The sequence below is a fragment of the Ruegeria sp. K7 genome, from assembly GCF_056531785.1.
The window spans coordinates 1-56,966 of sequence record NZ_JBQFMJ010000005.1; the positions used below are offsets into that span (position 1 = coordinate 1).

General features: G+C 55.7%; 53 protein-coding genes and 3 pseudogenes (1 of these 56 running past the window's edge). 29 read left to right on the forward strand and 27 right to left on the reverse strand.

What is annotated here, in order from left to right; translation table 11 throughout:
- Positions 1-406: 406 nt before the first annotated feature.
- From gcvA to ACR0FE_RS10485, 3 genes and pseudogenes are all read left to right on the forward strand, one after another.
- Positions 407-1,327, forward strand: coding sequence for a transcriptional regulator GcvA (gene gcvA, locus ACR0FE_RS10475; protein WP_170615434.1), 921 nt, complete (start codon positions 407-409; stop codon positions 1,325-1,327).
- A 292-nt stretch (positions 1,328-1,619) separates the two neighbouring features.
- Positions 1,620-2,279 (forward strand): FMN-dependent NADH-azoreductase, encoded by a 660-nt coding sequence (locus ACR0FE_RS10480; protein ID WP_480912721.1) that lies wholly within the window; start codon positions 1,620-1,622, stop codon positions 2,277-2,279.
- 188 nt (positions 2,280-2,467) lie between these two features.
- Positions 2,468-3,175, forward strand: a pseudogene (locus ACR0FE_RS10485) (IS6 family transposase).
- Between the two features lie 53 nt (positions 3,176-3,228).
- Here ACR0FE_RS10485 and ACR0FE_RS10490 read toward each other — a convergent pair.
- The 3 genes from ACR0FE_RS10490 to ACR0FE_RS10500 are packed head-to-tail and all read right to left on the reverse strand — an operon-like array spanning position 3,229 to position 6,277.
- Positions 3,229-4,317, reverse strand: a complete 1,089-nt coding sequence (locus tag ACR0FE_RS10490; RefSeq protein WP_170614461.1) for an adenylate/guanylate cyclase domain-containing response regulator — start codon at positions 4,315-4,317, stop codon at positions 3,229-3,231.
- An 8-nt stretch (positions 4,318-4,325) separates the two neighbouring features.
- Positions 4,326-4,697, reverse strand: a complete 372-nt coding sequence (locus ACR0FE_RS10495; protein ID WP_170614462.1) for a response regulator — start codon at positions 4,695-4,697, stop codon at positions 4,326-4,328.
- 2 nt (positions 4,698-4,699) lie between these two features.
- On the reverse strand, positions 4,700-6,277 hold the full coding sequence (locus ACR0FE_RS10500) for a sensor histidine kinase (RefSeq protein ID WP_480912722.1): 1,578 nt from the start codon (positions 6,275-6,277) through the stop codon (positions 4,700-4,702).
- A 94-nt stretch (positions 6,278-6,371) separates the two neighbouring features.
- Here ACR0FE_RS10500 and ACR0FE_RS10505 point away from each other — a divergent pair, with 94 nt between their 5' ends.
- Entirely contained in the window at positions 6,372-6,647 is a 276-nt protein-coding gene (locus tag ACR0FE_RS10505; protein ID WP_480912723.1) for a hypothetical protein, read from the forward strand.
- A gap of 88 nt (positions 6,648-6,735) precedes the next feature.
- On the opposite strand, the gene ACR0FE_RS10510 is transcribed toward ACR0FE_RS10505, so the two are convergent.
- Together ACR0FE_RS10510 and ACR0FE_RS10515 are read right to left on the reverse strand one after the other, a co-directional pair.
- The gene (locus ACR0FE_RS10510) at positions 6,736-8,361 is read right to left on the reverse strand and encodes a GMC family oxidoreductase N-terminal domain-containing protein (protein WP_170614464.1); all 1,626 of its coding nucleotides are present in this window, start codon (positions 8,359-8,361) and stop codon (positions 6,736-6,738) included.
- A gap of 10 nt (positions 8,362-8,371) precedes the next feature.
- A complete protein-coding gene (locus tag ACR0FE_RS10515; protein ID WP_480912724.1) occupies positions 8,372-9,472 on the reverse strand; it encodes a LacI family DNA-binding transcriptional regulator in 1,101 nt (366 codons plus the stop codon).
- A gap of 165 nt (positions 9,473-9,637) precedes the next feature.
- On the opposite strand from ACR0FE_RS10515, the gene ACR0FE_RS10520 reads away from it, so the two are divergent.
- From ACR0FE_RS10520 to ACR0FE_RS10555, 8 genes are all read left to right on the forward strand, one after another.
- Positions 9,638-11,104, forward strand: coding sequence for an aldehyde dehydrogenase family protein (locus ACR0FE_RS10520; RefSeq protein WP_480489580.1), 1,467 nt, complete (start codon positions 9,638-9,640; stop codon positions 11,102-11,104).
- A 54-nt stretch (positions 11,105-11,158) separates the two neighbouring features.
- Positions 11,159-12,133, forward strand: a complete 975-nt coding sequence (locus tag ACR0FE_RS10525; protein ID WP_480489581.1) for an ABC transporter substrate-binding protein — start codon at positions 11,159-11,161, stop codon at positions 12,131-12,133.
- Positions 12,134-12,200: 67 nt separating this feature from the next.
- Positions 12,201-13,736 carry a sugar ABC transporter ATP-binding protein gene (locus ACR0FE_RS10530; RefSeq protein WP_480912725.1) on the forward strand — a complete coding sequence of 512 codons (1,536 nt, stop codon included), beginning with the start codon at positions 12,201-12,203 and terminating at the stop codon, positions 13,734-13,736.
- A complete protein-coding gene (locus ACR0FE_RS10535) occupies positions 13,721-14,698 on the forward strand; it encodes an ABC transporter permease (protein ID WP_480912726.1) in 978 nt (325 codons plus the stop codon). The genes ACR0FE_RS10530 and ACR0FE_RS10535 overlap by 16 nt, the downstream gene beginning before the upstream one ends.
- A 3-nt stretch (positions 14,699-14,701) precedes the next feature.
- On the forward strand, positions 14,702-15,700 hold the full coding sequence (locus tag ACR0FE_RS10540) for an ABC transporter permease (RefSeq protein WP_170815683.1): 999 nt from the start codon (positions 14,702-14,704) through the stop codon (positions 15,698-15,700).
- On the forward strand, positions 15,697-16,797 hold the full coding sequence (locus ACR0FE_RS10545) for a mandelate racemase/muconate lactonizing enzyme family protein (RefSeq protein ID WP_480912727.1): 1,101 nt from the start codon (positions 15,697-15,699) through the stop codon (positions 16,795-16,797). The genes ACR0FE_RS10540 and ACR0FE_RS10545 overlap by 4 nt, the downstream gene beginning before the upstream one ends.
- Positions 16,794-17,834: an alcohol dehydrogenase catalytic domain-containing protein gene (locus ACR0FE_RS10550; RefSeq protein ID WP_170614469.1), complete on the forward strand. Its 1,041-nt coding sequence runs from the start codon at positions 16,794-16,796 to the stop codon at positions 17,832-17,834. Before ACR0FE_RS10545 ends, ACR0FE_RS10550 begins: the two co-directional genes overlap by 4 nt.
- 2 nt (positions 17,835-17,836) lie before the next feature.
- Positions 17,837-18,601 (forward strand): SDR family oxidoreductase, encoded by a 765-nt coding sequence (locus ACR0FE_RS10555; RefSeq protein ID WP_480491726.1) that lies wholly within the window; start codon positions 17,837-17,839, stop codon positions 18,599-18,601.
- 30 nt (positions 18,602-18,631) lie between these two features.
- On the opposite strand, the gene ACR0FE_RS10560 is transcribed toward ACR0FE_RS10555, so the two are convergent.
- From ACR0FE_RS10560 to ACR0FE_RS10590, 7 genes are all read right to left on the reverse strand, one after another.
- Positions 18,632-19,051 (reverse strand): secondary thiamine-phosphate synthase enzyme YjbQ, encoded by a 420-nt coding sequence (locus ACR0FE_RS10560; RefSeq protein WP_170614470.1) that lies wholly within the window; start codon positions 19,049-19,051, stop codon positions 18,632-18,634.
- 112 nt (positions 19,052-19,163) lie between these two features.
- The gene (locus ACR0FE_RS10565; protein WP_170614471.1) at positions 19,164-20,027 is read right to left on the reverse strand and encodes a sugar phosphate isomerase/epimerase family protein; all 864 of its coding nucleotides are present in this window, start codon (positions 20,025-20,027) and stop codon (positions 19,164-19,166) included.
- Between the two features lie 11 nt (positions 20,028-20,038).
- Positions 20,039-20,929 (reverse strand): NAD(P)-dependent oxidoreductase, encoded by an 891-nt coding sequence (locus ACR0FE_RS10570; protein WP_480912728.1) that lies wholly within the window; start codon positions 20,927-20,929, stop codon positions 20,039-20,041.
- A gap of 223 nt (positions 20,930-21,152) precedes the next feature.
- Positions 21,153-22,334: a mannonate dehydratase gene (gene uxuA, locus ACR0FE_RS10575; RefSeq protein ID WP_170614473.1), complete on the reverse strand. Its 1,182-nt coding sequence runs from the start codon at positions 22,332-22,334 to the stop codon at positions 21,153-21,155.
- Positions 22,331-23,383, reverse strand: coding sequence for a Gfo/Idh/MocA family protein (locus ACR0FE_RS10580; RefSeq protein ID WP_480912729.1), 1,053 nt, complete (start codon positions 23,381-23,383; stop codon positions 22,331-22,333). Before ACR0FE_RS10580 ends, uxuA begins: the two co-directional genes overlap by 4 nt.
- Positions 23,380-24,381, reverse strand: coding sequence for a Gfo/Idh/MocA family protein (locus ACR0FE_RS10585; protein WP_170614475.1), 1,002 nt, complete (start codon positions 24,379-24,381; stop codon positions 23,380-23,382). Before ACR0FE_RS10585 ends, ACR0FE_RS10580 begins: the two co-directional genes overlap by 4 nt.
- Positions 24,378-25,394 carry a Gfo/Idh/MocA family protein gene (locus ACR0FE_RS10590; RefSeq protein ID WP_170614476.1) on the reverse strand — a complete coding sequence of 339 codons (1,017 nt, stop codon included), beginning with the start codon at positions 25,392-25,394 and terminating at the stop codon, positions 24,378-24,380. The genes ACR0FE_RS10585 and ACR0FE_RS10590 overlap by 4 nt, the downstream gene beginning before the upstream one ends.
- Before the next feature lie 123 nt (positions 25,395-25,517).
- On the opposite strand from ACR0FE_RS10590, the gene uxaC reads away from it, so the two are divergent.
- Both uxaC and ACR0FE_RS10600 read left to right on the forward strand, forming a co-directional pair.
- Positions 25,518-26,861 (forward strand): glucuronate isomerase, encoded by a 1,344-nt coding sequence (gene uxaC, locus ACR0FE_RS10595; RefSeq protein ID WP_480912842.1) that lies wholly within the window; start codon positions 25,518-25,520, stop codon positions 26,859-26,861.
- A complete protein-coding gene (locus ACR0FE_RS10600; RefSeq protein WP_170614477.1) occupies positions 26,862-28,055 on the forward strand; it encodes a mannitol dehydrogenase family protein in 1,194 nt (397 codons plus the stop codon). It begins immediately after the preceding gene.
- Here ACR0FE_RS10600 and ACR0FE_RS10605 read toward each other — a convergent pair.
- From ACR0FE_RS10605 to ACR0FE_RS10650, 10 genes and pseudogenes are all read right to left on the reverse strand, one after another.
- The gene (locus ACR0FE_RS10605) at positions 28,045-28,908 is read right to left on the reverse strand and encodes a sugar kinase (protein WP_170614478.1); all 864 of its coding nucleotides are present in this window, start codon (positions 28,906-28,908) and stop codon (positions 28,045-28,047) included. The two genes, ACR0FE_RS10600 and ACR0FE_RS10605, sit on opposite strands and share 11 nt — an antisense overlap.
- A complete protein-coding gene (locus tag ACR0FE_RS10610; protein ID WP_170614479.1) occupies positions 28,905-29,786 on the reverse strand; it encodes a DMT family transporter in 882 nt (293 codons plus the stop codon). The genes ACR0FE_RS10605 and ACR0FE_RS10610 overlap by 4 nt, the downstream gene beginning before the upstream one ends.
- Positions 29,787-29,789: 3 nt before the next feature.
- Positions 29,790-30,716, reverse strand: a pseudogene (locus ACR0FE_RS10615) (NAD(P)-dependent oxidoreductase); the annotation flags it as partial.
- Between the two features lie 100 nt (positions 30,717-30,816).
- A complete protein-coding gene (locus ACR0FE_RS10620; protein WP_480912730.1) occupies positions 30,817-31,821 on the reverse strand; it encodes a Gfo/Idh/MocA family protein in 1,005 nt (334 codons plus the stop codon).
- Positions 31,818-33,320, reverse strand: coding sequence for an altronate dehydratase family protein (locus ACR0FE_RS10625; RefSeq protein WP_170614481.1), 1,503 nt, complete (start codon positions 33,318-33,320; stop codon positions 31,818-31,820). Before ACR0FE_RS10625 ends, ACR0FE_RS10620 begins: the two co-directional genes overlap by 4 nt.
- A 24-nt stretch (positions 33,321-33,344) precedes the next feature.
- Complete coding sequence (locus ACR0FE_RS10630) at positions 33,345-34,295, reverse strand: phytanoyl-CoA dioxygenase family protein (protein ID WP_480489585.1); 951 nt, start codon at positions 34,293-34,295, stop codon at positions 33,345-33,347.
- Between the two features lie 10 nt (positions 34,296-34,305).
- Positions 34,306-35,928 carry a TRAP transporter large permease subunit gene (locus ACR0FE_RS10635; RefSeq protein ID WP_170614483.1) on the reverse strand — a complete coding sequence of 541 codons (1,623 nt, stop codon included), beginning with the start codon at positions 35,926-35,928 and terminating at the stop codon, positions 34,306-34,308.
- Positions 35,928-36,770 carry a TRAP transporter small permease subunit gene (locus tag ACR0FE_RS10640; RefSeq protein ID WP_480489586.1) on the reverse strand — a complete coding sequence of 281 codons (843 nt, stop codon included), beginning with the start codon at positions 36,768-36,770 and terminating at the stop codon, positions 35,928-35,930. Before ACR0FE_RS10640 ends, ACR0FE_RS10635 begins: the two co-directional genes overlap by 1 nt.
- Before the next feature lie 16 nt (positions 36,771-36,786).
- The gene (locus tag ACR0FE_RS10645) at positions 36,787-37,956 is read right to left on the reverse strand and encodes a mandelate racemase/muconate lactonizing enzyme family protein (RefSeq protein WP_170614484.1); all 1,170 of its coding nucleotides are present in this window, start codon (positions 37,954-37,956) and stop codon (positions 36,787-36,789) included.
- 79 nt (positions 37,957-38,035) lie between these two features.
- Positions 38,036-39,049 (reverse strand): TRAP transporter substrate-binding protein, encoded by a 1,014-nt coding sequence (locus ACR0FE_RS10650; RefSeq protein ID WP_170376099.1) that lies wholly within the window; start codon positions 39,047-39,049, stop codon positions 38,036-38,038.
- Positions 39,050-39,247: 198 nt separating this feature from the next.
- Here ACR0FE_RS10650 and ACR0FE_RS10655 point away from each other — a divergent pair, with 198 nt between their 5' ends.
- Positions 39,248-39,898, forward strand: a complete 651-nt coding sequence (locus ACR0FE_RS10655) for a GntR family transcriptional regulator (protein WP_170815678.1) — start codon at positions 39,248-39,250, stop codon at positions 39,896-39,898.
- On the opposite strand, the gene denD is transcribed toward ACR0FE_RS10655, so the two are convergent.
- Together denD and ACR0FE_RS10665 are read right to left on the reverse strand one after the other, a co-directional pair.
- Positions 39,895-40,830 carry a D-erythronate dehydrogenase gene (denD, locus tag ACR0FE_RS10660; protein ID WP_480912731.1) on the reverse strand — a complete coding sequence of 312 codons (936 nt, stop codon included), beginning with the start codon at positions 40,828-40,830 and terminating at the stop codon, positions 39,895-39,897. The two genes, ACR0FE_RS10655 and denD, sit on opposite strands and share 4 nt — an antisense overlap.
- A gap of 29 nt (positions 40,831-40,859) precedes the next feature.
- Complete coding sequence (locus tag ACR0FE_RS10665; RefSeq protein WP_170614487.1) at positions 40,860-41,744, reverse strand: NAD(P)-dependent oxidoreductase; 885 nt, start codon at positions 41,742-41,744, stop codon at positions 40,860-40,862.
- Positions 41,745-42,154: 410 nt separating this feature from the next.
- Between ACR0FE_RS10665 and ACR0FE_RS10670 the strand changes: the two genes are divergently transcribed.
- Genes ACR0FE_RS10670 through ACR0FE_RS10690 form a run of 5 tightly spaced genes read left to right on the forward strand, consistent with a single transcriptional unit; the run spans position 42,155 to position 46,756 of the window.
- Complete coding sequence (locus ACR0FE_RS10670) at positions 42,155-42,580, forward strand: SDR family oxidoreductase (RefSeq protein ID WP_480912732.1); 426 nt, start codon at positions 42,155-42,157, stop codon at positions 42,578-42,580.
- On the forward strand, positions 42,577-44,373 hold the full coding sequence (locus ACR0FE_RS10675; RefSeq protein WP_170614488.1) for an IlvD/Edd family dehydratase: 1,797 nt from the start codon (positions 42,577-42,579) through the stop codon (positions 44,371-44,373). Before ACR0FE_RS10670 ends, ACR0FE_RS10675 begins: the two co-directional genes overlap by 4 nt.
- Before the next feature lie 11 nt (positions 44,374-44,384).
- Complete coding sequence (locus ACR0FE_RS10680) at positions 44,385-45,233, forward strand: fumarylacetoacetate hydrolase family protein (RefSeq protein WP_170614489.1); 849 nt, start codon at positions 44,385-44,387, stop codon at positions 45,231-45,233.
- A gap of 31 nt (positions 45,234-45,264) precedes the next feature.
- On the forward strand, positions 45,265-46,149 hold the full coding sequence (locus tag ACR0FE_RS10685) for a 2-hydroxyacid dehydrogenase (RefSeq protein WP_480536079.1): 885 nt from the start codon (positions 45,265-45,267) through the stop codon (positions 46,147-46,149).
- A gap of 16 nt (positions 46,150-46,165) precedes the next feature.
- On the forward strand, positions 46,166-46,756 hold the full coding sequence (locus tag ACR0FE_RS10690) for a LysE family translocator (protein WP_480912733.1): 591 nt from the start codon (positions 46,166-46,168) through the stop codon (positions 46,754-46,756).
- 47 nt (positions 46,757-46,803) lie between these two features.
- Here the strand turns inward: ACR0FE_RS10690 and ACR0FE_RS10695 are convergent, their stop codons facing one another.
- The gene (locus ACR0FE_RS10695) at positions 46,804-47,571 is read right to left on the reverse strand and encodes an SDR family oxidoreductase (RefSeq protein ID WP_170815676.1); all 768 of its coding nucleotides are present in this window, start codon (positions 47,569-47,571) and stop codon (positions 46,804-46,806) included.
- A 69-nt stretch (positions 47,572-47,640) separates the two neighbouring features.
- On the opposite strand from ACR0FE_RS10695, the gene ACR0FE_RS10700 reads away from it, so the two are divergent.
- The 4 genes and pseudogenes from ACR0FE_RS10700 (at position 47,641) to ACR0FE_RS10715 (ending at position 51,420) form a co-directional block, all read left to right on the forward strand.
- A complete protein-coding gene (locus tag ACR0FE_RS10700) occupies positions 47,641-48,699 on the forward strand; it encodes an L-idonate 5-dehydrogenase (RefSeq protein WP_480912734.1) in 1,059 nt (352 codons plus the stop codon).
- Positions 48,692-49,513 carry a phytanoyl-CoA dioxygenase family protein gene (locus ACR0FE_RS10705; RefSeq protein ID WP_480489591.1) on the forward strand — a complete coding sequence of 274 codons (822 nt, stop codon included), beginning with the start codon at positions 48,692-48,694 and terminating at the stop codon, positions 49,511-49,513. Before ACR0FE_RS10700 ends, ACR0FE_RS10705 begins: the two co-directional genes overlap by 8 nt.
- A 78-nt stretch (positions 49,514-49,591) precedes the next feature.
- Positions 49,592-50,299 (forward strand): IS6 family transposase, encoded by a 708-nt coding sequence (locus tag ACR0FE_RS10710; RefSeq protein WP_480912735.1) that lies wholly within the window; start codon positions 49,592-49,594, stop codon positions 50,297-50,299.
- Between the two features lie 450 nt (positions 50,300-50,749).
- Positions 50,750-51,420 (forward strand): annotated as a pseudogene (locus ACR0FE_RS10715) (IS6 family transposase).
- Positions 51,421-51,483: 63 nt separating this feature from the next.
- Here the strand turns inward: ACR0FE_RS10715 and ACR0FE_RS10720 are convergent.
- Positions 51,484-52,203, reverse strand: coding sequence for a glutathione S-transferase family protein (locus tag ACR0FE_RS10720; RefSeq protein WP_480912736.1), 720 nt, complete (start codon positions 52,201-52,203; stop codon positions 51,484-51,486).
- Entirely contained in the window at positions 52,190-52,798 is a 609-nt protein-coding gene (locus ACR0FE_RS10725) for an NAD(P)H-dependent oxidoreductase (protein ID WP_480912737.1), read from the reverse strand. The genes ACR0FE_RS10720 and ACR0FE_RS10725 overlap by 14 nt, the downstream gene beginning before the upstream one ends.
- Before the next feature lie 214 nt (positions 52,799-53,012).
- On the opposite strand from ACR0FE_RS10725, the gene ACR0FE_RS10730 reads away from it, so the two are divergent.
- The 5 genes from ACR0FE_RS10730 to ACR0FE_RS10750 form a co-directional block, all read left to right on the forward strand.
- On the forward strand, positions 53,013-53,303 hold the full coding sequence (locus ACR0FE_RS10730; RefSeq protein WP_480912738.1) for a winged helix-turn-helix transcriptional regulator: 291 nt from the start codon (positions 53,013-53,015) through the stop codon (positions 53,301-53,303).
- Between the two features lie 20 nt (positions 53,304-53,323).
- Positions 53,324-53,731 (forward strand): SMU1112c/YaeR family gloxylase I-like metalloprotein, encoded by a 408-nt coding sequence (gloA2, locus tag ACR0FE_RS10735; protein ID WP_480912739.1) that lies wholly within the window; start codon positions 53,324-53,326, stop codon positions 53,729-53,731.
- Between the two features lie 37 nt (positions 53,732-53,768).
- Positions 53,769-54,599: a TauD/TfdA dioxygenase family protein gene (locus tag ACR0FE_RS10740; protein WP_480912740.1), complete on the forward strand. Its 831-nt coding sequence runs from the start codon at positions 53,769-53,771 to the stop codon at positions 54,597-54,599.
- 217 nt (positions 54,600-54,816) lie between these two features.
- Positions 54,817-55,818, forward strand: a complete 1,002-nt coding sequence (locus tag ACR0FE_RS10745) for a Gfo/Idh/MocA family protein (protein ID WP_170614500.1) — start codon at positions 54,817-54,819, stop codon at positions 55,816-55,818.
- Positions 55,818-56,966 carry the 5' portion of an acyl CoA:acetate/3-ketoacid CoA transferase gene (locus tag ACR0FE_RS10750; RefSeq protein ID WP_480912741.1) on the forward strand. It continues 423 nt past the right edge of the window, so 1,149 of the gene's 1,572 nt are visible here — the first part of the coding sequence; it begins with the start codon at positions 55,818-55,820; its stop codon lies off the right edge, out of view. The genes ACR0FE_RS10745 and ACR0FE_RS10750 overlap by 1 nt, the downstream gene beginning before the upstream one ends.

Consider the following 56,966-nt stretch of genomic DNA (forward strand, 5'->3'; position numbering starts at 1 on the left):
GCCACATCATGCTCTGAACATGCGCCCACCTGTGCCTGAAACCTTATTAGAGAAACCTCAATTTAGTGGTGCCGAACGAGGGGGCTAGACACTGCATTGCGGACGTTGGTGAGAGGCGCGGCGAATGACCGCTATCCACCCGCCATTGGGTTGAGCATGTCCGCTTTGGGCTGCGACCGGTCCTCAACAACCATTGAGATTACGGCGGCTTCGTCCGCATTGCAGACACAGTCCGCACGCAGGAGATTTCAGACATGAAGAACCGAATGCTCTACCTTGGTCTTCTATCTTCTCAAATTAGATGTTTTCACCTCACAGGTGAGAATTTCGCCCACATGTCGACTGGCAATCGGGTTAGAGTAGAGTGGTGAAATAGAGTAACATCAGGAGAGCAAAGCCGCGCGTCATGGCGAAGATACCGTCGTTGAAAAGCATTCAGGCCTTCGAAGCAGCCTGCCGGCATCTGAGTTTCAAGGATGCCGCCGATGAATTATGCGTCACTCCGACTGCCATTTCCCATCAGATCAAATCGCTGGAGGATCAACTTGGGGTGCCCCTGTTTCACCGGCTGACCCGCGCATTGAAACTGACGGAGGATGGGGCAAATTATGCGCCCCACATTATTGAGGCCTTCAAGAACATTGAAGCCGCCTCTCTCGCGCTGGAGGAAGACGACCTTGCGGGCACATTGACAGTCTCAACAACCGGGTCCTTTGCCGCCAACTGGCTTAGCCCGCGGCTGCGAGGCTTTTACGAGAAATACCCGGAGATTTCGGTAAGGGTTCTGTCAAGCGATCAACTGGTGGAATTCAAATCCACCGATGTGGATGTGGCTATTCGGTACGGCTTTGGGGATTATCCGGACAGCAATGTGGCTTGGGTCTTGAATGACTGGGTAGCCCCTGTCTGCAGCGTAGTAAAGGCAAAGTCACTGAGCTCCCCCGAAGATCTTCTGACGTCTCGCCTGATCGAATACAAATGGAGCGGGTTTTCCGATGCGGATCCGAGTTGGGAGCGCTGGATGGACGCGGCTGGCTTGCAGACTGGGGATGTCGAGCCCTATGTCACATATTCCGAGGAACACATCTGCTTGCTCACGGCAAGCGATGGTCATGGTGTGGCCCTGGTCAGCCTTTTGGCCGCCGCGCGTTTTCTGGAACGCAATGTGCTGGTCGCCCCCTTTGACACTGCATTGAAGAACAAGAGCTATTTTCTCGTCTGTCCGGAAACGTACGCCAATCGTGCACGCGTTCGTGTGTTCCGGGAATGGCTATTGGACCAAGCAGATGAGTTTCGCGACAGCGCTGTTGGTCAAAGATTTTTTTGAAGATTAGCGCGTCCGCAACGATCTAATCCGTCGCTTGAATTTTTGTCATTTCTAAATTGCCGAGAAGCATGCGTTTCTGAACCCGTGGGCAGGAGTTCTTGCGCATGTAAGTTTTAACACTTCCCAACAAGGACTCGGATGTACTTGCGACGGGGTCTTACCTGGAGAAGATTTTTTCAGCGACTAGAGATGGCTGAGGTCAGTTCATTCTATTCAGAATTCTCTTCATTTGTACCTGCACGTTACTGCCTTCACGTTTGAATGGTTCATTGCAAACTGACTAGGTGACAAGATGACCACAATCCTGAGAATTGACGCCAGCGTACGCCGCACCGACAACCCCGTTTCGGCCTATAACTCCATTTCCCGCGCATTGGCGGACAGTTTCGTAGAAGAATGGAAAACGGTTGATCCGGACGTCGAAATTATTCTGCGTGATGTCGGAATGGCACCACCAGATTTCATTTCCAACGATTGGATCGCGTCTGTCTTTACAGCAGAAAAAGAACGCACTCGTGAACAGAGCGCTTTGGTCAGCTTGTCTGACACGCTGATTGACGAACTCGACCGCTCCGACATCCTGCTGATTTCGACGCCCATGTACAACTATGGCATGCCCGCAGCCCTGAAGGCTTGGTTTGATCAGATCATCCGGATCAATAAGACATTTACGTTTGATTTGGCGCGTGGCGACTTCCCTCTGGAACCGATCATGTCAGGCAAAACCCTGGTGCTGCTGACATCGGCTGGCGAATTCGGTTTTGAGGACGGTGGGATTCGCAATGACTCGGGTCACCTTTCTGCGCATATCAGCACATTGCGCAAGTACCTGGGCGCAGAACGCATGTTCGAAGCTGCGGCCGAGTATCAGGAATTTGCCGATGAGCGTCACAAAGCTTCGGTTGCCTCAGCTCAGGCCCGGGCACGTCATATTGCGCGTGAGCTTGCCTAACCGTTAGCAGACCGGCAACTGGAGATGTCTATGGCCACGAATACAATTCCCGGGGACGCTTCACCGGAGCGTTGCTTGCTCGACTGATCGAAAAACCTGACGCGCATTACTTTTTGTGCGGACCAGTCAGTGGTCTTGTCAGAAGAACTTGGGTTGAGCGGGGCAGGGCGGTTGCGTAGCTTTTTCAAATGACTAATCCTGCCTCTTTCAAGTATTTTAAAACCAGCCCCGAAATCATCCGCCTTGCAGTGATGTTATACATCCGTTTCCCGCTCTCGCTTCGGAACGTCGAAGATCTGCTGCATGAGAGAGGCATCGACGTGAGCCACGAAACTGTTCGATATTGGTGGAACAGGTTTGGTCCAATGTTTGCAGCTGAGATCCGACGGAAGCGTGTTCAGCAACTGCGCGTATTCTCCAAATGGAAGTGGCACGTTGACGAGGTTTTCGTGAAGGTGAATGGCAAGCGGCATTGTCTTTGACGGGCTGTTGATCACGAAGGTGAGGTGCTGGAAGCCGTTGTCACCAAACGCCGAAATAAAGCTGCAGCACTGAAATTCCTAAAGAAATTGATGAAGCGACACGGTTGCGCCGAGGAGGTCGTCACAGATCGCTTCGCTTCCTACAAGGCAGCGCTCAGAGAAATGGGCGCGCTCGATAAACAACAGACGGGCAGGTGGTTCAACAACCGCGTCGAAAATTCGCACCTGCCGTTTCGACGACACGAACGCGCGATGCTGCGTTTCAGGCGCATGCGAAGTTTACAGAAATTCGCCTCCGTCCATTCCTCTGTCTACAACCACTTCAACCAGGAAAGATCGCTAGCCAGTCGAGACACCTTCAAGCTGACCCGCGCCGCCGCTCTTAGCGAGTGGCGTCAACTTTGTTCCGGATAGGTTCGCGGTTTCCGCGGCAAACTGAGACTGGTTCGAATTCGTCTGACAGCAACTTAAATCAGTAGCCGAAACACAGGAACCTTACCTGCCAGTCCTTTGAATTCCTGATCCCTCAAAAATTGTGTTTTCTTGGATGTTCCTAACGCTTCAACAATCGACGCATCGACTAGTGTTTCGGCAGCCTCCGCGTGTTCACATAGGCGAGCTGCAAGGTTTGGTACTTCTCCAATGGCCGCATAGTCGAACCGACCTTCAAATCCGATACAGCCAATAGTGGTTTCACCCTTGGCGATACCTATTCCGAGACCTAAGCCCGATCCCCCCTTTTGAAAGGGACCAAGCGCGTTTGCGACAGCGACATGCAGCTCGCTCGCAAAGATGACAGCCTGGCCCGTAGGATCGCGTGCCGGCAGCGGGGCATTAAATAGAACAACGATGCCGTCGCCTAAGAAACGCTCAAGTGTGCCCTGATGTCGTTCAATCAATGGTCCAGCGCAATTGTGAAATACGTTGAGGGCTTCCAGCACAACTCGAGGTTCAGAGGCTTCCGTAAAAGCCGAGAATCCCCTTAGATCAGCAAACAAAACGACGATGTCCGCTCTTCGGTTCTTAAGAATAGCACTGTCGTCACCAACCGAAATAATTTCTTCTGCCACTTGCCTTGGTAGGAAACGGCGCAAGCGATTGAACCGCTCAATCTGATTAATCTGTTGATTTACTCGTTTTTCGAGTTCCTTGTTCCAGCTCTGCACCTCGTCATGCAAAGCTTTTATTCGAAGCATTGAACGTACACGAGCAATGAGAGCGATGGTGTCGACTGGTTTGGTGAGATAGTCATTTGCACCAGCCTCAAGCCCTTGCACCATATCTTCAGTGTTCGAACGAGCTGTTACCAGAACTACCGGAATAAAGGGGATTAGGGGGTCCATTCTCAACCTTCGACAGACTTCGAAACCGTCCATCTTAGGCATCATTACGTCTAGCAAGATCAAGTCGGGCAAAAAATCAATAACTTTTTCTAGAGCGTCTTCGCCATCTATGGCCTCGGCGGTACTATAACCATTCGCGTTAAGGCGCATTGTCAGCTGGTTGCGATTGTCTTGCTGGTCATCGACAATCAAAATGAGTGGTGGGTCTTTCATTTTATCATTCAGACCTCTCCAACGAACGTTATGACTTTGGCTAGCAGAGCACGCGGACTGTAGGGCTTGGCAACATAATCATCGCATCCGGCTTCCCGTGCTTTTGTTTCGTCGCCAGACAAAGCAAAGGATGTTACCGCGATGATTGGAATGTTCGCGCCTTTGGGATGCTTCTTTATCCGGCGAGTGGCATCGTAACCGTCTAATTCTGGCATCTGAATATCCATTAAGATTAGATCGGGCTTTTCAGCAATCGCTCGATCTATTCCTTGCGCTCCGTTTTCGGCCTCTAGAACTTCGAAGCCGTGACTGCCTAGAAGGTCTCGAAGTATGCGTCTGTTGTCGGTCTGGTCTTCTATAACAAGTATTCTTTTAGACATGCTCAGCTCCTCGTAACCTGGACGGGGAGTACAACAGTGAATGTCGAACCGTTGCCAGGGCTGCTGGCGACTTCAATTCGCCCACCGTGCATTTCTGCGATCTTTCGAGAGATAGACAGACCAAGGCCAGTACCCCCGGCGGCACGCGTAGATGAAGCGTCAGCTTGCTTGAATTCCAGGAAAACCTCATCAATTTGCTCAACGGCAATTCCAACTCCCGTATCAATTACGGTTACTACAAACCGCCGATTATGGCGTGCCAAGTTTATTTCGACGTAACCCTTGTCAGTGAACTTTACGGCATTTCCGACGATGTTAAGTAAGACCTGTCTAATGCGCCCAGCGTCGCCATGCCCAGCGGGAAGTCCGCTTTCTAATTTGGTTCGGATTTCCAGTTCCTTGCTTGCTGCGATGGGTTTAATCGTGGAAACAACGTCTTTGAGGACCTCAGACATCGAATATATGCCCAGTGTCAGTTCGAGTGCTCCGGCTTCAATCTTTGAAATATCAAGAACATCGTTGATCAATGACAGTAGGATTTTACCATTCACTTCCACCCGATGCAGCGGATCGTCGATTTTTTTGGGCACCGGGCCATAAATTCCATCCCGGATCATTTCTGTGTATCCGAGGATCGAATTCATCGGAGTTCGCAATTCATGACTCATATTGGCGAGAAATTGCGACTTATGCAGGTTTGCAGTCTCAAGCTCATCGTACAGCGTGCCCAAACGCTCTGTCATACGATCGGCGCTGCGAGCGAGATCACCAAGCTCGTCGGTGCTATTAATACTTGCACGGGCGGTAAAATCGCCTTGAGCAACTTTTCTTAGCGTGACCCGGATTCGCTCAATCGTACGGATCAAAGATTTGCTGATCAGGAAACCAAGCGAAATAGCAATAACGACTGCAATCCCAGCTGAGACAAGCACAATTCGCCGTGATTGATAAAACGCGTTTTGGTTAACTAATGCTTTCGAGCGCATACCGTCGCGCAAAAGCAGGTATCGTTTCTCTATGAGATTGTCCAAAGACATAATTATTGGGACCAGTTGCAACTCGAATATTGATTTGGCAACTACAATCTGTCCAGCTTCATATTGCTCAACGATATCAAGGCCTATTCGTTTTATTTCTTGAGTTTTTCGCGACACTTCCGCGGTTTCATCGTTCGAAAAGAGGCTGAGGTCCGGTCGGTCCCTTGTCTCGATGAGATGGCCAAGCGACTGAATAACATGCAGCTTATCTTTAAAAAAGCGTGCACTGTCGCCAAGCATGGTGTTGCCTCCAGTCTCGGCAAATATCGCTGTTCCATTCAACCAGATTTCTTGCAGACTGCTATCAAACACCTTTAGATTTGATAGCCGTACCTGATCTTGAAGCAACTCAGCAGTTCGAAGGTTCGCTTTGCGCAACTCAGATAGCCCGGTGAACGCCAAAATTAGCATTAACCCGACAATTCCAAGTAATGCGACCAGCAACTTGGTTCTTATCTTTATGTGAAGCCCGCTGGGTGAACTGGCAGAGGTTACATTTGGGCTATCTGCGGCTTTCACGAAATCAGAAGTTTTAGCAGTCATACAATCGGTCCCGACAGTATTGATCGGATATGCAATTGATTAATTATGCATCAGAATTGCCAGAACGCAAAACCATTGAAAAAACTCAGGAAAGTTGAATGGTTATGCCTATGGGGAAAAGCGTCTTGTGAATTGGAACTTTCGGCTCGTTACCGACACTTGCTTCTACAAGTATGAAATCCCGCTGTTGGAAGATACACCTTACAACGCTGCGGTGTTTCCATATCTGGTAGCCACTTTTGGGTTGAGGTCGATGGCACTCAATATGCGTCCGAAAGTGCTGGAAGCCATTTTAAGGAACGCCCAAACAGTAGCCCAAAAACAAATGGCTAGACAATTGGGTGAGTATCGGTGTGCAGCCAGCCTTTAAAGAAGTCTCGAGCGCAAACTCATCTATCGTAATAGTTTTTGTCGCTTGGGCCAAAGCGAAACCGCAGCTACAACCTAGGTCGCTTTAGTCACCTCAACTTTTCGCAAATTCCTAGGATCAGGTCAGCGCACCGTTCGCCCAGCATCATGGCAGGTGCGTTTGTGTTGCCGGCGTTGATGTCGGGCACGGCTGACATGTCGCACACCCGCAGTCTCTCGATCCCGCGCACACGCATCCTGGCGTCCAGCACGGCCATTCTGTCGCCGTCCCGGCCCATTTTGGCGGTGCCCGCCGGGTGATAGTTGGTTTTTACGAACCGCTTGCAGTGTGCTCGCAGCGTTTGGTCGTCATCCCCTGTCGGAATGACGATTTCGCGGATCCTTTGTGCGAGCGGGCCCGACGCGAATGCTTGACGAAAGAACCGCTGCCCCTGGATCATCTCCTGCATGTCGTCTTCATGCTTCAGAAGGTTGGGCGAGACCACCGGCATGGCGAGAGGATCGATCGAGCGAAGCCGAACCTCTCCGCGTGATTTCGGTTTGACTACGACGGTCGTAACGGTCAGGCCAAAGTCATCCTGCACCTCGTCCAGCGCGTCGCGATCCAGATAGACGATGGGCACGCAAAAGGCTTGAATGGTCGGTTCTCCATCGGGGTTAGACGGATTGACGAAGGCACCAGCTTCGACCCCGGCCGAAGTCACCGGGCCGCTGCCGAACAGTTTGAACTGGATGCCGTTGCGAAGCATCCGCCAGCCCTCACCTTGTTTGAAATATCCGTATGGACCGTTGGCAAAGGCAGTGATGGGAACTTCGGGGTGGTCGATCAGGTTCTGACCGACCCCGGGCAGTGGGCAGGCCACGGGAATGCCGTATTCGGCAAGATGTGCATCCGGCCCGATACCCGACAGCATTAGAATTTTCGGTGTGACCAGAGCGCCCGCCGCAAGGACAACCTCACCATCACACCGCACGGTGTGCGACCCGCGTTTGTCGCGATACTGCACCCCGACGGCCCTTTCGTTTTCGATGATGACTTTGCTGACCGTTGCGCCAAGCCGGATGGTCAAGTTCGGGTTTGTCTCAAGTGGGGCGAGGAAAGCATAGGCTGACGAGCTGCGCTTTCCGGCACGATTGGTGAACTGATAGAACCCGACACCGCGCTGCGTTGCGCCATTGAAGTCCGTGTTGAATGGTTCACCAAGTGCCTGCACCGACTGAACGAACCAACGGGACATGTCGTCGATATACCCCGGATCCGAGACCTGCACCGGACCGTCGCTGCCATGCAGGTCATTGTGAAGCCTGTTGTTGTCTTCCATTCTGCGGAAATAGGGCAGCACATCGTCCCATCCCCAACCGACCCCGTCGTTGGTCCGTCGCAGCAGGTCGTCCCACGCGTCATAGTCGGAAGGGCGACCGCGCATGTAGACCTGCGCATTCACTGACGACCCGCCGCCCAGTACGTTGGCTTGCGGAATGTCATGCACGCGGCCGTCTAGGTGGTCTTGCGGTTCGGTCTGGTGGTAGGTCATGAACTTGGACCCGTTGATCATCTTGAAAATACCCGGCGGCATGTCCAGCAACGGATGGCGGTGCGAATGCCCGGCCTCCAGCACCAGAACCCTGCACTTGCCCTGGTTGACCAGTCGCGCGGCAGCTGAGGCACCGGCAGAGCCGCCGCCGATGACGATGTGATCGAAAGTTTCCGTCATGATGTCGCCTTCAGGTCCGGCGTTTGGGTTTGCTGATCGAGTCGCGCTCGACCAGTTCGCATTCAAGTTTCACGAGTGGGTGCCTCCGACCATCTGTCGGCCCATGGAACAGCTGTTCGACGACCCAGCGTCCCATCGCCCTGGTGGGAAGGATCATCGAGGTTAGAGGCGGCGACAGGTGTCGCGCGGTTTCGTCATCGTCAAATCCGATGACCGAGATGTCCTCGGGGGTGGACAGGCCAAGCTCCTTGAGCGCCTCATAGCAACCGATTGCCATGCGGTCATTCTGACAGAAAATGGCGGTTGGCGGAGAGGGCAGGTCCATCAATTCACGCGTGGCGGCATATCCGGCGCTGGGCAACCAATTGCCTTCGACAACCAAGTCCTCGTCGAATGGAATGTCCGCGGAAGCCAAGGCGTTTCTGTACCCGGTGGTTCGTCCCGCGGCGCATTCCATGAACGGCTCGCCAGTGATAGTGGCGATCCGTTTGTGCCCGGCCTTGATCAGAGCGTTGGTCGCCGTATGTCCGGCAGCGACTTCGCCGGGGATCACCGCAGGAAAAGAGAGGTCGTCGCAAAAGCAGTTCAGCAGCAGAACTGGGGTTGCGGTTTGCGTGAGGATTTCCGGAACGACCACCCGCCGGGTGAAAACGGTTGCGTAAATGATGCCCGCAACCTGTTGGTCGAGGAAATACCGGAGCGTATTGGGCTCGATCTCGGGGTCGTTTTGGGTTTCTGCCAGCAATACAAGATTTCCGGTGTCCCGAACGGCTTGTTTCACGCCGTTAAACGCGTTTACCATTTCAGGGCTCGACGCCAGATCATCCACGACAAAAGCTATGGTGCCGCCTAGTGCCGAGGGTCGACGCGCGCTGTCCTGGGGTTTCCTGATTTGAGGGGGCATGGCGTATCCAAGCGTGTTTGCGGCATCCAGTACTCGTTGCTTTGTGTCCTCGGAGATTTTGACGGAATCGTTTTTGTTGAGAACCAGCGATACTGTCGTCTGCGAGCATCCGGCGACGCGCGCAATGTCGTGCATCGTTACGCGCTGCCGGCCCGCGACTCGCCCCACACCCCTGTGCTGCCCGGCTTTGTTCGCTTGATCGTTCATCGTTCAACCTTTTTGTTCGCATTCTTTTTATCGACTATGCGGGGGGCGTGCAACTAATATTAGTCAGAGTTAACTAATATTAGTGTTGACGAAATAATATTATTAGTGTTTTGATCGCAGTGCGGTCACCGTTGTGGTCTGGCCGAGCAGGTGCGGGAGGCGAAATTGCGGTCTGTAGTGGGGGAGTTGGGTCAAGTCGTTCGGCATTCGATGTTCATCGATGGCCGCTTTACCGACTTTGACGCGGACACGGTTGGTGTCGAGAACCCTGCAAATGAAGAGATCGTTGCGCAAGTTCCAGATGGCGCCGCCGCTCATGCGGATGCGGCGGTCGACGCGGCCCATCGGGCATTTGGCTCATGGTCCTCGCGCCCGGCGATCGAGCGGGCGCGGCTGGTCCTGAAGCTCGCCGAGGCCGTCCGGGTCGACGCCACGCGCCTGGCAGCCCTGATCACGACCGAGCAGGGCAAGCCGATCTCGCAAGCTCGAGGTGAAGTGGATGCCGCCGTTACTTTTCTTTGTCATGCGGCTGAAGAGGCCCGGAGGATTTCGGGTGACATAGTGGCATCGGACAACAAGTCCGAGGAAATTCAGATCCGGCGTCATCCTTATGGTGTTGTTGTTGCGTTGACGGCCTGGAACTATCCGTTGGCATTGGCCGCCAGGAAAATCGGGCCTTCGCTGGTCGCGGGCAACACCGTTGTTCTGTTGGGGCACGAAATCACGCCGCTGTCCGGTCTTGCGATCGCCGAGCTTGCCGACAAGGTCGGGTTTCCGCCGGGTGTTCTGAATGTTCTGACAGGCAAGGGGCCGGTGGTAGGGCAGCGGTTGGTCGAACACCCCGATACGTCACTAATCACGATGACCGGCAGCACACGCGCCGGGAAAGAGATTTTTCGCGCAGCGGCCAACCGGATCAAGGTTGTCCGGCTCGAGCTTGGCGGTAAGGCTCCGCTCATTGTGATGGAGGATGCGGATATTGACGCCGCCGTTTCGGCCGCCGTTGCCGCCCGGTTTGCCAATTGCGGCCAGATTTGCACCTGCAACGAGCGTATGTATCTGCATCGCGGCATTGCGGATCAGTTCTTGGAAAAATTCGTGTCCGCGGCCCGCGCTTTGTCGATCGGGGATCCGATTGAAGACTGCGATTTGGGTCCCAAAGTCAGCAAGGTCGAAGTGACCAAGGTCGCCGAGATCATCCAGCGCAGCATCGACGAAGGAGCCACGGTTCATCTTGCAGGCGGGCCCCTGATGGACGGGGCGCACCATAAGGGGCACTGGATGTCCCCGACGGTTCTTGAGGTCTCAGACAACGGCAATGCCGCGATGCAAGAGGAGGTCTTTGGCCCCGTGGCGACAGCCATGCGAGTCGAGGATTTTGATCAGGCGATAGACTTTGCGAATGACACATTATTCGGGCTGTCTGCCTATCTCTTTACGGCATCGCACCGGCGATTGATGGAGGCCCCGAACCGTTTGAATTTTGGCGAATTGTACCTGAACCGCTCCAATGGCGAGGCCGTGCAGGGATTTCACACCGGTTGGGGTCTGTCCGGGGTTGGGGGCGAAGACGGCGCTTATGGCTTCGATGGGTATCTGAGGAAACAAACGACTTACATGAATTGGGCATGACCTAAAACTCGCGGTCAAAACGGAGGCGACCGCACCAATGGAGGAGGAATAAACATGAAACGCAGAACTCTTTTGATCTCGACGGTTGTGGCGGGTGCACTTTTGGGCACCACGGTGATCGCGCAGGATCTGCCACCGCTTGAGCAGAAGGATCGCTACAAAGTCGGCTTTGCGCAGATGGAGTCGAACAACCCGTGGCGCATTGCCGAGACCAAATCGTTCCATGACACGGCCGAAGCCTGTGGCTGGGATCTGATCGCGACGGATGCGGCCGGTTCTGCGGCAAAGCAGGTTGCGGATGTGGACAGCATGATCGCCCAAGGCATCGACGTTCTGTTCCTTCCCCCGCGGGAAGAAAAGCCTTTGATCCCAGCCGTTATGAAGGCCCGTGCTGCGGGAATCCCGACCTTTTTGGTGGACCGCTCGGTTGATCCGGCCGTAGCCAAGCCTGGCGAGCATTTCGTAGCGTTCCTGGGGTCGGATTTCATCGATCAGGGCAACCGGGCGGCACAATGGCTGATGGAGAATTTCGACGGCGACAAGGGCGTCATCGTCCAGTTGGAAGGCACGACTGGTTCTTCGCCTGCAAATGACCGCAAAAAGGGTTTCGACGACGCGATTGCAGAGGATGACCGCTTTGCGATTGTGGCTTCTCAGACCGGTGACTTTGCGCGCGACCTGGGTCGTCAGGTGATGGAGACCCTGCTGCAGGCGCATCCCGACGTGAACGTGGTCTACGCCCACAATGACGAAATGGCGATTGGCGCGATCCAGGCTCTGGAACTGGCCGGCCGCAAGCCCGGCGAGGACGTGACCATTGTTTCGATCGATGGGACACGCGATGCGCTTCAGGCTATCATCGATGGCAAGATGGGGGTCACGGTGGAAAGCTCGCCCTTCTTCGGTCCTCTGGCTTGTGAAGTCATGAACAAATACGCGGCTGGCGAGACGATCCCGGAATGGGTGAAAGTCGAAGATCGCATCTTTACCAAGGATAACGCGGCCGATCACATCGACGAAGCCTATTGATTCTCCCTGGCGGGTGGTGCTGGCCTGTGGTTGGCGCCGCCTGCAAGCAATCGGAGGAAGACATCTCATGAATGCGCTCGTCTCGATGTCGGGAGTTGAAAAGTCTTTTGCCGGCGTACCGGCACTGAGTCAGGCCAGCCTGAAGATCGCAGCTGGCGAGGTTCACGCGCTGATCGGCCAGAACGGTGCCGGTAAATCGACGATGATCAAAGTTCTGACCGGAGTTTACGACCGGGATGCCGGCGACGTCCATCTGGCGGGTGTGCCAAGCCGCATTTCTACCCCACGCGAAGCGCAGGAATCCGGAATTGCCACGATCTATCAAGAGCTCAACCTGGTGCCGCTGCGGTCAGTGACCGAGAACATCATCATGGGGTATGAGCCCAAACGTCTCGGCTTTCTGGTCGACTGGCGCGAGGGCAACAGGCGCGCACGCGAGGTTCTTGCGCGCTTTGGCATAGATATTGACGTGACCGAGCCGCTTGGAAATTTCTCGACAGCGATCCAGCAGTTGGTTGCGATTGCGCGGGCTGTTTCTCTGGACGCGAAACTTGTCATCATGGACGAACCCACGTCGTCGCTGGATGCCAGCGAGGTCGAGGTTTTGTTCGGTGTGGTGCGCGAGTTGAAGAAACAGGGCGTGTCTGTTCTGTATGTCTCGCATTTCCTCGATGAGCTGTTCCAAATCTGCGATCGGGTTACAACGATGCGAGACGGGCGCACCGTCAGCACGCGTACCGTCAAGGACACGACCAAACTGGAAATGATCGCGGACATGCTGGGCCGCAACACGGATGAGATCGCGGCGGACGGTCTAACTGACTTTGCGGGTGCCAAGGCCAAGAAAGGAGATATCGTTTTGCGGGCTGACTCTGTTTCGACAGGCCCGCGATTGACGCATTTCGACCTTACGCTCCATCGCGGCGAAATCGTTGGGCTGGGCGGGTTGCTGGGCTCTGGCCGGACCGAGGCGGCGCGCGCTTTGTTTGGAGTGGACGGGGCCCGCAGTGGCGCGATCGAGTTGCATGGCTCGGTCGGGCAACCGCCCGGACCGGGTGACGCGATTGCAAACGGGGTCGGCTTTCTGACCGAAGATCGCAAGGCCGAAGGGATCATTCCTGACATGTCCGTTCGCGAAAATATGACGCTGGCCCTGCTGCCGAAACTGGCCAGTCGTGGTCAAATCGACTTTGCCCGCGAGTGCGAGATCGTTCAGGCCTTCATCGACGATCTGGGCATCAAGGCGGCGCATATGGACCAACCCATTCGCGAATTGTCCGGCGGCAACCAGCAGAAGGTGCTGCTTGCCCGTTGGCTGGCGACGCAACCCGACATCCTGATACTCGACGAGCCGACCCGAGGCGTGGATGTCGGCGCCAAGCGAGAGATCCAATCGTTTATTCGGTCTTACGTCGAGAAGGGGTTCGGCGTCGTACTCATCAGTTCGGAATTCGAAGAACTGGTGGAAGGCGCCGACCGCATCGTAGTCATGCACGAGGGGCGCTCGGTCAAGGAACTGACCAACCCCGGGATTACCGAGAACATACTGGTGCGCGCGCTTGCGCATCATGAAGAAGGAACTGGTTCATGGACCGCGCAATGAAGTTGCCGCAACGGGTCGCATCGATGCCCTTCCGCTTTCACGGCGGTATCGCCGCGTTGGTCGCCCTGCTGGTGTTCAACGCGTTTTTCACCCCCAATTTCCTGCAGTTGCAGACCCTGTTTGTGAATATCAGCCAGGTTGCCACTATCGCCATCGTGGCCATGGGCATGACGCTGGTAATCGCCACGGGTGGGATCGATCTGTCGGTTGGTGCGGTCATGGCACTGGCGGGGGCGCTGGCCCCGCTGATCTTTCTGTCGGATCTGGGCGCCGCTAATCCGATGCTAGGCGTAACTTTGGCCATTGTCCTGCCGCTGTTCGTCGCGGGGCTATGCGGGGTGTTCAACGGCGTGATGGTTGCCTTATTGAACGTGCAGCCCATTGTGGCAACGCTCATTCTCTTCATCTCTGGTCGCGGTATTGCCCAGGTTTTGACGAACGGAAACCTGCAGACATTTTCAAACCCTTCATTCAGTTATCTTGGAACCGGCAAGGTGTTTGGCTTGCCGTTCCAAGGTTGGCTGGCGCTGGCCATTGCCTGTGTGCTGTTTTGGGTGATCACCAGAACCACATGGGGCCGTTACCTGCTAACCATCGGCGGCAATGAACGCGCGGCCTATCTGTCGGGTGGTCCTGTCCGACGGGTCAAGATCGGGGCTTATGCCATCTGCGCGGCGCTTGCGGGCCTGGCCGGTCTGATCGTGGTTGCTATCAACTCGGCCTCGGACGCTGCGCGCAACGGCAATCTGATGGAGCTTGATGCCATCGCGGCCGCGGTTGTTGGCGGTGCTCTTTTACAAGGCGGGCGGGCGCCGATCTTTGGTGCCATACTGGGAGCCGTCATCATCCAGTTGGTCAAATATACGTTGTTGGCCAACGGGGTAGAGGACGAAGTTGCATTAATCGCTAAGGCCGTTATCATTATCCTGGCCGTTTGGGTCCAGCAGTTCCGGCGGGCTTGACTGATGTTGGATGAAACGGCTTTTGACCTGCGAAAGTACCTTCGGCGCAATTCGGCTTCGGTGACGGTGTGGCTCGCACTGCTGGCTTTGATCCTGTTCGGGCTGATGCGCTATGAAAACTTTGGCAGCGCCTACAATTTCTCGTCTTTCCTGAATTACAACGCGATGTTCATTGCGATCGCACTGGGCATGTGTTTCGTGATCATGACCGGCGGGATTGATCTATCGGTCGGATCCGTTGCGGCCTTTACGTCGGTTGTTGCGGCCTATCTCAGCCCCTACGGGATTCAGGTTGCCTTGCCGGGGGCCGTTCTTGCCGGGGTTGGTTTCGGGGCGATCAACGCCTTTTGTATAATCATCCTTCGAATCCCGCCCTTCATCGCCACATTGGCGACCATGTTGGCCGCCAAAGGCGGCGCATTGGTGATTTCGGGCGCCCAGACAATTTCGGTCGATTGGGGGTCGAACTTCACCAAGCTTGGCATGGGGCAGGCGTTCGGCCTGTTTCCATGGACAATCGTCATCGTGGCCGGACTGACCCTGGCACTTTGGTTGGTGCTGGAAAGGACAACCATCGGGCGGACCGTCTTGGCGATCGGTGGCAGCGAGGATGCCTCGAACCTAATGGGCCTGAAAGTCAATCGCGCCAAGGCTTTCGTCTACCTGCTGTCGGGGGGCTGCGCGGGGCTGGCCGGAGTCTTTTTGGCCTCGGGTTTTGGAGCCGGACAACCCCTTGAGGGTATCGGATGGGAATTGTCGGCCATCGCGTCCGTCGTGGTGGGCGGCACTTTGTTGACGGGTGGGATGGGTTCGATCCCTGCGACGGTGGCCGGTGCGCTGTTGCTGGGGCTGGTCTTCAACGTTCTGAACTTTGAAAACGGTCAGGGCACAATCAGTTTCAGTGCCTATTGGCAGATGGTCATACGTGGAGGCTTTCTATTTGCGGTCATCCTTTTACAGTCTCGGGTTATTGCCAGGCAGCAGAAGGTCTTGGGTTCATGAATCGTATAGAAAGTGTTTCAGCGCGGCTGTTCAACGTTCCGCTCGCTGAGGTCCTGGTCGATGCCAAACATGGGGATCACACGTTTTTTCAATTGATCACAGTCACCATTCAAACCTCGGATGGGGTCGAGGGGGTCGGGTATACCTATACGGGGGGCAAGGGTGGTCATGCCATCCTAGCGATGATCCAGCATGACCTGGCGCCGTTCCTTGTAGGACAAGACGCCGAACAGATCGAAAGCCTGTACGACGCCATGCAGTGGCATGTGCACTACGTCGCACGGGGCGGGATCGCCTCGTTTGCCATCTCGGCCGTGGATATTGCATTGTGGGACATTCGCGGCAGAACGCAGAATGCGCCATTGTGGCAGATGGCCGGCGGAGCGTCCAAACGTTGTAACGCCTACGCCGGCGGGATCGACCTGAATTTCTCGTTAGAGAAACTGCTGCACCAGACCGAAGGGTACCTTGCGCGTGGGTTCAACGCAGTCAAGATCAAAGTCGGTCAACCAGACCTGGCCGACGATCTTGCACGTGCCCGGGCGGTGCGCGAGATGCTGGGCCCGGACCGGTTCTTCATGGTCGACGCGAATTACTCTATGAGCGTCGAAGAGGCCATCGTGGCTGCCAGAGGGTTTACCGACTGCGATATTCTGTGGTTCGAGGAACCGACCGTTCCAGACGACTACAAAGGTTATGGCCGAATTGTCGAAGCGACGGGCGTACCCCTTGCCATGGGTGAAAACCTACACACCATACACGAATTCGAATACGCTTTTGATGACGCGAAGCTGAGTTTCATCCAGCCCGATGCCTCAAACTGCGGTGGGATCACCGGCTGGCTGCGCGTGGCCGCGCTAAGCGCACAGCACGGCATTCCGGTTTGCAGTCATGGGATGCAAGAACTGCACGTCAGCCTTGTTTCTGCACAACCCAACGCAGGGTGGCTAGAAGTACACTCATTCCCGATAGACCAGTACACGACCCGTCCGCTGGTTGTGGAAGAATGTCTGGCCGTGGCCCCGGATACCCCAGGAACGGGAGTGGAATTCGACTGGGACAAATTGAATGCGGAACACAAGGAGATGCATAAATGACGACCCAGACGATCTCTGCGGCATACTACAGGGGCAATAAGAGCTTTGCTGTAGAGCAAGCCCAAGCGACAGATCCGGGCTCCGGCGAGGCTGCCATTCGCGTTGCCTATTGTGGGATTTGCGGGACGGATATGCACGTCTACCACGGCAACATGGATGCTCGTGTCGGCCTGAACCGGGTGATTGGGCATGAGATGTCAGGTGTCGTCGAAGCGGTGGGCGAGGGCGTCGATACGGTCGTACCCGGCCAGAAGGTCGTTGTCCGACCGCTTGATCACTGCGGAGGATGTCCAGCTTGTAAACGGGGGCATCAGCATATCTGTCAGAACCTCAAGTTTCTCGGCCTCGACACAGATGGCGCCATGCAAGAAATCTGGACCGTTCCGGCCCACACGTTGCACGTTCTGCCGGATGACTTGCGCATGGATCATGCAGCACTGATCGAGCCGGTCGCCGTTGCTTGCCACGATGTGCGCTTGTCTGGCCTGCAACCTGGCGAGGACGTCGTCGTCATCGGCGGCGGCCCGATCGGCATCCTGGTTGCCATGGTTGCACGGGACGCGGGCGGAAACGTCGTGATTTCCGAAGTGAACCAAAACCGTCTGGCGATTGCCGAAAAGCTTGGTTTCGACACGATCAACCCAACCGAAACCGATCTGGTGTCCACAATCAACGCGCGCACGGGCGACAAAGGGGCAGATGTGGTTTTCGAAGTGTCGGGAACGCAGCCCGGTGTCGATGCGATGACCGCCGTTGCCGCGACGCGGGCTCGGATCGTAATGGTCGCGATCCATGCCCAAAAGCCCCAGATCGACCTGTTCCAGTTCTTCTGGCGAGAGCTGCAACTGATCGGTGCGCGGGTCTATGAGCCAGAGGATTACGAGAAAGCCATCGCAGTTGTCGCCTCGGGCGGAGTGGACGCGGATGTTGTGATTACTGACGTCAGCCCTCTGGCAGACATTCAGGCCGCGTTTGAAGCACTGGATCGCAGTCCAACCGCAATGAAAAGCCTGATCGAAGTAGGACCGCGTTCATGAGTATTTTGCAAAGTTTCGACCTGACGGGAAAGACGGCTCTTGTGACTGGGTGCAAACGCGGTATCGGGCGCGGCATGGCCGAGGCATTGGCATCGGCCGGAGCCGATATCATCGGAGTGTCGGCCTCGCTCGAGCTGTCCGGGTCGGATGTCGAAAAAGCTGTGACTGCGATCGGGCGCAATTTCCGGGCTTACCAATGCGACTTCTCGGATCGCGCCGCGCTGCACGGGTTCATTGATCAGTTGAGGGCCGACGGACAAACCCCTGATATCCTTGTCAACAATGCCGGCACGATCAAACGCAAACCCGCCGCTGAACACCCGGACGACTGGTGGGACGAAGTGATTGAGGTGAACCTGTCCTCGCAGTTCGTTCTGTCTCGCGAGATCGGCAAGGACATGCTGACGCGCGGATCGGGTAAGATCATTTTCACAGCTTCGCTGCTGACATTTCAGGGCGGCATTACCGTGCCGGGATATGCGGCCTCGAAAGGTGGGATTGGACAGCTGACCAAGGCTTTGGCCAACGAATGGGCCGGGCGGGGCGTGAATGTGAATGCGATCGCGCCTGGCTACATCGCGACCGACAACACTCAAGCCCTGCGGGATGATCCGGTCCGATCGAAGTCGATCCTTGAACGAACACCCCAAGGCCGTTGGGGTACGCCTGATGACTTTGCCGGACCGGTGGTCTTTCTGGCCTCTGCCGCGTCGGACTTCGTCAACGGTGAAATCCTTGTCGTCGACGGGGGCTGGATGGGGCGGTAGCACTGCCAACGCCCCATTTAATTCAAAGTCTCATGTCCCGATGTAGTGCACCTTCAATCGGCGGGTTCTTGGCGCCTCTCGATGTTCGAACAGGTATAGGCTTTGTACGCGGCCCAGAGAAAGCTGCCCCTGTTCGACCGGGACGGATATCTGAGTTTGCGTCAACAGCGCCCGCAGATGCGACGGAGCGTTGTCGTCCTCGGTCGGGCGGTGATGATACCTCCCTGGTGACTTGGGCACGAGTTTCTCGAAGAACGTCTCGATATCCTTGCGAACGTCGGGATCGGCATTGGCCTGCACCAACAGCGCAGCACCCGTGTGGACGCACCAAAGGGTCAGCAGACCCGAGACAAATACACGTTCGGACACCGCACCCTGAACCATCCCGCTGATGTCGGTGAGGGATTTGCCGGGCGTTTCAATGGACAGGTCAAAAAACTCTTGCTTCATCCAGCTGGCCTTTTCCTTGATTTAACGCGAACGCGCCCAGTTTTCTACACTCCGCTTGGCGTTCAGTAGCGGGGTTCAAACATATGATTTTGAACGCATATTGACTGTAACCTTATGCAAACAGGCTTTTGAACTTGTCCACACACAGACGAAAACCATCTTCGAAGTTTCCGTTGCCGGGGTGATAAACACTCTCGAAGGAAATGACGCCATCGTAGCCATCGGATCTAAGCGAGTCCGCGATGGGTCGGAACAGAGGCGCAAGCTGACCTTCCCCAATACGGCGCACTTCCAGCGTTGCCCTCGGCGTGTCGACCTTTACGTCCTTGATGTGAATGTGACCCAAGTAGCCGCCGCGCAGTTCTTCGTAACCGTCCGGGTACGCCAGTTCATGGCACCAGCAATTATTTCCGGGGTCCCACAGCACTTTCAAAGTGTCTTTTGCGTCTAACTCGTCGATCAGCTTGCGGGCTGTATAGTTGGAATTGACCAGCGTGCCGTTTCCGGTTTCCACGACGAGAGTCGCGCCTTCAGCTCTTGCCAGTTCAACCGCCGGCGCGATGAGAGGCAGCATCGTGTCCCATACGCCATGCGCCACGTTCCACTTTTCGGCGCCGTTTTTTCCCCAGAGTATCTGCTCTTTTCTTTGGGTCATGATCCGAACGAGCGGAGACCCAACAACATGCGCCATGTCGATTACGCGTTTCAAAGCGTCCATATGCCGAGTGTGCAGGTCGTCGCCGGGTCTGTTGGCAGCTGTCATCCCCGCAAAGATATGGCGCGAGAGACATGACACCGGCTTGCCCCGGTCGCGCAAGAGCGCGTCGATCTCGGCAATTTCTTGCGGGGAATGGTCTCCGACCTCTGTATCGCCAACGAATTGAAGCTCTGCATAGTCCAGACCGAACTCGTCCATTACGTCCACGGTATGCCGCAGATCGCGGGAAATGCCGTCGCAAATCACACCTAATTTCATGTTCGACCCCCTCAGCGATGCAATTCTGCGCCAACGATCTCTTCGATGACGCGGGTACACACCCAGTTGTCGCCGTTTGGGTATTTGGTTTTCCCGGCGTGAAAGATCTGCATCGCGGATGACGCTGTATGCATAGGAACGCCCAACGCACCGGCCAGTGCCAGAGAGATCGTCAGGTCCTTGTGCATGGTTGCGATATGGCTGCCGGTAGCCTCGAACTTGCGATCAATGATGTTTTCAAGGGCGGTATTCACGACTCCGCACCCTGCGCTGGAGGACGAGAACACATCAAGCAATGCCTGACCTCTGACACCGGCTTTGGCCGCTAAGGCTGCAGCCTCGAATGTGGCGGAAAAGATCGATCCGATAAGGGATTGTAGGCAGGCTTTCACGGTTTGCCCGTCGCCGGCGTTTTCTCCGACCCGATGAATGGTTGCCGACACTGCCTGCATGACTTCGGCATTTCGATCCAGAACATCCGAAGCTCCGGCAGCCATCATCGTCAATGTGCCGTTCTGCGCGCCGGGAAAACCACCCGAAACCGGAGTGTCGATCAGGTGGATGCCCGAACCTTCCATGTCTTGCCCGATAGCGCTTGCTTCGGCCGGGTTAATGGTCGCCGACAGGATGACCGTTCCGCCTTTGGCCATGTTCGCAACCAGCCCGTTTTCACCCAAAATGACATCGCGGGCCTGATCTCCGTTCATCACCATGACAAAAACAGCGGCTGCGTGACGGCCGACCTGTCCCACGCTGTCCTCGGCCAGGCCGCCCATGTCGGTAAATGCCGTCATGCGTGTCTCGCTCAGGTCGAAACCGGATGTTTCAAAGCCATTCTTGATCAGGTTCTTGGCAAGGCCGCTGCCCATGTCGCCAAGACCAATTACGCCTGCTGTTTTCATTTGGAATCCTCCCGTTTTTCTGCCATTTCCGTATGGCAGACGTTTCGAAAATGATGCCCAATCGCATCGGTTTTCGCGGGAGTTTCACGCGTCTTGAGCAGACGTCGGGCGAGTCCGGAAGACACCCCGCTGCCCGTTTACGTGCCGTAAGTAAACGAAGAATGCAGCGCTCAGGCAAGCAAAGAAGTGTTGCGTGTGGAAAGAAACTGTCTGATCCGACGCGTTACGAGAATGCCGCCATTATGCCGCGTAGTTCCGCCAGCCCGCGCATTCGTCCGATCAGCGGATAGCCAGGAGTGCTGTGTCCGCCCAGATCGCTCAGCAGTTCTTGTCCGTGGTCGGGCCGCATCGGAATTTGCCAATCGTCACGTCCTTGGGATTTGCGGCGGCGCTGTTCGTTCATCAACTCGCGAATGGTGCCGACCATGTCGGTGTCGCCCTCCAGATGCGGGGCCTCAAAGAAATCCGGCTTCTGGCTGTCTGATCCGGCGATGCGTTGGGTATTCCGCAGATGGACAAAGTGAATCCGGTCGCCATGCCTACGCACGAAGTCCGGCCCATTGAATTCGGGGGACACTCCCAGCGATCCGGTACACAAGGTTGCGCCGTTCGCCTGCAAATCAACCGCATCCAGAACGGTGCCGTAGTCATCGGTGCTTGACATGATCCGCGGCAGACCGAGCAACGAGAACGGCGGATCATCCGGATGACAGCACAAGCGCAGGTCCAGGTCTTGGGCCACTGGGGCGACCTCAGACAGGAAGTCGATGAGGTTTGCGCGAAGCCGGTCACGGTCTATATGCGCATATGTCTGCAACAAAGCGCGCACGTCCTGCACGCTCCACTGATCATTGGCGCCGGGCAGCCCCGCAGTGACATTGTGTTGCAACTGGGCCTTGGATTCATCCGACATGCGCAAGAAGCGATCCTTGGCCGTTTGCTGGACATCGCTGGAATAGTCTTCGGACGCGCCCGGACGTTCGAGAATATATATGTCGAAAGCAGCAAAATCGGTCAGGTCGAACAGCATGGCCGTTCCGCCATGCGGCTGCGGGGCGCGAAGGGCGGTGCGGGTCCAATCTAGGATCGGCATGAAGTTGTAGCAAACGACTTTGACGCCACGGGCGGACAGGGCCCTGAGGCTGGACTTGTACGCCTGCAGATGCTCGGCCATGTCTACGGATTGCGTCTTGATCGCCTCCGAGACGGGCAGGCTTTCGACAACGTCCCAACTGTACCCAGCAGCAGCCAGAACTGCTTGCCGGTCGGCGATGTTCGGTTCGTCCCAAGGCTGTCCCGGCGGGATGTGATGCAGTGCGGTAACGATGCCCTGAACCCCGACTTGATGGAGATTGGCCAGGGCGATCGGATCATCGGGTCCGAACCAACGCCAGCATTGTTTCATGGCAGCCATCCTTCATACAGCGGGTGATCGGGCTTGATGGGAAGGGCAACACGCTGCCCGGTGCGCGCCGCGTAATAAATCGCCGTCACAAGGCCAATGGACGCAGCGCCGTCCTGCAGCGTAACGGCAGAATTTGCCTCGGACCGCAACGCCTTGCCGACTTCGGTAAAGAACCCTTCGAAGCCTGTTGGTTCGGCAGCGGCGGCTGCAAGGGCCTCGTCGATAGTGGCTTGATCCACCGGGTCCCGCGCAACGAATGTCCAGGGCGTTTGACCCGGGGCATAGGGTTCCGTGCCAGAAGTGGCGGTCACCTTTTCAAAGACGAACCGCAGGCGGGTTTCGTCCGTGGCGGCGCCCAGTGTGATATTGCTTGTGCACAAGGCTCCGGAAGACATGCCAAAGCAGATCGCGGCGCAGTCTTCGGTCTCGATCGGGTTGACCCGCGTTGTGGCCATTGCAGACACCCAGGCGATATCACCCGTGATATTCGTCAGCAGATCATGGTTGTGGATGGCATGGCCCAGTACTGCGCCGCCGCGTTCACCAGCCCATGTTCCGCGCCACGGAATGGCGTAGTAGTCTGCACCTCGGGACCAATGGGTTTCAAGCGCGGCAGTTTGAACCGCTCCGGTCAGGCCTGCGCGTTGCAGGTGGCGCAATTGGGCCAGTGACGGCCCCCACCGGTATTGAAAAACTGGAAACACATGCTTGCTCGCGCTGCTTGCGGCTGCCGTGATCCGATCCACATCCTGCATCGAGGTCGCAACAGGCTTTTCGCAGACAACGTGTTTTCCTGCGGCCAGTGCCTCTAGAGTGGTCGGTACATGCAGATGGGGCGGCAGGCAGATGTCGATGACATCAATCGCCGGATCATCCAGCGCGTCTTGAATGTTGGTCAGTGCTCGAAAATTCGCGTTCTGTCGAATCTGTTCGATCCGGTCCGTATTCTGGTCGACCATGGCGGCTACGCGGAAGTCGCGGTCAAGCCGTTTCAGTGCGCTCAGATGTTGCGCACCGATACCTGCGCCAAGGATCGCAACGTTGATCATCTGCGTTCCGCCATTTCCTGCGCGCGCAGCGCGAGTTCCAAGACCGTAAAGCAGTGGGTCTGCGTCATCGCGGTTTCGGTCCGGTTGCGGATGTCATCGGCGAGGCGCGAAAAGTAGGGAAGGCCGGCGTCGGTCGCGTTGATCTTTTGGCAGGTTTCGCCGTTGACGAAGATCAGATGGTCTGTTCCCGAGGCTCCACCCACATCGACGTATTTCCGCAACTCGATATATCCTTCGGTGCCCAGGATCGTCAGGCGACCATCCCCCCAGTTTGGCAAGGCATCCGGAGTAAACCAGTCAACCCGGATGTACCCGGTGCCATTCTCGCTGCGCAGATTTAGCTCTCCGAAATCCTGCAATCCGGGATCCTTGGAGTTTGCGTAGTTCGCCACATAGGCGTTTGTGATTTTAGCGGTTTCCGAACCTGTGTAATGCAAGAACTGATCGATCTGATGCGAGGCGATGTCGGTCAGAATGCCACCGTAGCGATCACGCTGAAAAAACCATTCGGGCCGGGTTGCCCGGTTCAATCGGTGCGGGCCAAGTCCGACCGTCTGGATCACGCGCCCGATGGCACCGGCCTCGACCAACTCGGTCGCTCGGGTGCTGACGGGCGTTTCAAATCGTTCAGAAAAATTAACCGACCAGATGCGACCGGTGTCCACGACTGTTCGCTTGATCTGGTCGAGTTGCTCGAACGTCGTGCAACCTGGCTTGTCGCTCATGACATCCATGCCGTTTTGCATGGCACGGATAGTCAACGCAACCCTATCTGCCGGTATTGCCGAAATCAGCGCTAGATCCGCCCCGCATGTTAGGGCGTCTTCCAGTCGGGCCAGCCGCGGAATGTCGGGAAACCTTTTGACGTAGCCCGCCAGCGTTTCGGGATCGCCTTGTGTCCAATAGCCAACGCAGTCCACTCCGACTTTGCGCATGTTTTCCGTCATGCCATAGATATGGCGGTGGTCCAGGCCAAGGGCGACGCAGGTCAGGCTCATGAGGCGACTCGTGTTTTCTGGCCGGTTCGATCGGCGATCTGCATCGCGTCGATGACGGCGTGGGTCAAAAGGGCACTGCGCCCGGTGGCCATCGGCCGCGTTCTACCGGCAACAGCCTTGGCGAAATCCTCGATAACTGCCTGGTGCCATTCATGGGTGAACGCCATGGGATCCGCCCCTCCGCCTGTGGCGGACGTTTCGCCAACAGTGGATTTCTGACCATCGAAAGTGGTCAAGGTCAGGACACCTGACTCCAGATGCGCTTTGGCGCGGGTGCCCTGGATCGTGATAGATTCAGCGGCCCCAGGATATTCTGCAGTAGTCGCCATCAAAGTACCCACTGCGCCGCTATCCATTTCAAAGATTGCACCTGCCCAATCCTCGGCCTCGAGATCGTGTAGTGGAGTTTTTCTCATCACAGCCTGAATGTCCGAGATTGGCCCCAGCAGCCACATCCCAAGGTCAAGCGTGTGGATTGCCTGCGAGATCATGACACCGCCTCCGTCGCGTGCATAGGTGCCTCGACCTGGCTCGTCATAGTAGCTCTGATCGCGCCACCAGGGGACACGGATCTCCACTGTGGCGATCGCGCCCAGCTCACCCTGTTTAATGGCTGATTTCAGCGCCTGCGAGGCGGCGCGGGCGCGGTGCTGAAAGACGATACCCAGCGGCACACCAGACACCTCGCACTGCTCGACAATGGCTGTCGCGGCGTCCAGCGTTCTTTCGATAGGCTTTTCCATCAGGATCGGTTTCGAAGCGGTCGCAAGAACCCGCACCAACTCTGTGCGCTGATCGGGCGGGGTTGCGATGATCGCAAAGTCGACGTTTGGGTCGTTGGCGATTTCCTCGACCGAGCTGTACGCGCGGGTGTCGTTTCGCTGCGCGAACTCAGCTGCTTTTTCAGGATTGCGCCCGAGGACGCCGGCAAGATTGAGGCCTTGCTCCGATGCCCGAATTGCAGCGACATGCGTGCCCGAAACCATCCCTAAACCAATCAGCGCAATATTCATTCATTCCCCCGGATAACCCGTTCAGTCTGCGGGTTCGAACGGGAAAGATGCAACCATTAAAAACTGTGTTTACAATTGCGGGCAGCAGTATCGGAGGCAGAATTGACTGGTAATTTGAATGGGATGGCAGAAGACCTGTACCTGGGCATCAAGGACCTCCCGATCGTGTCCCCGCATGGTCACTGCGATCCGGGGTGGTTCGCAACCGATGAGCCGTTTCCCAACCCGGCAGAGCTGCTGGTGGTTCCCGACCATTACGTGTTTCGTATGCTCTATTCGCAGGGCGTTCCCTTGTCCGAACTTGGCGTTGGGGAAGAGGGGCGAAAGAAGGATCCTCGCGCCGTTTTCCGCACCTTTGCCGAGCACTGGCATCTGTTTCTGGGAACGCCATCCCGGATCTGGATGAACTATGTGTTGCATGAAACGCTGGGCGTGTCAGAGGAGTTGTCTCCGCGCACGGCAGACCAGGTTTACGATAAGATCTCAGAAAAGCTGGCGCGACCCGAATTTCGCCCGAGGGCTTTGTTCGACAAGTTTGGAATTGAGTTTCTGGCCACCACGGATTCTGCTCTCGACGGTCTCGAGGAGCATCGGGATATCCGTGCAAGCGGTTGGGGCGGGCGGGTTGTTCCGACGTTCCGCCCAGACGGGGTTTTGGATGGGGCGGACCCGGATTTCGTACAGAATCTGAACAAGTTGGCCGAGCTGACAGGCTGCGATCTGGGCAGCTATGATGGCTACCTCAACGCGCTGCGAAAGCGGCGGGCTTATTTCATCCAGCTGGGCTGTACGGCTACCGACCACGGTATCGAACGCGTGCAGTCCGAGTGGCTGGAAGACCCGGATGCGCTGTACAAACGGCTCAGACGGCGGGAAGGGACCGAACAGGACGCTCGCCGGTTCTATGGTCATATGCTGATCGAAATGGCGCAGATGTCTGTCGACGATGGTCTGACCATGCAGATACATGCAGGCAGCAAGCGCAACACGAACGACGCGGTAATGCGGGACTTCGGACGGGACAAGGGGGCCGACATTCCAGTTGCGATGGATTGGGTCACGGGCCTTGAGGCGCTGTTGAAACGGGTCGGAAACTCGCCGGAACTGCGGATCATACTCTTCACATTGGACGAAAGCACCTATGCCCGTGAACTTGCCCCTATGGCGGGACATTGGCCGTGCCTTCGGATCGGACCGCCTTGGTGGTTCCACGACAGCCCGGCCGGGATTGCGCGGTATTTCGACCGGGTGGTTGAAACGGCCGGATATTACAACCTGGCCGGGTTCAATGACGACACGCGGGCTTTTCTGTCCATTCCTGCACGACACGACCTCTGGCGGCGGGGAGTGGCGATTCATTTGGCCGAGCAGGTTGCTCGCGGCTATTTCGGTCGGGACAGTGCCGAGCATTTGGCGCGGTTGCTCGCGGTCGACCTGGCGAAACAGGTTTACGGGTTGCAAAGCTAGATGGGTACAATTCTTCACTTCGGCCTTGGAAACTTTGCCCGGGCGCATTTGCTGGACTACACCGATCAAGCGGGCGGATGGGACGTTGTCGGCGTCAGCCTGCGTTCATCCTCGGTTCGGGATGGATTGGCCCGACAGGGTTTTGAGTACGATCTGTGCGTACAGGGGCAGGGCGTCCGGCGCATCAAAGCTCTGCGGGACGTTCTGGTCGCGCCCGTGGATCGCGCGGCGATTTTCGATGTGATGGCGGATGCCGAGATCATCTCGGCGACCGTCACCGAGAAAGGCTATCACTTGGACGCCTTCGGCAAGCTGAACCTTCAGGACCCTGCGATCGCCGCCGATCTGGCGGGGCAAGGGCCTGCGACGCTGATCGGGTTTTTGGCTTCTGGCCTTGCGGAACGGCGCAAGCCTGTGACGGTGCTAAGCTGCGACAATCGCATGGAAAACGGCAATACGCTCGAAACGGCAGTCGCCGATTTTTCGGAAGCAGCCGGTCTGGACGTGGATTGGGGCGCCGTTCGCTTCCCCAACGCGATGGTCGACCGGATTACCCCGGCCACAACGGACGCCGTTCGCGCAATCAGCGGCGACCCAATGGCCGTTCCGACCGAGGCGTTCTCGGAGTGGGTGATCGAAGACAGTTTCGCCGGTCCGCAGCCCGATTGGCCGGGCGTGCAACTGGTCGATGACGTAGCCCCGCACGAGATGCGAAAGCTGCGCATGTTGAACGGTGCCCATTCCCTGTTGGCTTATGCCGGGTTGGAACGAGGCCTGACCTGCGTCCACGAAGCGGTTCGAGACCCGGTTTTGCGCCCGCTGGTTTCCGAGTTGATGAAGGATGCGGGCGCAACGCTGCCCGCTGCACTGCAAGCACAAGTTCCAGACTATGCAGAGGCTCTATTGCGCCGTTTCGAAAACCCCGAGCTGGCACACCGTCTGGACCAAATCGCGATGGATGGCAGCCAGAAGCTGCCGTATCGGTTTGTTCCTACGCTCCGTGAGACCGGCTCTCAGGCGGTGATTGCAGGGATGCGGGCCTGGATCTCCTATTGCATGTCCGAGACCGCTAAGGGCAGGGCGCTGAACGATCCTTGTGCGTTGGAAATCGCCTCGGCTGTCAAGCAGCCAGATCCGGTAGTACCGCTTTTGGGCCTTGTCGGTGCTGAGGATCTCGCGCCACTTATCCAGTAATGATCGCGCCGCGGAACTGAACAACGGTGGACGCCAGATTGTGTCCGGCCATCAGGGCCTCGGCCTGTGATTTGCCCGTCAGCAAGGCCCCGAGGTACCCACCGTTGAAACTGTCGCCCGCCGCTGTGGTATCCAGCACGTTTTTGGCAGGTTCATAGGTTTGGTCAATGTTCTGGCCGATAGACAGAGGGCCATTCTCTCCGCGTTTCAAGGCACCGACACCGTGATGATCGGCAAAGCGTGCCGCCACCTGATCCGCGCTTTCCCCGAACAGCGCCATCTCGTCGTCAATGGATGGTAGGGCAATATTTGCACGCTGCCAAAGCCGTTGGTTGATCTGCCGGGCGTGCTCGGCGCTGTCCCAAAGACGTGGACGAAAGTTGCTGTCATAGACCAACCGGGCTGAAGTGCCTTCGAGCCAGTCCAGTAGCGCAAGCCTCACCGAATGCGGAAGAATGGCCACGGAAATCCCCGACAAGTAAAGCACGTCGTAACCTTTCAGCGAGCTGAAGTCGTGATCAGCAAAAAGCTGGCGGGCGGCCGCCTCGCTGCGCCAATAGGTAAAGCTGCGTTCACCGTCCGCAGATGTCGTGATCGCGTATAGTCCCGGACAAGCGTTGGGAATGATGCGGATGCCAGATGTCCCGATGCCATGACTGGCGATAAAGTCGGCGATGCGCCCTGAGAACGGGTCGTCGCCCAGACATGTCACATACTCCACCTGCAGATCAGGAGCGGCGCGGTGCATGTAGATTGCCGTGTTCAGCGTATCCCCCGCGACGCCCACCTTTGCGCCGGTTTCCAGCATGGACAATTCGATCATTGCTTCGCCGATGCAGGCAATTCGCGTCATTTCTTTTCTCTTTTCCAGATGATGAGCCCGGCGACCATGATCAGCGCAGCCCCTGCCAACGTGAATGCGTCCGGTACCGTGTCAAAGAACAGATAGCCCCAGATCGCAACGTAGATCAGGAACGAATAGGTGAATGGCATCAACTGGTTCGCCGTTCCGAATCGATGCGCGTTCGTCAGCAGTTGATGCCCGCACCAACCAAAGACGCCAAGGCTTATCAGGACTATCAGGCTCCAAGTGTTTTCCGGCTGGACCCAAAACCAGATGGCGAAGGGCAGCAGGACCACCGTCCCGGTAAGCCCGAGGTAGAATTGCATGGTGTCCACCGCAACAACTCCGGACAGCCTGCGCGTCATGATCGAGTACAAAGCCAACGCGGTGGCATTGTAAACGATCAGAAGCATGGTCGGATGAAAGGCCGAACCAAACGGCCGCACGACAACCAACACCCCCAGAAAGCCCAGTATGATGGCCGCCCAACGCCATGGACCCACGCTCTCTTTCAACACGAAGACGGACAGGAAGCACACGATGACCGGGCTTGAGAACATGATTGCCGACACAACGGTTAGAGGCAAAAACCGCAGGGCATAAAAATTGAAAACGGTTGCCGAGATCAGCAGCAAGGCCCGGCTAATGACCTGCCATGGATGGTCAGTCTTGAAGCGGCTGGCCTCAATCCCTCCTTTGGCGATCACCCCCACAGAGATCACAAAGTGCCCCGCATAGCGCATGAACGCCAACTGAAATGCCGGCACGCCAGCCAACGCCAACCACTTGGCCCCAAGGTCCACCAGCGAAAAGAACAGCCACGCTGTCAGCATCAGCACGATGCCAAGGCGCGGCAGGTCCGCATTGGGGTTGGCGGTGACAGCCATCGATCAGGTGTTGAAACGCTTGACGTAGTAGTCAACCATCTGGCTAACCATGTCATCCGCCTGACCGTGGTCGCGCGCGTCATTTAGCGCCGAAAGCGCGCACTGCGACATCACGCTGGTGACGCCTGCATCGCGTGCCATACGGTCATAATACCCGAGGTCTTTTGCCGCGTTCTTGATGGCAAAGGCCAGCTGGTTTGGATCATTCTCGACTCCGTAGGCTTTGACGAAATCCATCATTCCGGAATGCAGCGGCCCTGCGGCCATAACGTCATACACCTGCTTGCGGTCAACTCCGGTGATATCTGCCATGGCAAACGCTTCGGCCATCGCGTTCGCAACGGTCATTCCGAAGAAGTTGTTGATCAGCTTGATCGTGTGTCCGGACCCAACGGGGCCAAGGTAAAAGACGTTTTCACCCAAATCCTTCAGTGTCGGCTCGGCCTTGTCGAAGGCAGCCTTGTTGCCGGACGTCATAATGTTGAGCTTGCCTTCGAGCGCGTGCGATGGCGTCCGGCCAAGCGGCGCATCCAGATAGCTTCCGCCAGCAGCGGCAACCTCCTCGGCCAAGGCGCGTGTGCTGCCTGGAAGCGAGGTGCCAAAGTCGATGACGATTGCTCCGGGTTTCAATCCCGCAATCACTCCATCTGCGCCGCGCATCCGGCTCTCGACCTGTTCGGAGGTGCCCATGCACAGCATCACGATGTCGCTGGCCTCAGCCAGCTCTTGGGCGTTTCGCATCTCGCGGGCGCCCCGGTCTATCGCGGCGTCCAGGTATGTGCGGTCGCGGTTTCCCAATACAGCGACCGAGTATCCTTGGTCCAACAGTCGGCTCACCATGGCTCCGCCCATTAGTCCCAAGCCGATAAACCCGATTGATGGTTTGCTCATTGGTTTCCCCTTCCGTGAATGTGTCTGGTTTTCATTCTTGTGTCTGGCGCGGGCGGCTTTGCAGTTTGAATGCTCACATTGCCCGGCGGATAATCATTGGTTTTTGAGTGGTCCGGAATTTTGCCGGGCCGCATGGCCATCACGCCGGTGCCCGCGCTCGAGCTGTTCGCGCCTTGAGCTCATGTTCGATCCATGATGTGACCTCGAGCGTCCGGGCTGCATCCTCCACGTCGATTAGTGGAGGGGCGCCGTTGATCACGTCAAGGAAGTGATCCAGTTGCGCTTCAAGCGGTGCGCGTTGTTGTTCCGGTCGTGTAAGTTGGTCTTTCTGGGCCGGAGTGCCCCAATCCTTTCCACGCCACAGGGTCATGGAGGGAAAACTGACAGCGCCGCTGGTTCCCGTGATCCACATCATGTCCTGGTGGGTCGTGCCGATATTCGGGTTCTCGCCGGTTCCGGCCTCAAACCCCCAAGGGCTAGGTGCGGTGTCGGCAAAGCTTATCGTGCCCGTCGCACCGTTTTCGAACGCGATCGCAACAGCCCCGCTCTCTATGCGATCTGATCCGCGGATTGACGCGCCGGGCAGGGCGACGACATCTGAGATTTCACCGATCACAAAGCGCAAGACATCGATATCATGCACCAGATTGATCATGACTGGACTGCCATCAGACGTCCGCCAGTTCTGTTCAAAATAGCTCTCGGGTTTGCGCATGGCCCACAGCAACGAGACGTTGATGACTTGTCCGATCGTACCTTGCACGATCACCTCTTTCAGGCGCTGCAAGGTTGTGTGATACCGCCGTTGGTGGCCTGCAAGGCTGCGGACATCGGCCTGGCGAACGGCCGTTCTAAGGCGCTGGGCATCATCGATAGATGCGGCAACTGGCTTTTCGATCAGCATGTGCCAACCGCGGGATGCGGCCAGAATGCCATGTTCGGCATGCAGGCGGGTCGGCGTCGCGATGATGACGCCATCTACCGGGCCCTTCACCTCGTCCATACTGGAAAAACGCGGCGCGTCGATCTGGATCGAGCCGTCTGGATCGGCCAATCCGACCAACATGCAGCCGGGATGCTCAATCACGGCGCGGAGGTGGCGGATTCCGATTAATCCGCCGCCAGCTACAAGGATCCGTTTCACATCACCGCTCCGATTTGCCAGGGAACAAATTCGTAGTCACCCAGGCCTTGCGCCTCGGACTTGGTTCGCGCGCCCGAGGCGACTTGGAGCAACCGTCGGTATATTTCCTGTCCTTTCTCTTCGACGCTGGCACCTTTGGTCAGAATGTCGCCCGCATCCACGTCCATGTCTTCGGCCATGCGCGCTGCCAACTCAGAGTTGGTAGCGATCTTCAGCGTAGGCGCCGGTTTGGACCCAAAGGCAGAACCGCGCCCCGTGGTGAAGCACACAAGGTTGCACCCGGCCGCGATCTGCCCGGTCACCGAGGCCGGGTCATATCCGGGGCTGTCCATGAAGGTGAAGCCTTTGGCGGTGATGGGTTCGGCGTATTTGAATACACCGGTCAATGGGGTGGTTCCGCCCTTCGCCGCTGCCCCCAGCGACTTCTCAAGGATGGTCGTCAGACCGCCTTGCTTGTTGCCGGGGCTTGGGTTGTTGTCCATCGAACCGTGATTGCGGGCGGTATAGTCCTGCCACCAATCGATCAGTCCGATCAGTTTTTCCCCAGTTGCACGACCAAGGGCGCGGCGGGTCAAAAGGTGTTCGGCTCCGTAGATTTCGGGCGTTTCCGCAAGGACTCCTGTGCCTCCTTGGGCAACCAACAGGTCGCAGGCATGCCCGAGCGCCGGGTTAGCGGTCACACCTGACCAAGCGTCCGATCCACCGCATTGCAACGCAACCATCAGTTCGGACGCAGGGGCTTCGCTGCGCCGCGCCTCATTGGCAATGGGTAGTATCTGGTTGATCTTGCTGATGCCCATTTCCACGGTCCGGCGCAATCCCGCGACGTTCTGGATGTTCATCGTCTGGAAGGTTGGACTCTGCTTCAGCCCATACGCGTCCAGTAGCCAGTCGATCTGGTTCATCTCGCAGCCCAGACCGACCATCAGAACGGCAGCGTGGTTGGGATGTTTCGCAAACCCCCACATGACCCGTTGAAGAGCTTCGAAACCGTCGCCGGAATCGGCCATTCCGCAGCCCGTTCCGTGGACAAAGGCCACCACGCCGTCGACGTTCGGAAACTCGGCCAGCTTGTCCGGCGTGAAGTGGTTGGCAATCATGCGGGCCGCAGTCGCCGAACAGTTCACGGTGGTCAGAACCGCGATGTAGTTGCGTGTGCCGACGCGACCGCTGTCCCGGTGGTAGCCCATGAACGTATCGACCGAGGTGGCAGGTTTCGTGGGTCTGTGATCCGTCGCAAACTCATAGTCCACGCTGATGTTGCGGAACTCGATATTGTGGGTGTGCACATGGTCGCCGGGTTCGATCGGCTGGGTGGCGTAACCGATGATCTGGGCGTATTTTCTGACGGGATCGCCGGGTGCAACATTCCGCGTGGCGACCTTGTGTCCCGAGGGGATGCGCGCATTGGTCGTGACATCTTCGACCATACTGCCGACCTCCAGGGGCCGAGTTGCAACCACCACGCTATCCGTTCGATCTAAACGTACAAATGTCATAGTCAGCTTTCCTGGAGGCAGCAGCTAGGCGCAGAACGGCGAGTCCGATGTCCACCGGTGAATATCTATATGCGGCTGTCCGGACAGCCTTGCCCGCGCCGCCTCCCAATTTGCCTTGCAGACACGCCAATCTCGCAGCTCGGTTTCGGGGCGCGATCTGGATCTTGCGATGAAGCTGGGGAAATGATCTCGACCTGTGGGTTGGCCCGCCGCACTGAAGCGGATGTCGAACGACCAGCGGAACCGGTCCGTTTCATTGACCAGCGAAGCATGTGGCGTCAGAGGGTGAAACAGGATGATCCCGCCCGCCTTGACAGGAAGGGGCACAGCTCGGCCTTCGTCGATGAACCCGTCGGCAATGCCTGTCTGCGTTCGCGCGCAATGCGGCAGAATGGATTGGTCCTGTGCCTTTGGCAAAACTTGTAGGCAGCCGTTTTCGACCGTTGCATCGTTGACGGCAATCCACACAGTGACCATGTCGGTCTGGTCCGCATCCTCTAGCGCAACCGCCCGGTCCTGATGCCAGTCTGTTGCGGTGATATGCGCGCGAACCTCGTCCTTGGACAGCTTGAGGGCAGGGGGCTTCAACCGAACGTGCTGGATCGGATTGCTAACCAGCTCTGGCCCGATCAACTGCTCGACAATGTCAAGCATGGGCCGGGCCGTCAGCAAGTCGAACACTGCGGGCCCGATATGGAACGGTGTTTTCGCCATGATCCGATCGCCGGGCAACGAGATGTCCAGCGGCTGGAAATAGTCGCAACCGGCTTGATAGGCGCACAGGAGTTTGTCCCAAAAAGTCATTCCTGAAGGTTCGTCCTTGACCAGCCCTTTTTCGTACCAACCGTCATAGAGCCGGTTCAGGACATCCGAGTATTCGGCCTGTACCCGATCCAGCACATCGCTGGGAATTACATCCTCGACCACGAGGTGTCCGTCCGTCTGGAACTTGCCAATCTGATCTTGTGTCAGCATGGGTGCGACCTCACAACAGCAGCGCGATGATGCCCGGCCAGATCAGAAGGACGGAAAGCGCCAGCAACTGGATCCCGATGAATGGCAGGAAGCCGCGGAAGATATCCGTCAGACTGATATGCGGCGGGGCCACCGACTTCAGGTAGAACGCGGCCGGGCCAAAAGGGGGCGAGAGAAAGCTGACCTGCATGTTCATACAGAACACGACACCGAACCAGATGGCGACATGACTCGGCTCCAACTGGCCAAAGATTCCGATTTCCTCGATGGGAAGGCGCAGGACGATCGGCAGAAAGACCGGAATGATCAACAGCACAATGCCGACCCAATCCATGAATGCGCCCATGAACAGCAAGATCAGCATCATCACCAGAATGACCAGCATGGTCGGCAGCTCCTGGCCGACGATCAGGTCGGCCACGTATTGGGGGCCGCCAGCTATGGTGTAGGCACCCGCCAGCGCGGCGGCCCCGATCGTAACCCAGATGATGGTGCCTGTGGATTTGAGCGTCCGCATCAAGCTGTCCCAAACCAGCTCTAACGATCCCTCACCCCGCAGGATGGCGATGATCAGAACGGCGAAGGCGCCCATGCCAGCAGCCTCGGTGATGCCTGTGATCCCGCCATAGATCGAGCCGAGCACGACGCCGATGACGACCAGCGGCGCGACGAGGCCTTTGCCCATTTCCCACCCGATTTTAGCGCGCGCTCTGCCAAAGACGAAGAATATCAGCAGAAGGGCGACGATCGTGATGCCGGCAAACCAGGGCAGGTAGTCAGCCGTTCCCAGCCTCGCTGGCTCGCCCTGGCTGGCAGCGTTCGAGCCTGAGAGCTCGAAAAACGCGGCCCGGACAAACAGAACGGTGGAAAATCCGGCGACAACGATGCTCATGAAGGCCCCAAACAATTTGCGTTTTTCGGCCGGTTCTGGGTCGTTTGGGTCCGGTTCCGGCAGCGGAGCGTGATGAGGATTCAACTGCGTGCGGATGATGATGTACAGGATGATCATCGAGGCCAGCATGAAACCGGGAATGAAAGACGCGGTGAACAGCGATTTGATCGAGGTTTCGGTGATCAGCCCATAGATGATCAGAACGATCGAGGGAGGGATCATGGTCCCCAGCGACCCCGAGGCGCAGATGACGCCGATGGCGAGATTCTGATCATAGCCAAGGCGCAGCATCTGGGGCAGGGCGATAAGGCCCAGCAGGACAACTTCACCACCGATGATACCGGACATGGCCGCCATGATCACCGCCATGATCGAGGTCACGATTGCGATGCCGCCGCGTGTTCTGGACAGCCAGACATTCAACGACGAATACATGTCACGCGCGATCCCGGATCGCTCTAGCAGCGACGCCATAAAGATAAACAATGGCACTGATATGAGCACGTAGTCCGTTAAGAGCCCGTATATCTTCTGCGCCAATATATAGAGCGGCCCAGTGCCTGGCCGACCGGTGAGAACCCCGTCGCCGAATGAAAACGGGTTCAAAAGCAGTGTCGGCTCGAACTTCAGGACAAGAACCAGAACCGCAAGAGAAGCAGAGGCCAGACCCAAGGGCATTCCGATCGCCAGAAGCACGATCAGGGCGACCATCAGGATGAGCGAGATTGTTCCAATATCCATCAGTCTTGTCCCACCGCTCGTTTGATCATTTCAATTTCGTCTTCGTCCGGTTCATCTGTGTGGATTTCCGGTTCTTTGTTCCAATCCGCGATCAAGTTCAAAATTGCTTGCATTGCGACGAGCGTAATCACGATCAGCACCATCGGCTGCAACGTCGCAGGGATCGGAGGGTTGAATGCAGAGCCATAAAGCTCCCATTTATAGAGCTTGTTGACGAACACCTGATTGTAGCTGCCGTAGACCAAAAAGAAGGCAAACAGCACGATCAGTATTGTCGAAACCGTATCAAAAACACGCTGAAGCCATCGTGGAACTGCGTCGTAAAGCAGGAATATTCGAATGTGACTGCGTTGCTGCATGGCGTAGTAGCCAGACATCAAAAACACAAAGCTGGCGAACCAGAGTGTCATTTCATTCGCCCACTCGGTCGGCTTTTCCAGGATATAGCGCATGAAAACTTCGTAGAGCATGACGACCGTCATGATTGCGACCATCATCATCGTCACTCGGCCTATGAACAGGGCGAAACGATCCATAAACGTCGAGCCTTCGAACTCCATCGTCGCTGGGCGCACGGTCTTGGTACCTATCACTGCAAGAAACGGCAGAAGGACGAGCGCGGCCACGTCGATGATGTCGACATACCCACTGAACACGCCAGACAATTCAGGCGTGATGTCGCTGCGCAGATATATTTCTGTTACCTGACTTTTGAGGGATTCAGAGGTGTAAGGTAGCCAATCCAATAGGAACGCTGGAAGGTGCCAAACAAGCCAACTGGCAGTCGCGACGAAGGCCAACGGTATGAGCCATTCAATTGGTCCGCCTGAATTCTTGTGCATCGCGTAACCCTCGTCCCTATCCTTCGATCCTGTAGTGATCGATAAAGTCTCGATCCGGCTCGACACCCAGTCCGGGGCCAGTCGGGATCATTACACGGCCGTTGTTGGCCTTGACCTGATTTTGAATTTCCAGCGGTACGGTCAGCAGATCGTCCCGAAACTTGTTGTCCGTTGTGTCGAACTCCAGCATCGGCTCCCATGGGTGCAAGCCGCCTGGAATTGCGGGCATGGCCGCCAGTAAATGCAGATTAGTTGTGACAGCGATGGCGCTACCCCAGACGTGATTTACGACTGGAGTGAAATGGGCGTGGCATAGGGCCAGTACCCTGAGATACTCTGAAACACCGCCCAAAGCGCATACTTCTGGCTGCGCTATATCGATGCCGCGATTTTCAAGAAGATTGCGCCAGGCCCAGCGATTGAATACCGCCTCACCGCCCGAGATGTTGACTTTCAGCGAAGTACGCAGTTCGCGGTATCCGCCCATGTCTTCTGGCGCGACGGGTTCTTCAAACCAGTATGCGTCCAGTTCTTCCAGCGCCCGACCGACAAAAAATGCGTCCGAAGTCGTATAGGCATGGTTTGCATCGACCATGAATGGAAAGTCATCACCAACCCCGCGTCGAACTGCTTCGCACAGCTTCACATCAGGCTTCGGGCCAAAGCCCGTTTTCATTTTGGTGGCGGTGAATCCTATCTCCTTGATCTTTGAGGCTTCATCCTCAAAACGGCTGGCCAGATTGGCAATCGGTTCATCCCGGAGCATCATGCCGTAGCCGTAGCAAGGAACGCTTGTGCGATGCGCGCCGCCGACAAGCTTATGGAGGGGGAGGCCAGAGACTTTGCCGGTGATGTCCCAAAGTGCGATGTCCACACCGGACAAAGCCTGTATTGGCATTCCGCTTTGGCCATGGTCTCGCAAAAGGTTGTACACCTTGTGCCAGATCACGTCTTTGTCCAAAGGGTCCATGCCAAGGACCATTGGCTGGATTACCTTTTCCACGATGGATTTGTTGGCAATAGCTACGTTTCCGGGGCCGAAGCACTCCCCCCAACCGGTTACCCCTTCATCTGTCTGAACCTCAACCAGATGGGTTGTGCGCTTGTCATAATACTGTTGCGAGTAGCCCAGAACTTCCGGCATTTCGTATTGTAGTACGTGACTTATTATTCTGGTGATTTTCATGAAGCTCTGGATCCCGGCACCGATCCGGAGAGGCCGCTAGTGCGGCCTTTCCGTGTGTCGTAAGTCGGTCGCGGCCTAACTACTGCATTGCGCCCAGGTCACGCAGGAAGTTGATGTGGCTTTCCAGCAGCGCCTGTGCTTCAGGGGTCGTTGCGAACTCAGTCCAACCGACCTGAACGGCCGCGCGATAGGCTGCCAGATCTTCAGGCGTCCATTCGTACAACTGAACACCCTTTGCTTTCAGGTCTTTTGCAGTCTGAGCGTTCTGCACTTCGTTGATGGTCGCATTGTGCAATGCCAAGCTATCCATTGCGACTTCCATGATCTTCTTATGGTGCGCAGGCATCGCTTCCCAAACGTCTTTGCGACAGGCGAGGTGATCTGCGGGCATCGAGTGGAAACCGGGATAGTTTGTGTGACCTGCGATCTCGTACAGACCCAGACCCACGTTGTTCGTCAGGTTCGCAGCATCCGCACCATCAATGATGCCGGTTTCCAAAGCCGTGAAGATTTCGTTGAAGTCCATCACGATCGGAGAAGCACCAAGTTCCGCGAATACCTTGGTTGCTAGGCCTGGAGGCGAGCGGAACTTCCAATCTTTGAAGTCTTCCACTTTTGCAATTGGCTTGGTCGAAGACAGCGACTCTGGCCCGGGAATCCACCATCCGATGAATTCCATATCGTAGCCGTTGTATAGATCATTTACAGCTTCTCTTCCGCCGCCATGAAGAAGCCAAGCCATTTGCTGATATGGGTTCTGATACCCGCCGAGCAGGTCGCCCGCAAACTGAAAGGCAGGATTTTTACCGGTCTGGTAGCCACCGCCTGTCATGTCGCAATCCAGAATTCCGGTAGCTGCGGCATCGAAGGTTTCAACTGATTTGACCACCGAAGAGGAATAGAACATCTCAACTTCGATTTCGCCGTTCGACATCTCCTGAATGTCTTCAACGAATTTTGCAGCCATCTGGCCAGACAGAGTTTCGGGCGAAAAATGGGTTTGAATTCTAAGCTTCGTGGTTTCAGCCATCGCGAAACCGGCTGCCATTGTCGTGGCTACGGCCGCCACGGCCGCTGTCTTGACTATTTTCATATTGTCCTCCCAGACGTTGAGCGTTGCGCGGAGAGGGAGATCTTGCCGCCTCCTTTGCCGTCACGCAGATAAACGTTAAGCCGACGAATCGAATGCAACAAGAAGAATTTGAAATTTCTAAAAATTTCGAGATTCTTGCGTAAATTCGAAAATAGGCTTAGTACCCTACTTGGACAAAATTTGAAGGCGCATACCGGGATGAAAGAAGAAGTCGATATTTATCAAAATCTTAAGATGCGTCTCATCTCGAATGGATTCGAGCATGGAGCCAAGGTGCGGGCCGAAGAATTACGTAAAGAGTATGGCTGTTCTGCGAGTGCAGTTCGCGAAGTCCTTTTTCGTTTGTCCGCTGTTGGATTGGTGGACTTTCAGGAACAAAAAGGTTTCCGCGTGCCAATGCGTTCGCCGCAGAAGCTTATCGAATTGACACATGTCCGTGTTTTGTTAGAGGCCGAAGGTACCGCGATGTCGATCCGTAGTGGCGGGGTGGATTGGGAAGCAAGACTGACGGCCGCGCATCACAAACTTAGCCATATCGAAAAACGCATACACGCCGCAAATGACCCGAGCGGCCTTATCGAGATATGGTTTGCCTCGGAGAGGGAGTTTCACCAAACGCTTATTTCCGCCTGCGGCTCGGAAACCTTAAAACAAATGCATAGCCGAGTTTACGCGCAGTTCAGACAGCAATTGATGGTGGCAGACCGGAACTTTGAGTTCATTTCTCAGAACATAAGACACCATGCCGATATCCTGGAGGCAGCATTGTCAGGGGATGAGCATTTAACACGCGAGAAAATTCACGATCATCTGAAACGCCACCTAACTGGAAAGACGATGGGCGACTAAAGCCGAAAATCGTCTTCCAAGTACACCTGAATGATCTCATCGAAGCTTGTTTCCGCCTCGAACCCCAACTCCAGAGCGCGATCCGTTTGAAAGTCGCGGGGCCAATTCTTGACTATCCGTTCGATTGCCTCGTCGGGTTCTCGCTTGATTAGGCCAACTGCATCTTTGCCGGCCACGGCGCGCAGCGCTTCGATTTGTTCGGCGACGGTGCAACTTACGCCCGGCATGTTCAACGCGCGTCTGTCATCCAAAAGCTGCGTGTCCATTGTTGCAGCATGGGTCAAAAAAGTCGCGGCGGCGCAGGGGCTGGCGTGCCAGTGGCGAACAGTTTCGGCAACAGGCAAGACAGCCTCAACCCCATTCAATGGCTCGCGGATTATACCTGAAAAGAAGGACGAAGCGGCAGCGTTCGCTTTGCCTGGGCGTACACACAAGGTGGGCAAGCGCAAGGAAATACCGTCGATGTATCCTTTCCTGCTGAAATCCGTGATCATCAATTCAGAGGCCGCTTTCTGCGCTCCGTAACTGGTCAAAGGTGCCGAGAGGAACTCATCGCTTATCTTGTCCGGGAACGGTGCCCCGAAAACTGCTATGGACGAGGCAAAAACCAGACGAGGCGTGTACTCGCCTCCTGATGCCTCGTGTTCATCCTTGAGTGCGTTCAGCAGTGCCCAGGTCGCCATAAGATTGACATCCCAGCCCAACGCAAAGTCTGTTTCAGCTTGGCCTGAAACGATGGCTGCAAGGTGGAATATGACGTCCGGACGCTGAGCTGCAATGGACCTGGCGGTGCCTGACGCAGCCAAGTTCCCCACAATTTGCTTACCTGGCGCACTGTCGTGCGGGAATGAGAGATCGAACAGTGAGATTTGGGCATCTGCTCCAAAAGTTTCTTGGGTCGAAATGCGATGGGCCAGTTTCTGGCCCAGCATTCCTCCACCGCCTATAACAAGTACCCGCGTCACAGCATTCCATTCCGTTTTTTGAGTTCCAGATACAAAGCCGAATGATCCAGCTCGGCCCCATCCATTTCGTTTATCAAATAATCGAAACGATCGCGCACAGATTGGGTGCTGGGTAGCTCAACGCCAAGGCTGTGCGCTTCCTCTAGTGTGTTGTCCAAATCCTTTATTTGCAACTTAGACAAACCTCCGGGTGCAAAATTTCCATCAGACATGCGTTCGCCATGTTGTTGTAATATAACGCTATCCGCAAAGCCCCCCTTAAGTGCGGCCCTCAACGCGGTGGGGTCTGCACCGCCTTGTTGAGCCAGTAGTGTCGCTTCGGCGACAGCCGATATCGTCACAGCGACAATTGTTTGATTGGCCAATTTGCACAATTGACCAGAACCACTTGGGCCAACATGCACAGGGCGGCCCATTGCTGTCAGAACCGGTCGCACACGCTCCATAACGCCCTGATCGCCACCGACCATGATCGCGAGGGTGCCAGCTTCTGCACCCATGGTGCCGCCGGAAACCGGGGCATCCAGATGCTGCACCCCCATCGAGGACAATTGCGCGGATTGCTCTCTGGCGTGTTCGGGTTTGGCGCTGGACATATCAATCCAGATCATCCCCGGTTTGAGTTGTTCGCGGAAAGCCTCATCAGAAAGTAGCGCGCCGGCCGCGTATCCATCCGAGAGCATGGTTATTATTACGTCTGCACCCGAAATCGCCAGCGGCGCAGTTTCCGCCAATTTCGCGCCTTCTGCTGTTAACGGTTTTGCCTTTTCCAAGCTGCGGTTCCAAACAGTGAGCGGAAATTCGGCGCGCAAAATATTCCGCGCCATGGGGGCACCCATCAGGCCGGTTCCCAACAGAGCCACTTTGAACTGCTTGCTCATCATCTACGTCCTTCCCAAGGTGCGCCACGCATGGTTATGGCCAAACCAAAATCTCTGTCATACGCTAACGGCTCTGGGCCCACATGCCAGAAGTCGTTGCTAAACCGCCAAGGTTTCTTTGCTTTCCGGTTGATCTGTGGAACGAAATAACACGTGTTCAACCGCCACCTTATGAGTCGGAATATTTATATGTTAGAAAGGCTTAAGGAGAAGCGCGACCTAGCCATAGCCACCTCACAAAGGATCAGAATTGCAAGCACGATTGCATCGGCAAGAAGGGGTGCGAAAGACTATGCGACGGATATAAACTCCAAAAATCTAAATTCGATTCGCGGTCAGAATCTCGAAAATCACGAAATTTTCGAGATGAATGTGGCGCTAATAGCAGTATTCATCATGGGGTCGCGCGATTGAAGCCAGATGTTTTGTTCAACGGCGACGGGCTCGTGCATCACGGAACTATTCTTGATGCAGCGGATGGTGAAAGGGATTTCGCCATGGACCACAATCTGCGCTCAATGGTGCGCACGACAAAGGCTGCCGTTGTTGGGGTGACGAAATCGGTGACGGTGGATTTAATAGTGCGAGAAATTCGGTGCAATTGTACTTGCCCTGGAACAGTCGAGAGTCCCAGCAGGCGTGACCGCGTAGATGCGCTGGGAGAGCAGCTGGGCAGCAGAGAAGAAGCGCTTGCTCAATTCGTGGCGCCTCAGTCTACCGGGCGTGTAGCGAAAGCGGAAGAGATTGCTGCATTGATCGTCTATCCGGCATGGGTTGAGAGTGCATGCACCACAGTACAGACACATAAAATTGACGGAGGTTGGTCAGCCCAATGACAAAAGTATCAAAGGACGATCTGCGATCTCGCAAGTGGTTTATGAATTCCGAGAACCTTGAAATGACTGCACTGTATCTGGAAAGATACCTGAATTACGGGTTGACCCGTGCAGAGCTGCAATCAGGCAAACCGATCATTGGCATTGCTCAGACTGGCAGTGATTTGAGCCCCTGCAACCGGCATCATATCGAGTTGTCCAAACGCGTTCGCGACGGAATCATCGCCGCCGGGGGAACGTGCATCGAAATACCGGTCCACCCGATACAAGAGACCGGCAAACGGCCAACGGCCTCACTTGACCGCAATCTGGCTTATCTCTCCTTGGTTGAGAGTCTATTTGGGTATCCGATTGATGGCGTTGTTCTGAACATTGGTTGCGACAAGACTACTCCCGCACTTCTCATGGCCGCTGCGACTGTCAACATCCCAGCGATTGCCTTGTCAGTTGGTCCAATGCTGAACGGTTGGTGGAAAGGTGAACGCGCCGGATCGGGCACGGTTATCTGGAAAGCGCGCGAAGACCTTGCGGCTGACGAAATCGACACCGACGAGTTCATGGAAATTGCAGCCGCCGCAGCACCTTCGGTGGGTTATTGCAATACGATGGGAACAGCAACGACCATGAATTCGCTTGCTGAAGCCTTGGGTATGCAATTGCCTGGATCAGCAGCCATACCAGCCCCGTATAGAGAGCGCGGTCAAATCAGCTATGAAACCGGTAAACGTATTGTGGACATGGTCTGGGAGGATCTACGCCCCAGCGATGTCATGACACGTCAGGCTTTTGAGAATGCGATTGTTATCAACTCTGCGATTGGTGGATCGACGAACGCGCCAATCCACCTGAATGCAATCGCCCGGCATCTTGATGTTCCATTGAACAACGACGACTGGCAGAAACTTGGCCACGACGTTCCACTGTTGGTTAACATGCAGCCTGCGGGTGAGTATCTGGGCGAAGATTACCAACAGGCTGGGGGTGTTCCCGCGGTCGTCGGAGAGCTTCTTGATGCTGGATTGCTGCCGCATCCCGATGCGATAACGGTGAACGGCAATACAATGGGCAATAATTGCTCGGCGCGCCGGTCGCTGGATAGCGAAGTAATCAAGCCAGTCGGTAACCCGGTTAAGCAACAGGCGGGGTTCATCAATCTCTCGGGCAACCTGTTCGAAAGCGCGATTATGAAGACATCTGTGATCTCAAAGGCATTTCGCGAGACCTACCTGTCGAACCCGAATGATCCTAATGCATTTGAGGGTAGGGCGGTTGTGTTTGATGGGCCTGAGGACTTTCACCATCGGATCGATGATCCCGCAGAAAACATCGACGCAAACTGTATTCTGATTATGCGCGGAGCAGGACCAAAAGGATACCCAGGTGCTGCAGAGGTCGTGAACATGCGGCCGCCCGCATATTTGTTGAAGCAAGGCATCGAAGCCCTTCCTTGCATCGGTGATGGACGGCAATCCGGTACATCGGGAAGCCCGTCTATCCTGAATGCTTCACCCGAGGCTGCAGAGGGTGGTGGGTTGGCCTTGGTGCGAAATGGCGACCGACTGCGCATCGATCTTGGCAAAGGCACTGCAGATATGCTGGTTTCGCTTGAAGAACTGCATGAACGCGCCCGCGATCTGGAGGCAAAGGGCGGGTATGCAATGCCGCCCAACCAATCCCCGTGGCAGGAAATATTCCGCGAAAAAGTAGATCGTTTGGATCGCGGTATGACGCTCAAGGGTGCAGAAAACTACCGCGATATCGCGCGAGGCTTCATGCCACGCGACAATCACTAAAAGGAACAGAAATGAAACTTGTTCGTTACGGAGCCGAGGGCTCGGAAAAGCCGGCCCTGGTCGACTCTGAGGGTCAATTGCGGGATCTGTCCGCCCATATCAACGATATCACGGGTGACGTGCTGGATGATGGAACGCTTGATAATTTGCGTTCATTGGATTCGAACAACCTGCCAATTGTGGAGGGTGATCCTCGTATCGCACCATGTGTCGGTGACATCGGTAAATTTCTTTGCATCGGTTTGAACTACTCGGACCATGCTGCAGAAACCGGCGCAGATATTCCCGAGCATCCGATACTTTTTTTCAAGGCCAACTCAGCCGTCATAGGTGCCTATGACGACGTTGTCATGCCGCGGGGATCTACACACACCGACTGGGAATGCGAACTGGGTGTGGTCATCGGTAAGACGGCCAAATACGTTTCCAAGGCCGATGCGCTCGAACATATTGCGGGCTATTGCATCGTAAACGACGTTTCGGAAAGACATTTTCAAACTCAACTGACCGGTCAATGGACCAAAGGTAAGTCTTGCGACACATTTGGCCCTACTGGTCCTTGGCTCGTGACCAGGGATGAGGTGCCGGATCCTCAAAGCCTTGGAATGTCACTGGATGTAAACGGTCAGCGCATGCAAACCGGGAATACTGCTACGATGATCTTTTCCGTTGCCGAGATCATTGAGCATCTAAGTCAACTTTTCACACTGCACCCTGGTGACGTCATTTCAACGGGAACACCGCCCGGCGTTGGAATGGGGATCAAACCGGAACCAGTTTATCTGAAAAAAGGCGACGTCATGGAGCTTCGCATCGATGGACTTGGTGTTCAGCGGCAAAAGGTCGGCCAAGATGACTGACTTGTTGCAAATCGGAGGGATCACTGAACGGATGCGAGAGCGCCTGTCTGCAGCGTTCGACATTCATCAATTGGACGATTTCAACGCGGAAAGTGTTACGCATATCGTTACAAACGGGCATGATGGTGTTCCGCACGACCTGATGACATCACTCAGTAACCTGAAGATGATCAGTGTCTATGGGGTCGGTTACGACGCTGTCGACGCAAATGCTGCGGCTGAGCGCGGGATTGTTGTGACGCACACGCCCAATGTTTTGAACAAAGAAGTCGCAACCACCGCCGTTCTGCTGTTTCTGTCATGTTATCGAGAACTCATACGTGACGATGATTACGTTCGGTCCGGACGGTGGGAAGTTGAAGGAAATGCCCCTTTGACGCGATCAGCCGACAATCAAAAAATAGGCATTCTTGGTCTTGGTCGCATTGGTCAGGCGATCGTTGATAAGTTGGAGCCGTGGGCACCCGAAATCTCTTATCACACACGCAATCAAAAGGATGTCCCGTACCGATATTTCGATAATTTGGTTGAGATGGCAGAACATGTGGACGTCCTCATATGCATCACGCCCGGCGGCCTGTCGACCAATAAGCTGGTCAACGCTGAGGTGTTACGCGCGTTGGGGGCAGGCGGCACTCTAATAAACGTTAGCCGAGGTTCGGTCGTCGACGAAACTGCCCTCATCAATGCATTGCAAAACGGTGAGCTAGGGTGCGCGGGGCTCGATGTCTTCGAGGACGAACCTCGTGTTCCAAAGGCATTGCGAGAGCTGTCCAATGTCGTTCTGCTCCCTCACGCTGGTAGCGCGACTATTGAGACACGAGCAGCAATGGGTGACCTAACCGTCGACAATCTCCTGCAACACCTTAAGGACGGATCTGTGATCACAGCGGTGCCGGAATGCAGAGATCTGTAAAAGGTCAATCTGAAAAGTGTTTGAGTTTGCTGTTGCGGTTTTCCTTTTGCTGATTACGCCGGGCCCAGGTGTTTTAACAACTGCAGGCATTGGATCCGCATTTGGTTTTCGAGCTGGACTCGCCTTCGTCGCTGGTTTGATGCTGGGCGGGTTCATCAACATGATGTTGGTTGTCTCTGGAGTCGCTGCGGTAGCTTTGGCTGTACCGGTGCTTAGAACTTTCCTGCTATTTGCCTCTGTCGGGTATTTGGGATTTCTCGCCTGGCGTATTGCCAGCGCTGGCTCAAAGGTTGGGTTTTCCCCTGCGGTTTCGCCACTTGGATTTGCGAACGGGCTGACACTTCAGTTCATTAATCCCAAGGCTTATGTGGTCGGCACAGCATTGTTTTCAGGGTTTGCCTTTTTGCCGGATGCGCCGGTTTGGGAGTTCGTCATAAAAATTATAGTTTTCAATATGATTTGGGTGCCAGTGCACATGATCTGGCTGGGGGCTGGCGCAAAGCTGGGTAGCCTTGATTTAAGCGAGAGATCGCATCAAAGGATCAACCTTGCGATGGCGGCTTCATTGATGGTTGTTGTGGTGATTGCTTTGGCGTCGGCGCTTTAAACGAAGTGTACGTAAGTCGTACCTAGCAGACGATTGAACGCCAAAAATCAAAGTGACGCCGTTATCCCGCCATCGACGTAGAGCGTATGTCCATTGACGAAACTGGATGCAGGGGACGCAAGGAAAATGGCGGCACCGACAAGTTCTTCTACATTGCCCCAGCGACCGGCCGGGGTACGTTTCTCCAGCCATGCACTGAACTCTGGGTCAGCAACCAATGCGGCGTTCAAAGGTGTATCGAAATATCCAGGCGCAATGGCATTGCAGTTTAGACCATACTTGGCCCAATCAGTTGCCATACCTTTTGTCAGGTTCGTTACGGCACCTTTTGTTGCCGTGTAGGGCGCAATACCTGGTCGTGCCAATGCGGATTGCACCGACGCAATGTTGATGATCTTACCTGACTTTCTTTCAATCATGTGCCGTGCTACAGCCTGACCGACGTGAAAGACGGACGCGACATTTGTCTGCAATAGGCGCTCGAAGGCATCAGCAGGGAAATCCTGTAACTCAGTCCTGTGTTGCATGCCGGCGTTGTTTACCAAGATGTCTATGGGGCCGACGTTCTCTTCAAAGTTGTCCACGGCAGATCGGACACCTTCATGATCGGTTGCATCGAACGAAAGTTCACGTATCGAGGCGCCTGTTTCACTCAACTCGGATGCTGCTGCCGCTAATTTCGCGGTGTCGCGCCCGTTCAAAACGACCTGCGCGCCGGCGGCAGCCAAGCCACGAGCCAACGCAAATCCAATGCCTTGGCTAGAGCCTGTTACCAGTGCGCGCGTTCCCTTTAGGTTGAACATTTCAAGCGTCATGCAAAAATCCCTTGGTTGTCAGCACCGACTATCCGTATCTTTTGGCAATCTGTATAGGGAGTCCGTGCAATGTCTTCGGCCAGTGTTGCTGTCGTTATCCATGCCGCAAAAGATCTGAGGTTGGAAAACCGGGACGTTCAAGACGTGGGGCCAGACGAAGTCTTGATTGCCATGCGCGCGGGTGGGATTTGCGGCTCTGACCTGCATTATTTTAACCACGGTGGTTTCGGTGCGATAAAGTTGCGTCAGCCGATGGTGCTAGGACACGAAGTCGCCGGGGAAATCGTGAAAGTTGGGTCAAGTGTAGATGGGCTACACCTAGGTCAACTCGTTGCAGTTTCTCCATCCCGCCCTTGCCAAGCCTGCATTTATTGTCTGATCGGGCAGCAAAACCACTGTCTTGATATGAAGTTCTATGGCAGCGCGATACCGTTTCCGCATATCCAAGGCGCATTTCAAAGCAAACTCGTGGCACAAGCCGGTCAATGCGTTCCGGCAGATGGGTTGAGTCCTGCCCAGGCCGCCACGGCCGAACCTCTGGCGGTCTGTTTGCACGCGATTAAACAAGCCGGGAGCCTCCTAGGTAAAACGGTACTTATCACGGGATGTGGTCCGATCGGATGCCTCACGATCTTGGCGGTGCGTCGTTCTGGGGCGGCCAGAATAGTGGCGACAGATATCTCGGACCAGACCCTCGCTCTAGCGCTTGAATGCGGGGCAGACGATGTCATCAACACCTACGCCGATCCGCAAAAACTGGAGCAGTTTGAAAAGGACAAGGGCCAAGTTGATGTCCAACTGGAGTGTTCCGGGGCTCAATCGGCTCTGGCTTCTGGTGTCGCTTGCTTGCGACCGGGTGGAACATTGGTTCAGCTTGGTCTGGGCGGAGATATGACAGTGCCGATGCAGGCGTTGACTGCAAAAGAGATACTGCTTCGCGGGTCTTTCCGTTTCCATTCCGAGTTCTCAGTCGCAGTCGAGATGATGCGAAGTGGACTAATAAATGTCGACCAGTTGGTGACGCATTCCTTCGAGGTTGGCGAGGCCGTCACTGCTTTCGAGGTCGCGTCTGATCGAAGCCAATCAATGAAGGTGCAGTTGACTTTTCCGGATAATGACGATGGATAGACGCACGCGCGATATTGCAAAGACTTATGAACGAGATGGTTTCGTAGCTCCGCTGGATATCCTGACAGCTTCTGAGGTCCAAACGCTGCGCGATGATTTTGAGAAAGCAGAGCGCATTCTCAGAGACGACCCAGAGAAACTCAAGCTTCTATATTCTTATCCGGACAGGCTGATACCATCATTCGATGCACTTCTTCGCCATCCGAAGCTGATTGAGGCTGCTTCAACTGTGTTGGGGTCGGACCTCATGGTTTGGAGCGGTGCACTTTTCGTAAAAGAAGCGCGATCATCGAAGATAGTCTCGTGGCACCAAGACTTGACCTATTGGGGATTGGATGATGCTGAAGAGGTTACGTGCTGGGTTGCGATTTCAGAAGCGTCTGAGCAAAGCGGGTGTATGAAATTTGTTCCTGGCAGCCACAAAAGCCGTATCGTGCCTCACGTGGACACCTTCAGCGAAAACAATCTGTTGTCACGTGGGCAGGAAATCGCAGTCGATGTGAACGAAAGAGATGCAGTCGCTGCCGAATTGCGTGCGGGGCAAGCATCTATGCATCACGGGCATCTTTTCCACGCATCAGGACCCAATAACACAGACGATAGACGCATTGGTGCGGCGTTGCGTTTCATAAAGCCCTCAATGAAACAGCAAAACGGCGTGAAAACTTTGGTTGCGCTAGTCGCAGGGCGAGACGATTTTGGGCATTTTTTAGTTGCGTCCTCCCCTCAGGGCTTTTTGCATGAGGAGGATTTCGTTGTGTGTCAAAGGGATGCAGACCGCAAAAAACAAATACTCTTCGCCGGAGTGAAGTGAATCCCTTCATAAGCTCAGAACGGTCTTGTCAGAAGAACTTGGGTTGAGACGGGCAGGGGGCTTTCGTAGCTTTTGCTCATGACCAAATCTGCCTCTTTCAAGTATTTCAAAACCAGCCCCGAGATCATCCGCTTGGCGGTAGTGCCGTACATCCGTTTCCCGCTCTCGCTTCGGGATGTCGAAGATTTGTTGCACGAGCGAGGCATCGACGTGAGCCACGAAACTGTCCGGTATTGGTGGAACAGGTTTGGTCCAATTTTTGCTGCTGAGATCCGAAGAAAGCGTGTTCAGCAATTGAGAGCATACTCCAAATGGAAGTGGCACGTGGACGAGGTTTTCGTGAAGGTGAATGGCAAGCGGCATTATCTTTGGCGGGCCGTTGATCATGAGGGCGAGGTGCTGGAAGCCATTGTCACCAATCGCCGAAACAAGGCTGCAGCACTGAAATTCCTCAGGAAATTTATGAAGCGGCACGGTAAAGCTGAAGAAGTAGTCACCGATCGTTTCGCGTCGTATCGGGCTGCTCTCAGAGAACTCGGCGCTACCGGAAAACAGCAGACGGGCAGGTGGCTCAATAACCGCGTCGAGAATTCGCACCTGCCGTTTCGACGACGTGAGCGCGCGATGCAGCGTTTCAGGCGCATGCGAAGTTTGCAGAAATTCGCCTCCGTCCATTCCTCCGTATACAACCACTTCAACCAGGAAAGATCGCTAGCCAGTCGAGACACCTTCAAGCTGACCCGCGCCGCCGCTCTTAGCGAGTGGCGTCAACTTTGTTCCGGATAGGTTCGCGGTTTCCGCGGCAAACTGAGACTGGTTCGAATTCGTCTGACAGCACCGCCACTCATACCTGTCTCACTTCAGTCGTGTTTTCTGATCCGGAATTGTGACGCAATTCCCGCGAGTTGGCGCATGCGTTTTCAATCTGAGAGGGAGCAGACCGTACACTCGGAGCACGATTCAAGCCTCAGTCTCAGTGCCGCATTTTGGCGGGGTCGCTTTGGGCTGGATTTCCCTGATAGTCTGCAATTTACAGGAAATTATCGTGAGATGGGTTCGAATACAGGCATTTTTCGTGTCAGAATTGTATGTTTTTCAGCGGCTTATGTCGCACACATCCCTGGAAGTTGGAGCAGGGAATTTTCTTGTGGGAACAGGGAATTGTTTCATCGTTCTTGTCAGAAGAGCTTTGCTTGAGCGAGTCAGGGAGCTTTCGTGGCTTTTACTCATACAAAGATGATCCCCCAGTATTTCAAAACCAGCCCCGAGATCATCCGCCTTGCTGTGATGCTGTACATCCGTTTCCCGCTCTCACTTCGAAATGTCGAAGATCTGTTGCACGAGCGAGGCATCGACGTGAGCCACGAAACTGTCCGATATTGGTGGAACAGGTTTGGCCCGATGTTTGCTGCTGAGAAAAGACGGAGGCGTGTGCAGCAACTGCGCGTTCTCCAAATGGAATTGGCACGTGGACGAGGTTTTCGCGAAGGTGAATAGCATGCGGAATTTTCTTTGGCGGGCTGTTGATCACGAAGGCGAGGTGCTGGAAGCCGTTGTCACCAAACGTCGAAACAAGCAGGCGGTATTGAAACTCCTTAAGAAAATGATGAAGTGACACGGATCGTTTCGCATCCTGTAAGGCTGCGCTCAGACAATTGGGTGTTCTCGAAAAACAAAGGACGGGCAGGTGGCCCAACAACCGGGTTGAGGATGCGCACCGCCCGTTTCAACGACGCGAACGCGCCATGCAACGTTTCAGGCGTATGCGAAGCTTACAGAAATGCGCCTCCGTCCATTCCTCCGTTTGCAACCACTTCAACCGGGCAAGATCGCTGACCAGCCGTGACACCTTCAAGCTGACACACACCGCCGCTCTCGCTGAGTGGCGCGAACCTGGCGCAGTGTAAAGAGCAGTTCTACTGACCCAGCTGAGACTGGTTCGAAATTGTCTGATAACGTCTCTTACCGGTTCAGGTTCCTTTCACATCACTGGAGAACCGCGCCGCGTTTTCCTTTGCAAAGGCGCTGGCATCCGCGTCGGCGTCCCAGAACTGCGGGTTTGCCTTGGGTATCGTCAGCGCGCGCTGCACGGCGGGCCGGGCATCAATACGGTGGAACCACGAATTCAGATGCGGCAAGTCCGACACTCCTACCCGCGCCCAGACATAAGCGCGTGCCCATGGGTACAGCATCATGTCAGCGATGGTGTATTCGTCCGCGGCGATCCATTCATGCCCATCCAGGCGCGTGTTCATCACCTCCATCAAGCGGCGGCTTTCGTCCACGTAGCGGCGGATTGAGAACGGCTCTTCGTGGCCGTTTGGTGCGGCGATGTGCTGGAAGTACATCGCCTGTCCCATCATTGGGCCTATATGGCCGACCTGAAAGAACATCCACTGCATGACCTCTGACCGTTTGACCGGATCCGAAGGCAGGAATTTTCCGTATTTTTCGGCGAGATGCCACAGGATCGCACCGGATTCGAAGATGGCGCGCCTCTCCGAACGATCCTCGATTGTCGGGATCTTTCCATTTGGGTTCAGCGCCAGATAATCCGGCGCCTTCTGTTCCTGCTTGGAAAAACTGATATGTGTCAGGTCGTAGGGGACGCCTGCCTCCTCCAGGAAGATAACCGGCTTGTACCCGTTCATTGTTCCAGCGGTGTAGAGATGGATATTAGGCTGGGACATGTTCAAGCTCGGCAAATGTGGTTTTTAGATGCGCGTCAAATCGAGCGAAATCGGCCTCGATTTCCGGGTCCTTCATAACATCGAATGCAGCAACGGTCGGAAGGGGTTGCATGGCAAAGAACTTTGCATTCAGGTGCATCGGCGCTAACAGGTCGTCGACGCTGGAGCCCGCAAAGAAAGGCTCCGACGCATCATCGAACGCTTCTTTTGGGGCGTTGAACGTAACCGACAGCATGTAATTCTTACCGTCTAGTGTGCCCCCGGTACCGTAATTGGCTTTGGGCGCGTCGGTCGTTCGACCGTCACCTGCGCACATGCGGCCATCCATGCCAGCCGTATATACCTCATCCATGTATTTTTTGAATATCCACGGTACCCCCATCCAGTTCACCGGGAACTGCATGATGACTGTATCGGCCCACAGATGCGTCTCGACCTCAGCATTTGCGTCATAGCCGTCGGAGACGGTGGTCACACGCACGTCGTGACCCATTGTGGTCAGCGTGTCACGTGCGCGTTTGGCGAGGCTGGCGTTCAACTGTCCGGGGGCGAATTCGTAGGGCTGGGTGCCGTTGACGATCAGGATTTTGCTCATGTCTATATCCTATAGGTACTATCTCTGAACCCTTGACTTTCAGCGGGTTCAGAGAGCATTTGATTGCGAAGGTGTGATAAATCAACTAGTATACTTTTGGTAACCTAGATGTCTGAGCGAAGGGACGACGATGCGGGCGCGAATTGATGAGGATGCCAAAGGGCGCCGAAAGGTCTCCGAGGCCTGTCAGGAACCATGTGCAATCGAACGCGGTATGCGGATTATTGGCGGAAAGTGGACGGGGTCGATCTTGTGGCACCTTAGAGATGGCCCAGTGCGCTTCAACGATCTGTCGCGCATGATCGGCGGTGCCAGCAAGAAGATGATCACTGAAAGACTACGTCAACTTGAGGGGCAGGGTCTGGTTCGCCGGCAGGTTATGGATACCGCTCCTGTTTCCGTGCAATATTCGGTTACCGAATTTGGCCAGACAGCTCTTGGTTTTCTTGAAGAGCTTCGAAAGTGGAGCGAAGAATTACCTCAAGAGTTGGATCGAACCATCTGATAATATGAGGGAATGAGTCTGTGGGTAGTTTGAAAGCAATCCACCATGCTGCGGTCATTTGTTCGGACTATGAGCAGTCCAAGGCATTTTATTCAGAAACGCTTGGGTTGGAGATAGTTGCGGAAAATTTCCGGGCCGAGCGGCAATCTTGGAAGCTGGACTTGGCTTTGCCGGATGGTACTCAGATTGAGTTGTTTTCCTTTCCCAACCCGCCCAAACGCGCGTCCCGCCCCGAGGCGCTGGGTCTGCGGCATCTTGCGTTTGTTGTAGACGATATCGAGAAGTTGAAAGACAGATTGGAACAGAAGGGTGTTCCCGTCGAAGACATCCGTGTCGATGAAAATACCGGACGCCGTTTTACCTTTTTCAGTGATCCGGACGATCTTCCTTTGGAATTGTATGAAGCCGCGCCGACTGCGTTGAAGTGATGTTTCCTGTTCTTTAGGCTGAGCGAAGCAGGGAGGAATGCGCATGGAAGTAAAACCTCTCACCGGTGGATTGGGTGCTGAAATCGTCGGGGCGGACATCCGGCATGAAGATCAATTCGACGCGATTAAGTCAGCCTTCGCAAAGTATTCTGTAGTCGTACTGAGGGGCCAAAACGTTAGACCGCAAGAGCATCTGTCCTTTGCGCGAAGGTTCGGCCCGATTAACGTTAACCGCTTTTTCAAACCTGTCGACGGCTATCCCGAGATCGCCACAGTTTTGAAAGAGAAAGATCAAAAAGAGGCTGTGGGAGAGGGCTGGCATACCGACCACTCCTATGATCAGGAACCGGCCATGGGCTCAATTCTGCACGCCTTGGAAGTCCCGCCGCACGGCGGCGACACGCTGTTTGTGTCAATGGCTGCTGCCTATGAGGCTCTGTCGCCCACGATGCGTGGTTTTCTGAATGGCCTGTGGGCGGTGCATTCCTCTCGCCATGTCTTTGGCTCCAGCAACATGGAATCAGAGGCCGCAAAAAGCGGCAGGCTGGGTAATGCCGAAGCTGCCACGCAAGACGCCTTGCACCCCGTTGTCATCACGCATCCGCTTAGTGGCAGGCGTGGGCTGTTCGTCAATCCTGTGTTCACCACCGAAATCAAGGGGTTGAGCGCAGATGAGTCTGCGGCCGTGCTTGGGATGCTCTATGATCATTGCAAGCAGCCCGAATTCCAATGCCGCCTCCGTTGGCAGGCAGGAGATATCGCCATTTGGGATAACCGAGCCACGTGGCACAAGGCAATCAACGACTACCACGGTTTTCGACGCCTTATGCACCGGGTGACGGTTGAAGGGATTGCCTTGAAGCCGTGAGGCAAGTGGCACAAGGCGGACCTCTGCGACTCAGTTTGGGCGCGACGACGCTGTAACACCCCCCCCTCGATTCCCGGTGCACTATTTAAAAAAAGGGCGATCGGTATCGAAATTTCTGTTTATTTTCTTGTGCATATAATGCCTGTCGAATTTTCTCTTGTCACAATTGGAACGTTCCATTAAAGATTTTGGAACGTTCCAATTGCGGAGTAAGAGGATGAATTGGGCATTTGTCGGAGCGAGCACAATAGCTTCGCAATACATGTTGGACGCGGTGCGCCGGCAGGCAGGCAACAACGTGACCTGGGTCGTCAGTCATTCTCCAGATCGGGTTCAGACCTGGGCCAAGGAACACGGAATTCCCAACGCAACGACGGACGTGGACGCTGCGCTTTCTGACGAGAACATTCAGGCTGTTTATGTTTCCTCGACCAATGAGAAGCACCACGGTCAGGCCATGGCAGCCATTTTGGCTGGTAAGCATGTTCTATGTGAAAAGCCGCTTGGGATGACTCAGGAGGAAGGTGTCGAAATGGTGCGCGCAGCCGAAGCGGCTGGCGTAACTTTTGGTACAAATCACCACCTGCGATGCTCTGGCAGCCATCGTGCCATTCGTGACCTCATTGCAGACGGGCGCGTCGGCGACGTTCTTTCGCTGCGTATACATCACGCGGTACATTTGCCGGGAAACCTACAAGGGTGGCGTATCAACTCAGCAGATGCCGGCGGCGGCGTGATCCCCGACATCGTCGTTCATGATGCGGATGTCACGCGGTTCCTGCTTAATGAGGACCCGGTGTCTGTCGTTGCGCAAATGGCCAGCTCTGGGATGGGGCAGGGGGTCGAAGACTCGTGCATGTCCGTCTGGACGATGCCTTCAGGCGCGATGGTCATGACACATGAAAGTTTTACGCACCCATTTGCAGGTTCGGGCCTGCAAGTGCACGGGACCAAGGGTTCGATTTTTGCGGATGGCGTCATGACGCAGCGCCCAGTTGGGGCAATAAAACTGGTGACAGAAGCCGGAAGCGAAGAAATCCCGTTTTCGGAGCATTCGCTCTACATTCAGGGCGTGTCCGAATTTGTCGCCGCAACAGCGGGTCAGGGCCGTCCAGCTGCGGATGGAACTGATGGAGTGAAATCGCTGTCCGTCGCGCTGAGCGTTCGTGAGGCCGCAGCGTCAGGTAAGCGCATCAACGTAGACTATGGTGGCTTCTGATGACCAAGCTCGTTTCCGTTTCCGAGGCCGTTTCTCGCATTCCTGACAATGCGGTGGTAACCGTTTCGTCGTCCTCGGCATTGGGGTGCCCTGACCTTGTGCTGAAGGCACTTGGAGAGCGGTTTTGCGCGGAGGGGCATCCGCGCAACATTACAACGCTGCACCCTATCGCCGCCGGGGATATGTATGGCGTGAAGGGCATGGATTATCTGGCGCAGGATGGATTGCTAAACCGCGTTCTCGCCGGATCATACCCGTCGGGCCCTTCCAGCCTTGAGATGCCGGAAATCTGGAAAATGATCGTCGAGGATCGGGTCGTCGCATATAACGTGCCTTCGGGAATTCTGTTCGACATGCATCGCGAGGCCGCAGCGCATCGGCCCGGTGTTCTGACGCAGGTCGGGCTTGAGACTTTCGTGGATCCGGTGCGCCAGGGGTGCGCGATGAACGCGCGTGGCGCGGCTGCGCCTATCGTGAACCGGAGAGAGTTCGACGGTCAGACCTGGCTGCACTTTCCGAACATCAACCCGAACGTATGTGTTTTGCGCGCAACAACGGCGGATGAGTTCGGCAACCTGACCTATGAACACGAAGGTGCTTATCTGGGCGGGCTGGAGCAAGCGATCTGTGTACGCAACCACGGTGGGATCGTGATCGCACAGGTTCAACGTGTGACTGCCGCCGGAAGCTTGCGCCCCCATGACGTGCGCGTGCCGGGGCATCTGGTCGATCTGATCGTTGAAGACCCGAAGCAGATGCAAACGACGGAAACGTCGTACGACCCTGCGATCTCTGGCCAGATTATGCGCCCTTGGGACAGCTTTTCGCTGGCCGAGCATGGCGTCGAAAAGGTCATCGCCCGCCGCGCCGCGCAAGAGCTGCGCACAGGCATGAGCGCCAATCTGGGCTTTGGAATCAGCGCCATGGTCCCGCGTGTCTTGTTGGAAGAGGGGCATCCTCAGGCTGTGACATGGGCGATCGAGCAAGGGGCCGTTGGAGGCGTCCCATTGACCGGCTTTGCCTTTGGCTGCGCGTCCAATGCACATGCTTTCGTGCCGTCCCCACAGCAATTCATCTATTTCCAGGGCGGCGGCTTCGACATGTCGTTCCTTTCTTTCCTTGAGGTCGATGTCGAAGGCAATGTGAAC

Bases quoted from the DNA above. Each gene is read 5' to 3' on its own strand.
- gcvA (WP_170615434.1), top strand. From the start codon at position 407: ATGGCGAAGATACCGTCGTTGAAAAGCATTCAGGCCTTCGAAGCAGCC.
- ACR0FE_RS10480 (WP_480912721.1), top strand. From the start codon at position 1,620: ATGACCACAATCCTGAGAATTGACGCCAGCGTACGCCGCACCGACAAC.
- ACR0FE_RS10490 (WP_170614461.1), bottom strand. From the start codon at position 4,317: ATGAAAGACCCACCACTCATTTTGATTGTCGATGACCAGCAAGACAAT.
- ACR0FE_RS10495 (WP_170614462.1), bottom strand. From the start codon at position 4,697: ATGTCTAAAAGAATACTTGTTATAGAAGACCAGACCGACAACAGACGC.
- ACR0FE_RS10500 (WP_480912722.1), bottom strand. From the start codon at position 6,277: ATGACTGCTAAAACTTCTGATTTCGTGAAAGCCGCAGATAGCCCAAAT.
- ACR0FE_RS10510 (WP_170614464.1), bottom strand. From the start codon at position 8,361: ATGACGGAAACTTTCGATCACATCGTCATCGGCGGCGGCTCTGCCGGT.
- ACR0FE_RS10515 (WP_480912724.1), bottom strand. From the start codon at position 9,472: ATGAACGATCAAGCGAACAAAGCCGGGCAGCACAGGGGTGTGGGGCGA.
- ACR0FE_RS10525 (WP_480489581.1), top strand. From the start codon at position 11,159: ATGAAACGCAGAACTCTTTTGATCTCGACGGTTGTGGCGGGTGCACTT.
- ACR0FE_RS10530 (WP_480912725.1), top strand. From the start codon at position 12,201: ATGAATGCGCTCGTCTCGATGTCGGGAGTTGAAAAGTCTTTTGCCGGC.
- ACR0FE_RS10535 (WP_480912726.1), top strand. From the start codon at position 13,721: ATGGACCGCGCAATGAAGTTGCCGCAACGGGTCGCATCGATGCCCTTC.
- ACR0FE_RS10540 (WP_170815683.1), top strand. From the start codon at position 14,702: ATGTTGGATGAAACGGCTTTTGACCTGCGAAAGTACCTTCGGCGCAAT.
- ACR0FE_RS10545 (WP_480912727.1), top strand. From the start codon at position 15,697: ATGAATCGTATAGAAAGTGTTTCAGCGCGGCTGTTCAACGTTCCGCTC.
- ACR0FE_RS10550 (WP_170614469.1), top strand. From the start codon at position 16,794: ATGACGACCCAGACGATCTCTGCGGCATACTACAGGGGCAATAAGAGC.
- ACR0FE_RS10560 (WP_170614470.1), bottom strand. From the start codon at position 19,051: ATGAAGCAAGAGTTTTTTGACCTGTCCATTGAAACGCCCGGCAAATCC.
- ACR0FE_RS10565 (WP_170614471.1), bottom strand. From the start codon at position 20,027: ATGAAATTAGGTGTGATTTGCGACGGCATTTCCCGCGATCTGCGGCAT.
- ACR0FE_RS10570 (WP_480912728.1), bottom strand. From the start codon at position 20,929: ATGAAAACAGCAGGCGTAATTGGTCTTGGCGACATGGGCAGCGGCCTT.
- uxuA (WP_170614473.1), bottom strand. From the start codon at position 22,334: ATGAAACAATGCTGGCGTTGGTTCGGACCCGATGATCCGATCGCCCTG.
- ACR0FE_RS10580 (WP_480912729.1), bottom strand. From the start codon at position 23,383: ATGATCAACGTTGCGATCCTTGGCGCAGGTATCGGTGCGCAACATCTG.
- ACR0FE_RS10585 (WP_170614475.1), bottom strand. From the start codon at position 24,381: ATGAGCCTGACCTGCGTCGCCCTTGGCCTGGACCACCGCCATATCTAT.
- ACR0FE_RS10590 (WP_170614476.1), bottom strand. From the start codon at position 25,394: ATGAATATTGCGCTGATTGGTTTAGGGATGGTTTCGGGCACGCATGTC.
- uxaC (WP_480912842.1), top strand. From the start codon at position 25,518: ATGGCAGAAGACCTGTACCTGGGCATCAAGGACCTCCCGATCGTGTCC.
- ACR0FE_RS10600 (WP_170614477.1), top strand. From the start codon at position 26,862: ATGGGTACAATTCTTCACTTCGGCCTTGGAAACTTTGCCCGGGCGCAT.
- ACR0FE_RS10605 (WP_170614478.1), bottom strand. From the start codon at position 28,908: ATGACGCGAATTGCCTGCATCGGCGAAGCAATGATCGAATTGTCCATG.
- ACR0FE_RS10610 (WP_170614479.1), bottom strand. From the start codon at position 29,786: ATGGCTGTCACCGCCAACCCCAATGCGGACCTGCCGCGCCTTGGCATC.
- ACR0FE_RS10625 (WP_170614481.1), bottom strand. From the start codon at position 33,320: ATGACATTTGTACGTTTAGATCGAACGGATAGCGTGGTGGTTGCAACT.
- ACR0FE_RS10630 (WP_480489585.1), bottom strand. From the start codon at position 34,295: ATGCTGACACAAGATCAGATTGGCAAGTTCCAGACGGACGGACACCTC.
- ACR0FE_RS10635 (WP_170614483.1), bottom strand. From the start codon at position 35,928: ATGGATATTGGAACAATCTCGCTCATCCTGATGGTCGCCCTGATCGTG.
- ACR0FE_RS10640 (WP_480489586.1), bottom strand. From the start codon at position 36,770: ATGCACAAGAATTCAGGCGGACCAATTGAATGGCTCATACCGTTGGCC.
- ACR0FE_RS10645 (WP_170614484.1), bottom strand. From the start codon at position 37,956: ATGAAAATCACCAGAATAATAAGTCACGTACTACAATACGAAATGCCG.
- ACR0FE_RS10650 (WP_170376099.1), bottom strand. From the start codon at position 39,049: ATGAAAATAGTCAAGACAGCGGCCGTGGCGGCCGTAGCCACGACAATG.
- ACR0FE_RS10655 (WP_170815678.1), top strand. From the start codon at position 39,248: ATGAAAGAAGAAGTCGATATTTATCAAAATCTTAAGATGCGTCTCATC.
- denD (WP_480912731.1), bottom strand. From the start codon at position 40,830: ATGCTGGGCCAGAAACTGGCCCATCGCATTTCGACCCAAGAAACTTTT.
- ACR0FE_RS10665 (WP_170614487.1), bottom strand. From the start codon at position 41,744: ATGAGCAAGCAGTTCAAAGTGGCTCTGTTGGGAACCGGCCTGATGGGT.
- ACR0FE_RS10675 (WP_170614488.1), top strand. From the start codon at position 42,577: ATGACAAAAGTATCAAAGGACGATCTGCGATCTCGCAAGTGGTTTATG.
- ACR0FE_RS10680 (WP_170614489.1), top strand. From the start codon at position 44,385: ATGAAACTTGTTCGTTACGGAGCCGAGGGCTCGGAAAAGCCGGCCCTG.
- ACR0FE_RS10685 (WP_480536079.1), top strand. From the start codon at position 45,265: ATGCGAGAGCGCCTGTCTGCAGCGTTCGACATTCATCAATTGGACGAT.
- ACR0FE_RS10695 (WP_170815676.1), bottom strand. From the start codon at position 47,571: ATGACGCTTGAAATGTTCAACCTAAAGGGAACGCGCGCACTGGTAACA.
- ACR0FE_RS10700 (WP_480912734.1), top strand. From the start codon at position 47,641: ATGTCTTCGGCCAGTGTTGCTGTCGTTATCCATGCCGCAAAAGATCTG.
- ACR0FE_RS10705 (WP_480489591.1), top strand. From the start codon at position 48,692: ATGGATAGACGCACGCGCGATATTGCAAAGACTTATGAACGAGATGGT.
- ACR0FE_RS10710 (WP_480912735.1), top strand. From the start codon at position 49,592: ATGACCAAATCTGCCTCTTTCAAGTATTTCAAAACCAGCCCCGAGATC.
- ACR0FE_RS10720 (WP_480912736.1), bottom strand. From the start codon at position 52,203: ATGTCCCAGCCTAATATCCATCTCTACACCGCTGGAACAATGAACGGG.
- ACR0FE_RS10725 (WP_480912737.1), bottom strand. From the start codon at position 52,798: ATGAGCAAAATCCTGATCGTCAACGGCACCCAGCCCTACGAATTCGCC.
- ACR0FE_RS10730 (WP_480912738.1), top strand. From the start codon at position 53,013: ATGCGGATTATTGGCGGAAAGTGGACGGGGTCGATCTTGTGGCACCTT.
- ACR0FE_RS10740 (WP_480912740.1), top strand. From the start codon at position 53,769: ATGCGCATGGAAGTAAAACCTCTCACCGGTGGATTGGGTGCTGAAATC.
- ACR0FE_RS10745 (WP_170614500.1), top strand. From the start codon at position 54,817: ATGAATTGGGCATTTGTCGGAGCGAGCACAATAGCTTCGCAATACATG.